This window comes from Billgrantia sp. Q4P2 (assembly GCF_052806135.1).
In genome coordinates, this window is sequence record NZ_JBRBAI010000020.1 from 1 (window position 1) to 45,368 (window position 45,368).

The window sequence follows — 45,368 nt, forward strand, 5'->3', positions numbered from 1 at the left end:
GATGGCGCTCATGCCGATGGCGTAGCGCCAGCCGTCGGCGCCGCCGAACATGGTCAGGGCGATGGTGGGCAGCGTCATGGCGGCGGCGGCGGAGCCGAAGTTGCCCCAGCCGGCGTAGAAGCCTTCGGCGAAGCCGATGTCCTTGGGCTTGAACCACAGCGCGGTCATGTGGATACCGACCACGAAGCTGGCGCCGATGGAGCTGAGCACCAGGCGCGAGATGAGCAGCTGCGACATGGTATTGCCGAAGGCGAACACCAGCGCCGGTACGGCCATGGAGACCATCAGCACCGAGAACACCCGGCGCGGGCCGAAGCGGTCCAGCGCCATGCCAACGATGATGCGTGCCGGGATGGTCAGTGCCACGTTGACGATGGCGAACAGGCGGATGTCGTCGCGGGTCAGCCAGTCGACGCTCTTGAGCATGCTCGATGCCAAGGGCGCCATGTTGAACCATACGTAGAAGGTGATGAAGAACGCGATCCAGGTCAGGTGCAGGGCCCTGATCTCCGGACTGCGGAACTTGAAGACGGCAGACACTTTCATGGTCGTATCATCCTGAAGTGAGAACTTTTATGGCCACGCATGACGGGATCGCCGTCACGGGCTCGGCAGGATCAAAAGCGGACACTCGACGCGTCGGGCCAGGAATGAGCTGACCTTGCCGAAGGTCATGTAGTCGAGTTCATCGACGAAGTAGCTCAGCGACTGGGCGATGATGCCGCCGTCAGGCTTGCTGCTGTGGCGCGCGATGACCAATACGTCCGGCTGGTGCTTTTGGGTGGCGTGCAGCAGCATCTTGCGGGCGTCACCCTCGGCCAGCACCCAGTCGACCTCGAAGCCCTCCTGGTGCGCGAAATCGGCCCCTTCCTTCAGTGCCGCCTTCAGCTCCTCGTACTCCTGCTGGAACAGTTCCTCGTTGGCATCGGTGGCGTCGCCAGGGTTCTCCGCCACGCCGACCAGAATCAGCGTGGGAGCGTTGCAGCGAAACAGGCTGACGGTCTGGGCCAAGGCCAGCTTGGCGTTTCGCGAGCCGTCATAAGCGATCATGACTTTCATGACATCCCTCCGAAGAAGGCCAGGTAGTGGGGTGTGCTCTGGCTTCATGCCAGAGCACCGATGACCGCATCAGGGGTTTTTGACATAGGCGCCGGGGCGCAGGTAGAACCACCAGTTGATCACCAGGCACAGCGCGTAGAAGATCGCGAAGCCGTACATGGCGAGTTCGGGGGTGCCGGCGCGGATCTGGCCGCCCATCACGACCGGGGCGATGAAGGCGCCGTAGGCGGCCACGGCTGAGGTCCAGCCCAGTACCGGGCCCTTCTGCTGGGCATCGAAGATCACGCCGATGCTGCGGAAAGTGGAGCCGTTACCGATGCCGCTGGCGGCGAACAGGATCACGAACAGCAGCATGAAGATTGCGAAGTAGCTGTTGGGATCGGTGGAGTTATAGGCCAGCATCATCACGTAGCCGGTCACTGCCGAGGCGACTACCATGACCACCGAGATCACCTGGGTGACGATGGAGCCGCCCACCTTGTCGGAGATCCAGCCGCCGATGGGTCGGATCAGCGCGCCGACGAAAGGCCCGATCCAAGCCCAGGTCAGGGCACTGGGGCCGGCGGGGTTGGCCACGCGGGTGACGCTGCCGTCGGCGGCCACTTCCATCATGTTGCCGAAGATCACGTTGATCGAGAGCGGCAGCGCCGCGGAGAAGCCGATGAACGAGCCGAAGGTCAGGATGTAGAGCACCGTCATCGACCAGGTGTGCTTGTTCGAGAAGATGGCAAACTGCTTCTGGATGTTGGGCTTGATGTCGCCGGGGATCAGGCGCATCAGGGCCAGGGTCAGCAGGATGGTGACCGGCAGGGCGACCCACATGCCCAGCCACTGCAGGGTGAAGACGCCTACTACGGTGGCCACGGCACCCACGCCGTAGAGCCCCAGGATCTTGCCGAAGGCCTGCATCGGCGTGCCCGGGTTGGGTGTGATGGGCCGCAGGTTGTTCATGCCGAACCAGCCGAGGAAGGCCAGCGGCACCAGGAATACCAGCCAGACGAATCCGGCGTTCTGGATCCAGGTCGGCGTGCCCGCTTCGATGCGGCCGATCAGCGTGCCGCTGGCGCTCTGCAGTTCCATCGGGGCGCCGGCGATGACACCGAAGATACCGACGGTCATCACCAGCGGAATCAGGATCTGCATGGTGGTGACGCCGAAGTTGCCCAGGCCGGCGTTCATGCCCAGCGCGTAGCCCTGCTGCTTCTTGGGGAAGAAGGTCGAGATGTTGCTCATCGAGGCGGCGAAGTTACCGCCACCGATGCCCGAGAGCAGCGCCAGGACCTGAAACACCCAGAACGGCGTGGCGGGGTTCATCAGCGCGAACCCGGTGCCGAAGGCGGGAATCATCAGCAGGGCCGTGGTCAGGAACACGGTATTGCGCCCGCCGGCGATGCGGATCATGAACGAGGCGGGAATGCGCAGGGTGGCACCGGCAAGGCCGGCGATGGCGGTCAGCATGAAGAGCTGGTCGACGGCGAAGGGAAAGCCCAGGTTCTGCATCTGGGTGGTGATCATTCCCCACATCATCCACACCGCGAAGCCCATCAGCAGGCTGGGGATGGAGATCCACAGATTGCGCGAGGCGATGCGCTTGCCCGTTTGTTGCCAGAATTGGTCGTCTTCGACGTCCCAATGCTCGATGTCGGCATTCTTTGGTCTGCCGGCGCCGAGCTTGCCGATATCGGCACTCGTTTTAGCCATGACGTTTCCCCTTGTGGTTCGACTGATCCCGCCTTGCGACATCCGTCCTGACCGGGATCAATTCAGGTTCGGTTGAGGCAAAGATACGTCGGGTCGGTAACCAGGGAAACTGGCCAAAAATGCCGGAAAAACAGTGAAATACCTCTTGAGGGGTAGCAGGGGTATTAAGCTAACTCATTGTTTTTCTATGCTGGGTTACAAAGGAGGGGCATGAAAAAGGCGCCTTGCCGGCGCCCTGAAGTCTTTGGAGGTATCCACACAGAACCTCCGCTACCTATCTGCCATCAATGCCTTCCTGCACGGCCCACACCGCCGCCTCGACCCGCGAACGCAGGTTGAGCTTCTTCAGCAGGTGCTTGACGTGGACCTTCACCGTGCCTTCGGAGATGTCGAGCTTGCGCGCGATCAGCTTGTTGGAGAGCCCCGCGGCCAGTTCGCGCAGGATCTCACGCTCGCGCTGGGTCAGGCTGTGGATGTCGGGGGTGGCGGGGGCCGTGCGCTGGTTGCGCAGCGCCTCGGCCAGCAGCGCGGTGAGGTTCTCGCTGACCACCATGCGGCCCAGCGCCGCCTGGCGCAGCTGGCGCACCATCTCCTCGGGTTCCATGTCCTTGAGCAGGTAACCGTCGGCGCCGCCGCGCAGGGCAGCCACCAGATCCTCCTCGTGGTCGGAGACGGTGAACATCACGATGCGCCCGGCATAGCCCGATTCGCGCAGCGCCTTCAGCGTCTGGATGCCATCCATGCCCGGCATGTTGAGGTCGAGCAGGATCATGTCCGGGTCGAGCTCCGCGGCCAGGCGCACGCCCTGCTCCGGTTCACCGGTATCGCCGATGAGCTCGAGATCGTCCTCCAGCTCGAGCAGCTGGGCCACGCCGCGGCGCAGCAGCGGATGGTCGTCGATGATCAGGATACTGGCGGGGGTCTCGTTGACTGACTGGCCCATGGTGTCTCAGTTTCCTTGGTCGTGAAGGGTGGATTCGGTGGTCGGCTGGCGGGTGATCAGGCGCGCCGTCTGGGGCGTGAAGACAACTTCCACACAAGTGCCGCCCTCGGTGCGGTTGGAGAGTTTCAGCTCGCCGCCCAGGGTGTGCGCCCGGTCGCGCATGATCACCAGGCCATAGTGCATGGGCGGCGAGTCGTCGTTCTCCAGCCCCACGCCATCGTCCTCGATGCACAGCAGGATACGCGCTTCGTGGAACTTCACCGTGACCGCGGCCCAGTGTGCCTGGGCGTGTTTATGCGTATTGCTCAGCGCCTCGCGGGCGATCTGCAGTACGTGGATCTCCTCGTTGGGGTTGAGCAGGTGGGGCGGCACGTCGTAGTTCAGCTCTACCGGGGCTCCCATGCGCTCGGAGAACTCCCCTGTGGTCTGCAGCAGGGCGGTCTGCAGGCCGGGGCCTTCCAGCTTGAGGCGGAAGGTGGTGAGCAGCTCGCGCAGTTGGCGATAGGCGCTGTTGAGCCCGGTGCGCAGCTCGTCGAATACCGCCGCCTGCATCTCCCTGGGGGCGTCCTTGGCCTGCATGCGCTCCAGACGCGCCACTTGCATCTTGAGGTAGGAGAGCGACTGGGCCAGGGAGTCGTGCAGCTCGCGGGCGATGATGGTGCGCTCGCTCATCAGCGAGACCTGCTGCTCCTCCTCGATGCGCCGCTGAAGGTACACCGCCGTGGCCAGTTGGTCGGCCAGGGCGTTGAGCAGCCGGCGCACGCTGTCGGAGAGGCGCTCCTCCTTGGGGTACCAGACTTCCAGGGTGCCGAGCATCTCGTCGCCCACGCTCACCGGCAACAGCACGCAGTCGCCATCTTCGGTGTCGCTCAGGCGTATGGGCTGCGGGGCGATCAGGCAGGCGTGGCAGTCGTGGTCGCGGCAGAAGTCCGGACGTCGCGCAGCGTGAGTGGCGAGGACCGGCACCTGGCGATCGGCATGAGGGTCGTTGAGCGACAGCCGAATGGGGCCGATCTCCAATAGCTCGGCCACTCGGCGCAGCATGGGGGCGGCGCTGGTGCACAGGTCGTTGCCGCCGCCGTAGAGCGAGCGGCTGCCGTCGTGGAGTATCTGCATGACCTGGTTGCTGCGCTCCAGCTCGGCCTTCTTGCGCGAGACTCGCTCTTCCAGCTCGGCGTAGCTGGCGCCGAGTTCCTCGGACATGGTGTCGAAGGTATGGCCGAGCATGGCGAGTTCGTCGCTGCCCTTGAGCTGGGTGCGCAGGGAGAAGTTGCGCTGGGCGACTTCGCGGGCCAGCACCATCAACTGGCGCAGCGGCGCCACCAGGTTGTGGCGGATGTCGTAGAGTGCGATGGCGACCACCACCGCCGTCAGGCCCAGAAACAGGATCTGCAAGGCACTGAGCAGGCGGATCTTGGCCTCGCTGTTCTGCTCGAGCTGCTTGACCATGGCGTCGATGTCACCCACCAGGCCATCCAGGGTGCGGTTGAGCGCCTCGATGTTCACCGAGCGGGTATCGACGGCCTCGTTGATCTTGGGCGCCAGTTCGTTGTGCCAGCGCCCCAGGATCAGGCGGTATTGACGCCGGAGGTCGTGGGCTTCGGAAACGGGAATGGCGCCGGTCAGCTCGTCGCTGGCCAGGCGCTCCTCGAAGCGTCGCTTGAGGAGGTGCACCTCGGCCTGGTGTTCCATGGAGGGAATACGCTCGTAGCGCTGCAGGGCGGCCACGATCTGGTAGGTGTTCATGCGCAACGAGCCGGCAACGTTGATGGCCGCGGCATCGCCCCGGCTGCCACCGGCAACCGCCATGGTCACCACGATGCTGATCAGGGCCAGGGCGCTGATCGCCAGCAGCGAGGCGACGATACGGGCCACGAGGGAGCGTTGCAGCAGTTTCATCGGCGGTGGGCGTCTCCAGCAAAGGCGCAGGGCATGTCGACACTATAACTCCTCGCCGACACTATACCCCAGCGGGCGATGGGGCATCCTGGCGGTAGAGCCGGCCTGCTGCCACCAAAGTGGTACCCCCTATGCCCTTTTGACGCTGCCAGGTGGCGGGAACGAGAATCTCTTCGACCACACCATGAGACATACCGTTCATGCAGCCTGTCGTAAAAGCCCCCGCGCTTGATCCGCAGGTCGACTATCGTTCGCTGGTGGTCGTGCTGCTGTCGCCGCTGGCCTTCGCCCTGGTGTTCGCCAGTTGGACCATCTTCGCCGTGTTGGGCGTCGAGCTGAAGCGCGTGCTGCACTTCGGCGAGGTTCAGTTTGCCGTACTGCTGGCCATGCCCATGTTCACCGGTGCGCTGGCGGCGCTCCCCATGGCGCTACTGGCGCGTCGGGTCGGCGGCCGGCGGGTGATGATCGGCTGCCTGCTGTTGGTCTGCCCCTTCCTGTGGGCCATCGCCCATTCGGATGCCTACCTGGAATTCCTGCTAGCCGGCGCCGGCCTGGGGCTGGGCGCCGGTTCGCTGGCCGCCGGCCTGGTCTACGTGGCCCTGCTGTGCCCGCGGCGCCACGCCGGCCTGGCATTGGGGCTCTACGGCGCCGGCATGCTGGGCGCCGGGCTCACCTACTTCCTGCTGCCCCTGGTAAGCCAGGCCTACGGCTGGCCCATGGCGCCCAAGCTGTTTCTCTTGCCGGTACTGCTGGTGGCGCTGCTGCTGTGGGTCTTCGCCGAGGATGCGCCGAGCGTGGTGCGTCTCGAAGCGCTGGATGAACTCGCCGAGCCCGGTGGGGGCGAGGTACCACGACGCTGGCTGCCGCCACCCGCGGTGTGCCGGCTGGCACTCTACTACAGCTTCTTCTACGGCGCCTTCGTGGCGCTGGCGCTGTGGTTGCCGGGCTACCTGGCGGCCCAGTACGCCCTTTCGCTCAAAGTGGCCGCGCTGTGGGCGCTGGCCTTTACCCTGCCGGCTGGGATCGGCCAGATCGTCGGCGGGGCGCTGGCCGACCGGCGCGATTTCCGCGACCTGCGCTGGTGGGTCAGCGCCTGCGTGATGGTGTGCCTGTTCCTGCTCTCCTATCCCGACTTCACCATGCAGATCCACGGCGTGCACGGCGACATCGCGCTGCGCTTCTCCATGCCACTCGGTGGCTTCACCACGCTGCTGGCCCTCATGGGGCTGGCCATGGGTATCGGCAAGGGCAGCCTGATGTGCTTGCTGTATCGCGATCACGGCGACGACATGGCTCGCTCGGGCGGGCTGGCGCTGGCCCTGGGGGGGCTGTTCGCCACGGTATTGCCGCTGATGTTCGTGTTCGGCAACGAATGGATAGGCATTCGTACCGCGGGGTTCATGTTCCTTTACGCCGCGCTCGCGGTGTGCATGTTGCTGATGCTGTGGGATGGTGCCCGCACTCGGTCTCGCTCCCGCTCTCCTTCCCCTTCCCACGAGGGCTAACCCCTTTCATCGGGCCTTCTATCACCTTGTAGGTAGAGAGGGTGTATATGGAGGTAACCTGGCAGTAATCCGCGTTTCGATCCTCCAGACTTCGCTTCAAGAACCTGCCCCGGCGGTCGTGTGGAACACGGCGCACGACACGGCAGGCGGGGTGGCCCGGGTGCCACGCATCACTTCAAGAAGCCTGGAGATCGACCATGAGTCACTTCTTAGATCGGCTGAATTTCTTCCGCAAGGCGCGCGAGCCCTTCGCCAACGACCATGGCGAGACCCGCGAGGAGTCCCGTGGCTGGGAAGACGGCTACCGTCAGCGCTGGCAGCACGACAAGATCGTGCGCTCCACCCACGGCGTCAACTGCACCGGCTCCTGCAGCTGGAAGATCTACGTCAAGAACGGCCTGGTCACCTGGGAGACCCAGCAGACCGACTATCCGCGCACCCGCCCGGACCTGCCCAACCACGAGCCGCGTGGCTGCCCGCGCGGCGCTAGCTACTCCTGGTACATGTACAGCGCCAACCGCCTCAAGTACCCGCTGATCCGCAAGCCGCTGCTCAAGCTGTGGCGCGAGGCCAAGCAGCAGCACGGCGACCCGGTCGATGCCTGGGCCTCCATCGTCTCCGATCCGGCCAAGACCAAGCTGTACAAGCGCGCCCGCGGCATGGGCGGCTTCGTGCGGGCCAACTGGGACGAGCTCAACGAGCTGGTCGCCGCCTCCAACGTCTACACCGCCAAGCAGTACGGCCCGGACCGCATCATCGGCTTCTCGCCGATTCCCGCCATGTCCATGGTCAGCTACGCCGCGGGCAGCCGCTACCTGTCGCTGATCGGCGGCGTGTGCATGAGCTTCTACGACTGGTACTGCGACCTGCCGCCGGCCAGCCCGCAGACCTGGGGCGAGCAGACCGACGTGCCGGAATCGGCCGACTGGTACAACTCCGGCTACATCATCGCCTGGGGTTCCAACGTGCCCCAGACCCGGACCCCGGACGCCCACTTCTTCACCGAAGTGCGCTACAAGGGCACCAAGACCGTCTCCATCACCCCGGACTACGCCGAGGTCTCCAAGCTCACCGACGAGTGGCTGTCGGTCAAGCAGGGCACCGACGCCGCGCTGGGCATGGCCATGGGCCACGTGATCCTCAAGGAATTCCACCTCGACAAGCCCAGCGCCTACTTTACCGAGTACGTGCGCAAGTACTCCGACATGCCCTTCCTGGTCGAACTCGAAGCCCGCGAAGACGGCAGCTTCGTGCCCGGCAAGCAGCTTCGCACCAGCGACTTCGAAGGCAACCTGGGCCAGGACAACAACCCCGAATGGAAGACCGTGGCGTGGGACGAGCTGTCCGACCGCCTCGTGGTGCCGAATGGCTCCATCGGTTTCCGCTGGGGTGAAAAGGAAGAGAACCAGGGCAAGTGGAACCTCGAGGAGCGTGATGCCGGCGGCTCGGAGATCAAGCCGCTGCTGACGCTGGCCGAGCACCACGACGACGTGGCCAAGGTGGCGTTCCCCTACTTCGGCGGCATCGCCCACGAGCACTTCGACCACGTGGCCGGCAACGAGCTGCTGTTCCACAGCCTGCCCGTCAAGCGCCTGACCAAGGCCGACGGCAGCGAGGTCCTGGCCGTCACCGTGTTCGACCTGATGTGCGCCAACTACGGTATCGACCGCGGGTTTGGTAAAGAGGGTGAAGACGACGGCGCCACCTCCTACGACCAGGTCCGCCCCTACACCCCGGCCTGGCAGGAGAAGATCACCGGCGTGCCCGCCGAGCAGGTCGCCCGTATCGCCCGTGAGTTCGCCGACAACGCCGACAAGACCCGGGGTCGCTCCATGGTCATCGTGGGTGCCGCGATGAACCACTGGTACCACATGGACATGAACTACCGCGGCCTGATCAACATGCTGGTCATGTGCGGCTGTATCGGCCAGAGCGGCGGCGGCTGGGCCCACTACGTCGGCCAGGAGAAGCTGCGTCCGCAGACCGGCTGGACCCCGCTGGCCTTCGGCCTCGACTGGCAGCGCCCGCCGCGCCACATGAACTCCACCTCGTTCTTCTACAACCACTCCTCGCAGTGGCGCTACGAGAAGCTCGAGATCAAGGAAATCCTCTCGCCGCTGGCCAACCCGGCCGACTACAGCGGCAGCCTGATCGACTTCAACGTGCGCTCCGAGCGCATGGGCTGGCTGCCCTCCGCGCCACAGCTCGGTACCAACCCGCTGCGCCTGGCCAAGGCTGCCGAGGCCGCCGGCCTGTCGACCAAGGACTACGCCGTGCAGCAGCTCAAGAGCGGCGAGCTGGCGTTCGCCGCCGAGGATCCGGATAGCCCGCAGAACTTCCCGCGCAACCTGTTCGTGTGGCGCTCCAACCTGCTGGGCAGCTCGGGCAAGGGCCACGAGTACATGCTCAAGTACCTGCTGGGTACCCGCCACGGCATCCAGGGCAAGGACCTGGGCGAATTCGGCGGCCAGAAGCCGGAAGAAGTGAAGTGGCACGACGAGGCGCCGGAAGGCAAGCTTGACCTGGTGGTCACGCTGGACTTCCGCATGTCCTCCACCTGCCTCTACTCCGACGTGGTACTGCCGACGGCCACCTGGTACGAGAAGAACGACCTCAACACCTCGGACATGCACCCGTTCATCCACCCGCTGACCGCGGCCACCGACCCGGCGTGGGAGTCGCGCAGCGACTGGGACATCTACAAGGGCATCGCCAAGGCATTCTCCGAGGTGTGTGTGGGCCACCTGGGCGAGGAGACCGACCTGGTCACCCTGCCGCACCAGCACGACTCCCCGGCGGAGCTGGCCCAGCCCGAAGTGAAGGACTGGAAGAAGGGCGAATGCGAGCCGATCCCCGGCAAGACCATGCCGGCGCTGATCGAGGTCAAGCGCAACTACCCGGAAACCTATGAGCGCTTCACCTCCGTGGGCCCGCTGCTCGAGACCATCGGCAACGGCGGCAAGGGCATCGCCTGGAACACCGATTCCGAGGTCGAGCTACTCGGCAAGCTGAACTACCGCAAGAGCGAAGGCCCCGCCAAGGGCCGGCCGAAGATCGAGACGGCCATCGACGCCGCCGAGATGATCCTGACCCTGGCGCCGGAAACCAACGGCCAGGTGGCGGTCAAGGCGTGGGGCGCGCTGTCCAAGATCACCGGGCGCGACCACACCCACCTGGCGGTCAACAAGGAAGAGGAGAAGATCCGCTTCCGCGACATCGTCGCCCAGCCGCGCAAGATCATCTCGAGCCCGACCTGGTCCGGCCTGGAGGATGAACACGTCTCCTACAACGCCGGCTACACCAACGTCCACGAGCTGATTCCGTGGCGCACCGTGAGCGGCCGCCAGCAGTTCTACCAGGATCACCCCTGGATGCGCGCCTTCGGCGAGAGCCTGCTGGTCTACCGTCCGCCGATCAACACCAAGACGATCACCGGCTTCACCATGCCGGAGGACAACGGCAACCCGACCAAGGCGCTGAACTGGATCACCCCGCACCAGAAGTGGGGCATCCACTCCACCTACAGCGACAACCTGCTGATGCTGACGCTCAACCGCGGCGGTCCGGTGGTATGGATGTCGGAGACCGACGCCCAGGAGATCGGCATCGAGGACAACGACTGGATCGAGCTGTTCAACGCCAACGGCGCGATCACCGCGCGGGCCATCGTCAGCCAGCGGGTCAAGGCCGGCATGGTGATGATGTACCACGCCCAGGAGCGCCAGGTGAACGTGCCGGGCTCCGAGGTCACCAAGACCCGCGGCGGCATGCACAACTCCGTGACCCGGGTGTGCCCGAAGCCGACCCACATGATCGGCGGCTACGCGCAGCTCTCTTACAGCTTCAACTACTACGGCACCGTTGGCTCCAACCGCGATGAATTCGTCCTCATCCGCAAGATGAAGAACGTCGACTGGCTGGATGGCGAAGGCAACGACAGCGTTCAGGAGACCGTGAAATGAAGATTCGTTCCCAGGTAGGCATGGTCCTCAACCTCGACAAGTGCATCGGCTGTCATACCTGCTCGGTCACCTGCAAGAACGTCTGGACCAGCCGTGAAGGCATGGAATATGCCTGGTTCAACAACGTCGAGACCAAGCCCGGTATCGGCTACCCGAAGGAGTGGGAGAACCAGGACAAGTGGAAGGGCGGCTGGATGCGCCGCAAGGATGGCAAGATCGAGCCGCGCATCGGCGGCAAGTGGCGGGTGCTGGCGAACATCTTCGCCAACCCCGACCTGCCGGTGATCGACGACTACTACGAGCCGTTCGACTTCGACTACCAGCACCTGCACACCGCCAAGCAGGGCGACCACCAGCCGGTGGCGCGTCCCCGCTCGCTGGTCTCCGGCGAGCGCATGAAGAAGATCGAATGGGGCCCGAACTGGGAGGAGATCCTCGGCACCGAGTTCGCCAAGCGCCGCAAGGACAAGAACTTCGAGCAGGTGCAGGCCGACATCTACGGCCAGTTCGAGAACACCTTCATGATGTACCTGCCGCGCCTGTGCGAGCACTGCTTGAACCCGGCGTGCGTGGCTTCGTGCCCCAGCGGCGCGATCTACAAGCGCGAGGAGGACGGCATCGTCCTGATCGACCAGGACAAGTGCCGCGGCTGGCGGATGTGCATCTCCGGCTGCCCGTACAAGAAGATCTACTACAACTGGAAGACCGGCAAGTCCGAGAAGTGCATCTTCTGCTACCCGCGTATCGAGGCGGGCATGCCGACCGTGTGCTCCGAGACCTGCGTGGGCCGCATCCGCTACCTCGGCGTGCTGCTGTATGACGCCGACCGCATCGAGGAAGTGGCGAGCTCGCCGGACGTGCGCGACCTCTACCACCGCCAGTGCGAGATCTTCCTCGACCCGCACGACCCGGAAGTGATCGCCCAGGCCAAGCGTGACGGCATTCCCGACAACGTGATCAAGGCCGCCCAGGAGAGCCCGGTCTACAAGATGGCCATGGATTGGGGCTTGGCGCTGCCGCTGCACCCCGAGTACCGCACCCTGCCGATGGTCTGGTACGTGCCGCCGCTGTCGCCGATCCAGTCGGCCGCCGAGGCCGGCAAGGTCGAGTACGACGGCGTGCTGCCCAAGATCGAGTCGCTGCGCATCCCGGTGCGCTACCTGGCCAACATGCTTACCGCCGGTGAGGAAGAGCCCGTGGTGCTGGCGCTCAAGCGGCTGATGGCGATGCGCGTCTTCATGCGCAACCGCCACGTCGAAGGCAAGCATGATACCGAGGTGCTCGATGCCGTTGGCCTCAGCGAGGCCCAGGTGGAGGAGATGTACCGCTATCTGGCCATTGCCAACTACGAGGATCGCTTCGTGATCCCCACCAGCCACCGCGAGATGGCCACCGAAGCGTTCCCCGAGCGCGGCGGCTGCGGCTTCAGCTTCGGCGACGGCTGCCACGGCGAGAGCAAGCCGAGCCTGTTCAACGGGCGCAAGCAGACCAGCGCGCTGGTCAAGCCTGTCGACGTCTTCGACCCGAAAACCGGCGCCAAGGAGACTCACCATGGCTGATGCAGCACTCCAGATGCCCCAAGAGGCGATGATCCAGCCCGAGCTTGGCATGCGCAGCCTGCGCGTGCTGGCCCGCCTGCTGGACTACCCCACCGAGGCGCTGCAGGGCGCGGTGGATGAGCTGGTCGAGGCGCTCGACGCCGAGCGCCGCCTGCCGGCGGCGCTCAGGGCCGACCTGATGAGCTGGTGCCAGCGCATTGCGGACGGCGACCTGCTCGAGCTGCAGTCCGAGTACGTGGCGCTGTTCGACAAGGGCCGTGCCCACTCGCTGCTGCTGTTCGAACACGTGCACGGCGAATCCCGCGACCGCGGCCAGGCCATGGTCGACCTGATCGAGGAGTACAAGGCCGCCGGCTTCGAGCTGGATGCCCGCGAGCTGCCCGACTACCTACCGCTGTTCCTGGAGTACCTCTCTACCCGCAGCGACGAGGAAATCGGCCGCTGGCTGGGCGAGATCCGCCACATCCTGGCGCTGCTCACCGCGCGGCTGGAGGAGCGCGGCGCCGACCAGGCCCTGGTCACCCGCGCGCTGCTGGCGCTGATCGACGCAGAGGACGACATCGAGGCAAGCCGTCAGGCGGTGGCCAGCGAGAAGCGCGACGACACCCCCGAGGCGCTGGATGCGGTATGGGAGGAGGAGGCGGTGCGCTTCTCCGCCAAGTCCGATGAGGATTGCGCGCTGCAGTCCGCCGAAGGGCGACGCCTGGCCGAGCGCAAGCGGCAGACCCAGGGCGAGGCGATTCGCATCCTCGACCCCGTCGATGCCGCCAAGAAACATTAACGGAGACCTGTCATGAACTACATCGATTCCCTACTGTTCGGGCTCTACCCCTACCTGGCCGGCAGCGTCTTCCTGATCGGCAGCCTGATGCGCTACGACCACGGCCAGTACACCTGGAAGACCGGCTCGAGCCAGATGCTGTCGTCGAAGAACATGCGCATGGCCAGCAACCTGTTCCACGTCGGCATCCTCGTGATCTTCTTCGGCCACCTGGTCGGCCTGCTGACGCCGCACTGGCTCTACGGCCCCTTCATCAGCGCGGGCACCAAGCAGGTGCTGGCCGTGGTGGTCGGCGGCATCGCCGGTGTCATGTGCCTGGTGGGCGGCGCCATGCTGTTCTACCGCCGCCTGACCAACCCGCGGGTGCGTGCTTCTTCCAGCACCATGGATACCGTGATCATCGGCCTGCTGGTGCTGCAAGTGACGCTGGGGCTGCTCACCATCCTGCCCACCCTGGGCCACCTGGACGGTAGCGCGATGCTGCAGTTCTCCGGCTGGGCACAGTCCATCGTCTACTTCCAGGGCGGCGCCGCCGCGCATCTGGAAGGTGTGAACTGGATCTACAAGCTGCACATCCTGGTCGGCCTGACCATCGTGCTGGTGTTCCCCTTCACCCGCCTGGTGCACGTGTGGAGCGCGCCGATGGGCTATGTCACCAGGCGCTACCAGATCGTCCGTCGCCGGGCTTGAGGTAAAAGCTGGCTGCGCTCGCTCAGATGGCGAGCGCAGTCTCAGCAGGATTTATCGAGGTGAATGACATGCAAATGATCGAGATCGCACAGCTGCCGGGCCGCTACGCTCCGCCGCCCATCAAGGTCGGGGCCAAGGCCATCGACGAGGACAGCATCGCCCGCGAGATGCAGTACCACCCGGCGGCGACCGCCGGCGAGGCGCAGCTCTCGGCCGCCCGCGCCCTGGTGGTTCGCGAGCTGCTGCGCCAGCGCGCCGTCGAACTCGGTCTGGTGGCCGATACCGATGACGAAGGCGACAACGATACCGCCATCGCCGCCCTGCTGGAGCAGGAACTGGAAGTACCGGAGCCGGAGGAAGAGGCTTGCCGCCGCTTCTTCGACGCCGACCCCGAGCGCTTCAGCGAGCCGACCCGCATTGCCGTGCGCCATATCCTGCTGGCGGCGGCACCGGACGACGCCGAGGCGCGCGATGCCCAGTACCGCCTGGGCGAGACGCTGATCGAGGAACTCCAGGGTATCCCCGAACGCTTCACCGAGTTTGCCATGCGCCACTCCGCCTGCCCCTCGAAGAGCGAAGGCGGCGAGCTGGGCTGGCTGGCACCAGGGCAGACCGTGGCCGAGCTCGACCGCGCCCTGCAGCACCTGCCCGAAGGACTGCACGACCGGCCGCTGGCCTCGCGCTACGGCTGGCACGTAGTGAGCATCGATCAGCGCAGCGGCGGGCAGCGCCTGCCGTTCGAACAGGTCGTGGAGCGAGTGCGCTACACCCTGCGCGAGCAGGCCACCCGACGCGCTTTGCGCCACTACCTGCTGGCGCTGGAAGCGGAGATCGGCGTCGAAGGCATTGAGTTGGATGACGATGCCGCCGGCAGCCTGATGCAATAGGAGAGATTTTCATGGCCCATGTTCACGCCAACGCCCGTTTCGTGCCGCTCGGCATCGCCATCCTGACCGTCTCCGATACCCGCGGTTTCGACCAGGACGGCAGCGGCGACCTGCTCAGCGAACGCCTCTCCGAGGCCGGCCATGTGCTGGTCGATCGGCGCATCGTGCCCGACGACATCTATCGCATCCGCGCGGTGGTCTCCAAATGGGTGGTGCGCGACGACGTGCAGGTGATCCTGGTCAACGGCGGTACCGGCTTCACCGTGCGCGACACCACGCCTGAAGCGTTGATGCCGCTATTCGATCGGGCGATCGATGGCTACGGCGAGCTGTTCCGCCAGCTCTCCTTCGACAGCATCGGCACCTCCACCGTGCAATCGCGGGCGGTGGGCGGCGTGGCCAACCGCACCCTGATCTTCGCCATGCCCGGCTCGCCCAAGGCCTGCATCACGGCCTGGGACGGCATTCTTGCCAGCCAGCTCGACGCGCGCACCCGGCCGTGCAACTTCGTTGCCATGGTCATGCCCGAGCAGCAGGAATGTGGCAGCCGCGAGTCGCCGAAAGTGCCTGATCATGGTCAAGGAGCGCATGCATGAGCTGTGCCACCCTTGCCAAGGGGCTGCTCGACCTGGACGTGGCGAGGGCGCGCATGATCGCCGCGGCCGAGCCGGTACGAGGGGAGGAACTCGTGGCACTGGAGCAGGCCGCCGGGCGGGTGCTGGCCCGTGACCTGACGGCGCGGCTCGACATGCCAGGTATCGACAACAGCGCGATGGACGGTTACGCCCTGCGCATGGCGGAACTCTCGGACGCCGGCCTGCCGGTGGTGCTCAGGGTGCCGGCGGGGGCCGACGTCGAGATGCTGCCCGAGGGCGGCTGCGCGCGTATCTTCACCGGCGCACCGATTCCCGAAGGGGCCGACTGCGTGGTGCCCCAGGAGCGGGTTCGACTGGACGAGGCTGGCCGGGTGCACGTCATCGGCGAAGCCAGGCTGGGCGCCAACATTCGTCGTCGTGGTGAAGAATACCGCGAGGGCGACGCGCTGTTGCCGATGGGCTGGACACTGAACGCCGCGGCACTGGCGATGCTGGCGAGCCAGGGCATTGCCGAGGTGCCGGTGCTGCCGCGCCTCAAGGTGGCGCTGATCTCCACCGGCGACGAACTCATCGAGCCGGGTGAAGCGTTCGCTGCCGGACTGGTATACAACAGTAACCGGGTGATGCTGCAGGCGCTGCTCGAGCAGGCCGACTGCGACGTGTTGGATCTCGGTATCATCGCCGATGACCCCGGGGCTCTGCGCGAGGCCTTTACCGCTGCCCGCGATGGCGCCGACCTGGTGGTGTGCACCGGCGGCGTCTCGGTGGGCGAGGAAGACCATGTGCGGCCCGTGCTCGATGAGCTGGGCGGGCTCTGGTTCCATGGCGTGGCGATCAAGCCGGGCAAGCCGTTCGCCTTTGGCTACCTGGACGACGGCTCGCCCGAAGGCGTGCCGCTGATAGGGCTGCCGGGCAACCCCGTCGCCTCGCTGGTGGGCTGGCACCTGCTGGGCAGGCCCTTCGTTCAGGGTTGCCAGGGCCGCACCGTCGCGCCACTACAGCAATATTGCGTTCGCGCCGGTTTCTCGCGGCGGGGTAGTCCGGGGCGGCGCGAGCTGCTGCGTGTCACACTCGACTGGCAGGGCGAGCGTCCGGTAGCCATGTTGGCCGGCGGGCAGGGCTCCCACATGCTGCATGCCGCCAGCCAGGCGCACGGTTATCTGATGATGGCCGCCGATACCGATGTGGAGGAAGGTCATGAATACGCCTATTTACCCGCCGGACAGTTCGTCGACTGACCTGCTGTTCAAGCCCAAGCAACTGCGCGAGCTGGTGCAGAGCGTGCCCTGGCTGGGCGAGCTGAACGACGACGAGGTCACCGAGCTGCTCGAGGATACCGAACTCAAGACGCTCAAGACCCGCGAGTGGCTGTTTCGCCAGGACGCCCCGGCCCACTGGCTCTACATCGTCATCAACGGTGCGGTTCGCCTGGCACGCAGCGCCGGCGACGGCCGCCTGGCCACCATTCGCTGCGTGGAGCGCGGCGGCACCCTGGGCGAGTTGAGCATGGTCTCCAGTGCCGGGGTCTACCTCTATTCCGCCGAGGCGCTGCGGCGCACCCACGTGCTGGCGATTCCCGCCAAGCGTTGCCGCGAGATCATGGATCGCCAGCCCGCCTGCCGTGCCGAATTCATGAGCCGCCTGGCGCTGGAACTCACCGAACGCCTCGAGGACCTGGCGCTGCTGACCCAGGCCGACGCCATGTCGCGGCTGGTCAGCTACATCCTGCGCCAGCTGCCGGCGGGGCGCAGCAAGAGTCCGCGGGTGGTGCGCCTGTCGATTCCCAAGCGCTGGCTCGCCGCCCAACTGGCCATGACGCCGGAAACCCTGTCGCGGCTGCTGGCCAAGCTGCGCGACGGCGGCGTGATCGGCATCGACCGCCAGCGCCTGACGGTGCTCGACGAACAGAAGCTGCGCGACGCCATGCTGGCCGACGACTAGTTCGCCGGCTGCCAGGGTGGCGTCGCTGCCATGAATGGGAGGCTCCATGTCCCGAACTGCGAATAAACCTCGCACCCTGGTCTACTCCTGCTCCGGCTGCTCCGACGTGGCGCAGCTGGCCAATGACGTCGCCGTGCGGCTCGACCATACCGGCGTGGCCGAGATGTCGTGTATCTCCGGCGTGGGCGGCGGCGTGCCCGGCCTGGTACGCACCGCGCGCTCCGGGCGGCCCATCATCGCCATCGACGGCTGCCAGATGCACTGCGTGACCCACTGCCTGGCCCGGGCCGGGGTTAGCGCCACCGAACACGTCAAGCTCTACGAGCAGGGCTTTCGCAAGCGTCGCGGCCATAGCTACGACGAGGAGATCGTTCATGAAGTGGCCGAACAGGTAGGCGAACTGATCGCCCGGCTGCCGATGGATGCCGAGGAAAACGCATGAACCTGATCGACGGCTTCGGCCGCACCGTTCGCTACGTTCGCCTGTCGGTTACCGACCGCTGCGACTTCCGCTGCGTCTACTGCATGGCCGAGGAGATGACCTTCCTGCCCCGCGCCAGGCTGCTCACTCTCGAAGAGATGGCCGCGCTGTCGCGGGCCTTCGTCGAACTCGGCGTGGAGAAGATTCGCCTGACCGGCGGTGAGCCGCTGGTGCGCCGCGGTATCGAGGAGTTGGTGGCCGAACTCGGCGCACTGCCGGGCCTGCGCGACTTCGGCATGACCACCAATGGCGCCGGGCTGGTCAAGCACGCCCGCGCCCTGCGGCAAGGCGGCCTCAAGCGACTCAACGTCAGCCTCGACTCGCTCGACCCCGAGCGCTTTCGCGCCCTGACCCGCACCGGCGACCTGGCCAGGGTCATCGACGGCATCCGCGCCGCCCGGGAGGCCGGCTTCGAGCGCATCAAGCTCAACGCAGTGATCCTCAAGGGGCGCAACGACGACGAGATCCTCGATCTGGTCGACTTCGCTCGCCAGGAGCGGGTGGACATCAGCTTCATCGAGGAGATGCCGCTGGGCCAGAACATGAGCCACGATCGCGCCGAGACCTTCTGCTCGAGCGACGAGGTGCGCGCCGCCATCGAGGCGCGCCATACGCTGCTGCCCACTACCGAGAATACCTTGGGGCCGTCGCGCTACTACCGCATGGCCGACAGCGACTCGCGCATCGGTTTCATCTCGCCCCATAGCCACAACTTCTGCGCCGCCTGCAACCGCGTGCGCGTCACCGCCGAGGGCCGCCTGCTGCTGTGCCTGGGCAACGAGCACTCCGTCGACCTGCGCGCCGTGATGCGCCGCCACCCCGGCGACCTCGAACGGCTCAAGGCCGCCATCGTCGCCGCCATGCAGAAGAAACCCGAGCGTCACCACTTCACCACCGACGGCGACGTGCAGGTGGTGCGCTTCATGAACATGACCGGGGGCTGACCCCAACCCCGCTCCAGCCCGTCGCTCGCCGATGACGCGGCAGCCACCAGGCTGCCGCGACTGCTTATTTACCATCCCACTTCTTGCTTCCGCTCACGCCTGCGATCTGGCTTACCGCGCCCACCCCGGTGTTGGCATTGCTGTCGCCAATGCCCCTATTTGCACTAGTCATTGGTGTTGCCGCTCAGTGCTGGCCATAGTCTTTCCAGACGGCTGGAGAACGTGGAAATGAAGCATTGGCGACTGGTGCTGAGAGTGGCTTCCGACTCGATGGTGTTACGGGATGCTGGTGAATTGAGGCGCAATGTCACCGCCTTCCTGCGCGTGGATAAAACCTACGAAGTGGCCTGTCTTGGCATCAACATGTTCGGCATCGACTTCCTGGCCGAAGATAACGAGTTCAATCACATCATGTGTCTGGTGAAGATACTGGAAACCAGATACCGACTTTCCATCATGCAGTTCAGCGAGATTGATGTCGGCAATGAGCCGGGCGTGACAGTAAAGGTCGGCTCCCAACCTGCGACATGTGTCGCGTGAAAAGACGAAGGAGACAACAAGATGAAGCTTCCATCACTGATCGAAATACCCAACGGCGACAAGGTCACGCCGACGTATTCCGATGCCGAAATGCTGGGGCGCCTGAAACGACTTCGGGATTATATGGCGGCAAACGGCGTCGATGCCATCGTTCTGACCTCGTACCACAATATCAACTACTTCAGTGACTTCGTTTACTGCAAGTTTGGGCGTGATTACGGGCTGGTCGTCACCCAGGATCGCTTCACCACCGTAACCGCCAATATCGACGGGGGCCAACCCTATCGGCGCAATCGCCTGGGCGACAACATCGTCTATACCGACTGGCAGAAGGACAACTTCTTCAAGGCGATCAAGCAGCTCTGTGAAGGCAAGCGGCGCGTCGGTGTCGAGTTCGACCACCTCACGCTGCAGAACCAGCAGAAACTGCTCACCGCGCTGGGCGAGGTGGAACTCACCGATATCGGCGTGCCGACCATGCAGATGCGCATGATCAAGTCGGCCGAGGAGATCGCGCTGATCCGCCAGGGGGCGCGCATCGCCGACGTGGGCGGCGTGGCCGTGCGTGACGCCATCAAGGCCGGCGTGCCGGAATACGAGGTGGCGCTGGCCGGACAAGCCGCCATGGTGCGCGAGATCGCCAAGACCTACCCGAACAGCGAGCTGATGGACACCTGGGTCTGGTTCCAGTCAGGCATCAACACCGATGGTGCCCACAACCCGGCGACCAGCCGCCGCGTGCAGCCTGGGGACATACTCAGCCTGAACACCTTCCCGATGATCTCGGGCTACTACACGGCGCTGGAGCGCACCCTGTTCTGCGAGCATGCCTCGGACGAGCACCTGCGCCTGTGGGAGGTGAACTGCGAGGTTCATCGGCGCGGCCAGGAGCTGATCAAGCCCGGTGTGCGCTGCTGCGATATCGCCCTTGAGCTCAACGAGATCTTCGCCAAGCATGACCTGCTGCAGTACCGCACCTTCGGCTACGGCCACTCCTTCGGCACCTTGAGCCACTACTACGGTCGTGAGGCGGGCCTCGAGTTGCGAGAAGACATCGAGACGGTGCTCGAGCCCAACATGGTGGTCTCCATGGAGCCGATGATCATGGTGCCGGAAGGGCGCCCGGGGGCGGGCGGCTACCGTGAGCACGACATACTGGTGGTGAACGAGCACGGTGCCGAGAACATCACCGGCTTCCCGTACGGGCCGGAGCACAACATTATCAAGTGACCATCAGGCAGAATATTACCGTCCGCTCAATATGGGAGGTGGAGCTAGGTTGGCCAGCCCGGCACGAAGGAAGTCAAGCACGTGCCGGGTTGCCACGCTCAGTTCCCGCTCGCGGTAATAGAGTCCGATGCTGACCGAGCCGAGGCTTGGCAACCGTTCCGTTTCGATCATCTTGGACAGGTGAGGCGGTACTACCGACAAAGCCATGGCTGTCAGCCCAAGTCCTTCCTCGACGGCTGACATAATTCCCAGCAAGCTGGGGCTGGTATAGGCGATGCGATAGGGTTTGTTGGCCCGCTCCAGTGAGCCTTCAAGCATTGCACGGTAGATGCAGCCTTGCGGATAGGTGACCAATGGAAGAAATTCCGAATCGGTCAGGTTGCCATGGCTCATTACCCAGGCTAACTGGTCGATCCTGTAATCACGAATATCCCTATTTTCATCCTTCCTCTCCGGCTCCATGACCAGGCATACATCATAAAGGCGCTTCTGGTAACGCTGAAATATCACCTTGCTGATGTCACAGTCTACCTCGACCGCTATGTTCGGGTATGTTCTAGCCAGATTGCGCAGGGCCTTAGGCAAGAAGGCAAGCTCGAAATCATTCGGTATGCCAAGCCTGACACGGCCTGATACGTTCTCTCCGGTGAGCTTGGTTATGACCCTGTCATTGATCTCCAGGATCTGCTTGGCTGCCTGATAGAGATATTCTCCATCTTCTGTGAGATCCAAGCTTGTTCCTCGCAGGAAAATCTTAGTATCCAGAAGTGACTCCAGCTTTTTTATTTGCAGGCTTATGGCAGGTTGTGAGCGGCCAAGAAATTCACCGGCACTAGTAAAACCGCCAAGGTCCCTTATGGTCACGAAGGTGCGTAGCAGATCCGTCGGTATGTTCTTCATGCGGTGAGCCATTATTGTGATTTATGGAGGTATTTGCGTTACAAATTGGCCGCGGTTGGCAGGTTAAAATACCTTGAATCTGCCAAGGGAGGCAATGCATTGGCAAGAAGCTGTCTCCATCGATAAAAAACAAGAGGTATGAAAATGAATTCCTGGGTATTGAGCACTTTTCTGTTTCTTACCTGCTACATGCTGGTGCATGCCAGCGTCGCCTATCTCCGAAGGGAGTTAAAGAGAAAGCCAGCCAACGGCTTAATGAGGAGATGATCATGGATGCCTACAAACTGTTCAATTGGGGGCTTCTTGTCCTCACCTTCGGCTTGCTGATCTATCTCGGCTATCTTTCGTCACGCTACATGAACAAGAGCGATGAAGGGGGCTTCTTGGTGGCTGGGCGGTCACTGGGCGCCTTCGTGGCGGCTGGCACCATCGTCGCTACCGGCTTCAGCGGCTGGGGCTTCATGGGCTCCCCTGGGGTAACCTATCAGTTCGGTGCCATCGAGGTGCTGGGTAATTTCTTCTTTGCACCAGCGATGATGATAGCCGTGCTCTACTTCGCGCGCTTCCTGCAGCACCGTGCCATAGAAATGGGCAGCAATACCATCCCCGAGTATATCGCCCAGATCCATGGTGGTGGAAACATGGGACGAGTGCTGCAAGGTGTAGCTGCCTTCATTACCATCCTTTTGCTGCTGGTTTTCTTGACTAGCCAGATCAAAGCCGTGGGTCTGCTCGGTGCCAGTTGGTTGGGCATCGAACTCAATCAAAGTGCCTTCCTGATGGTCTCGGTAATCATTATCTATACCATGCTCGGTGGCTTAGCGGCAGTCGCCTGGACCGATACCGTCATGGTCTGCGGTATGGCCCTGGCTGCGGTCATCATCATGGTGCAAATTCTTACTTCCGTAGATCTCGGCACCTGGGAGGCATCACTCAATGCCATCGACCCCGAGCTGCTCAATCCCACAACGGGGGCACATTACGGCGACTCTATCGGTACTGTCTTTTTGGTGCTGCCTTACGCATTCCTGTTCGCCGCTGTGCTGCCCTACATGGCGATCCGATTCCTGGCGATGAAGCCGGACGTCAAGCTACACAAGGTGGGAGTCTACGTGGCCGTTCTCGGAGCGCTGCTAAGCCTGATTCCCATCGTCGGGCTCTACGTTCGCATGCACGTGCCGGATCTGGCCGATCCTGACATGGCCATGCCGGTCTACCTTGAGCAGTTCATGCATCCGGCTATTCAGGGCATCATCACGCTCTTCATCATCTTTGCCATGAAATCCACGGCTAACTCGTTGCTGCATACGGTGGCCTCTGCAACGTCCCATGACCTGCGCTTGTCCCTGTTCGGCCCGGTCTCCAGCGAACGCCTGGCGTTGATGATCAATCGTATGGCAGTGGTTCTGTTGGGAATTGTCGCCCTGATGATGATGCTATATGCACCGCCCTTCATGCTCTCCTGGCTGGGTATCCTGGGCTCCGGTACTTTGTTGGCCAGCATGATTGGTCCGGTATTCATCTCCACCTTCTGGCAGGGTAGTAGCTGGGGCGCCCTCACGGCGATGCTGGTGGGGTTCTTTACCAGTGGCTACATGATGCTATTCGCTGAGGTGGGTTGGCTGATAGGGCCGCTGACCGGATGCGTCATCTCATCAGCTTGCTACGTTGGCGTGTCGCTAATGACTAGGCAACCGACATTCAGCCAGACCTCATCCTGAAGCACACCTCGTCGTCTCCAGAATTCCTCTGGAGACGACGAGGCGGAACCAGGGCTCTCCCTACAACAGTTGCCAGTCTTGCAGAATCAGATAGAGTCGAGATAACAGGCCTCGTTCGACTTGTCGAACACTTCGCGACGCAGGAGCCGCCATGAATCTTCCTATTAGGGGCGAGCCTCTATCCGTTGGCTTCGTCCTGCTGCATCGCTTTACCCTGCTGCCTTTCGCCGCCTTCGTCGACTGCCTGCGCCTGGCGGCCGACGAGGGGGATCGAAGCCGTCAGCTGCGCTGCCACTGGACCTTCATGACCAGTACGGGGGAGCCGGCGGCCTCCAGCTGTGGGGCCTCCATCACGCCGTGCCAACCCTTCCAGGACCCGCAGGAGTTCGACTACATCGTGGTGATCGGCGGCGTGCTGGACGATGCCGACCGGGCCGATACCACGGCGCTGGCCTACCTGCGCCGGGCGGCAAATGCCCAGGTGCCGCTGGTGGGGCTGTGCACCGGTGCCTTCGCCCTGATACAGGCCGGCCTGATGAACGGGCGGCGCTGCTGCGTCAGCTGGTACCACCACCGTGACATGATCCAGCGTTTTCCTACCATCGAGCCGGTGGCCGACCGGCTGTTCATCGATGATGGCGACCGCCTGACCTGTGCAGGCGGTTCGGCGGGTGCGGACCTGGCCGCCTATCTAATCGAGCGGCACCTGGGCAAGGCCTGGGCGATGAAGAGCCTGCGTATCATGCTGCTCGAGGAAGCCCGCATCGGTGCGCATCCGCAGCCACAGCCGGTGGTGTTCGGCAAGATCGAGGATCGCCTGGTGCGCCGCTCCATCGCCGTGCTCGAGCAGCATCTCGGCGAGCCGATCTCCATGGAGACGCTGGCGGAGCGGGTCGGAACCTCACGGCGCAACCTGGAGCGGCGATTCCGCGAAACCCTGGGCGTCGGGCCGCAGAAGTTCGCGCGCGATCTGCGGCTGCGCTATGGGCTGTGGCTGCTGCACTACACTGGCAAGAGCGTCACCGAGATCGGCGAGCGCTGCGGTTTCGCCGATACGGCCCATTTCTCGCGTCATTTTCGCAGCGCCTTCGGCATGCCGCCGTCGGAGATGCGCAAGCGTGCAGAGGAGCCAGGCAGCGACCGGGTCGACCCTTTCTTCCTACATATCGAGTCCCGTCCTGCGGTCTGACCGTCATGTCGCTATCTCCCGCCTCACGCGTGCTCTGGGCGTATGAGCGTCACCCGCAGGGTGGCGTTCGCCTAAAGTGGTAGGCCAACCCCGGCGGTGTCTGTCGTTCAGCAAAGCTGTCGCATTTATTCAATCTTTCTCTCTCTTGTGGGCCTTTAATCGGAGCATGAGCCGAAACCCTCTGCGCCCCCTGCGGGTAGCCAATAGATTCAACAGCCAGAACAACAGGAGCCAGTCATGAACCAAGCCGGTCTCGCATCCTTCGATTCCCAGATCGCCGCCGCCATTGCCGAGGAGGTGGCACGCCAGGAGGCGCACGTCGAGCTGATCGCCTCGGAAAACTATGCCAGCCGCGCGGTCATGGAGGCCCAGGGCACCCAGCTGACCAACAAGTACGCCGAAGGCTACCCGGGCAAGCGCTACTATGGCGGCTGCGAGCACGTCGATGTGGTCGAGAAGCTCGCCATCGAGCGCGCCTGTGACCTGTTCGGTGCCGACTACGCCAACGTCCAGCCCCACTCCGGTGCCCAGGCCAATGCCGCCGCCTTCATGGCGCTGGTCAAGCCGGGCGACACCGTGCTCGGCATGAGCCTGGCTCACGGCGGACACCTGACCCACGGCGCCGCACCCAACTTCTCCGGCAAGCATTACAACGCCGTGCAGTACGGCCTGAATCCCGAGACCGGCGAGATCGACTACGAGGAAGTCGAGCGCCTGGCCCGCGAGCACCAGCCGAAGCTGATCATCGCCGGCTTTTCTGCCTACTCCCGCGTGGTGGACTGGCGGCGCTTCCGCAATATTGCCGACGAGGTGGGCGCCTGGCTGATGGTCGACATGGCCCACGTAGCAGGCCTGGTCGCTGCCGGACTGTATCCGAGCCCGATTCCCCACGCCCATGTGGTTACCACTACCACCCACAAGACCCTGCGCGGCCCGCGCGGTGGCCTGATTCTTTCCGCCCATGGCGACCAGGAGCTTTACAAGAAGCTCAACGGCGCGGTCTTCCCCGGCCAGCAGGGCGGCCCGCTGATGCACGTGATCGCGGCCAAGGCGGTGGCTTTCAAGGAGGCCATGAGCCAGGCTTTCGTCCAGTATCAGCAGCGGGTGATCGACAACGCCCAGGCGATGGCCGGCGTCTTCGTGGCGCGTGGCTTCGACGTGGTCTCCGGCGGTACCGACGACCATCTGTTCCTGGTCTCGCTGATTCGTCAGGGCGTGACCGGCAAGGATGCCGATGCGGCGCTGGGTCGTGCGCACATCACCGTCAACAAGAACGCCGTGCCCAACGATCCGCAGAGCCCCTTCGTCACCTCCGGCCTGCGTATCGGCACCCCGGCGGTGACCTCGCGTGGCTTTGACGTGGCCGACTGCGAGGCGCTGGCCGGCTGGATCTGCGACATCCTGGACGCCCTGGCCGACGGCGGCGACACCGCTGCCGTGGAAGCCGAGGTGCGCGAGAAGGTCGCCGAGCTCTGCCTGCGGCACCCGGTCTACGGTGCCGCGCCGGCAGCGACGCACGAAGCCGCTACCGCCTGAACCCGTTTGGTCCGGCCCTGCACGGCGGGGTCGATCGAGGAGAGAGAACATGCAACGCTATTCAGGTTTCGGGCTGGCCAAGCACGCCCTCAGCCACCACGAGAACTGGGAGCGCCAGTGGCGCAACCCCACCCCCAAGAAGCAGTACGACGTGATCATCGTCGGCGGCGGCGGCCACGGTCTGGCCACCGCCTACTATCTGGCCAAGGAGTTCGGCGTCAAGAACGTGGCGGTGATCGAGAAGGGCTGGCTGGGCGGCGGTAATACCGCGCGCAACACCACCATCGTGCGTTCCAACTACCTGTGGGACGAGGCGGCGGCCCTCTACGAGCACTCCATGAAGCTGTGGGAGGGGCTCTCCCAGGACCTGAACTACAACGTGATGTTCTCCCAGCGGGGGGTGCTCAACCTGGGCCACACCCTGCAGGACATGCGCGACATCCAGCGCCGGGTCAATGCCAACCGCCTGAACGGTATCGACGGCGAGGTGCTGGACGCCAAGGGCGTGCAGGAGCTGGTGCCGATCATGGACTGCTCGAAGAACGCCCGTTACCCGGTGCTGGGCGCCTCCTGGCAGCCGCGCGCCGGTGTGGCCCGCCACGACGCCGTGGCCTGGGGCTATGCCCGCGGTGCCGATGCACACGGGGTGGATATCCTCCAGCAGACCGAGGTGACCGGCTTCAAGATCCGCGACGGACGCGTCTTCGGCGTGCACACCAACCGCGGCGACATCGAGGCCAAGACCGTCGGCTGTGTGGCTGCCGGTAACTCCGGGGTGCTGGCCAAGATGGCCGGCTTCAAGCTGCCGCTGGAGTCGCACCCGCTGCAGGCCCTGGTCTCCGAGCCCCTCAAGCCAATCCTCGACACCGTGGTGATGTCCAACCACGTGCATGGCTACATCAGCCAATCGGACAAGGGCGACCTGGTCATCGGCGCCGGTATCGACGGCTACAACGGCTATGGCCAGCGCGGCAGCTATCCCACCGTGGAGCACACCCTGCAGGCCATCGTCGAGATGTTCCCGATCTTCTCCCGGGTGCGCATGAACCGCCAGTGGGGCGGCATCGTCGACACCTGCCCGGATGCCTGTCCGATCCTCTCCAAGACCCCGGTGAAGGGCCTGTTCTTCAACTGTGGCTGGGGCACCGGTGGCTTCAAGGCCACCCCGGGCTCGGGCCATGTGTTCGCCGCCAGCCTGGCCAAGGGCGAGATGCATCCCATCGCCGAGCCCTTCTCCATGTTCCGCTTCCATAGCGGGGCCCTGATCGACGAGCACGGCGCCGCCGGCGTGGCCCACTGAGGAGAATTCGCCATGTTCTATATCTACTGCCCCTACTGCGGCGAACACCGTGAGGAAGAGGAGTTCCACCCCAAGGGCCAGGCGCACATCGTGCGACCCAAGGACCCCGAGGCGTGCAGCGACGAGGAGTGGGGCGACTACCTCTTCTTCCGTGACAACCCCCGTGGCGTGCACCATGAGCTATGGGTGCATGCGGTGGGTTGTCGCAAGTTCTTCAACGTCACCCGCCACACCGTGACCTACGAGATCCTCGAGACCTACAAGATGGGCGAGCAGCCGTCGATCACCGCCGACGACCGGGGCCAGCCCCGCGAGGCCGCCGCGGCCAGCCAAGAAGGAGTGCGCGCATGAGCCAGTCAAAGAAACAAGTGCACCGCCTGGCCAAGGGCGGTCGGATCGATCGCTCCCGCACCCTGAGCTTTACCTTCAATGGCCAGAGCTACCAGGGCCACCCGGGTGACACCCTGGCCTCGGCGCTGCTGGCCAACGGCGTGGACATCGTCAACCGCAGCTTCAAGTACTCGCGGCCCCGGGGCATCGTCGCCGCCGGCGCCGAGGAGCCCAATGCCGTTGTCCAGCTGGGCAGCACCGAGGCGGGCCAGGTGCCCAACGTGCGCGCCACCCAGCAGGCGCTGTTCGCCGGCCTGACCGCCCGCAGCACCAATGGCTGGCCCAATGTGCAGCGCGACCTGATGGGCCTGGTCGGCAAGCTGGGCGGCAAGTTCATGCCCCCGGGCTTCTACTACAAGACCTTCATGGCCCCGGCCTCGATGTGGATGACCTACGAGAAGTACATCCGCAAGAGCGCCGGCCTGGGGCGCAGCCCCATGGAAGCCGACCCGGACACCTACGACCACCTGCACCAGCACTGCGACGTGCTGGTGGTCGGTGCCGGTGCCGCCGGCCTGGCCGCGGCCCTTGCCGCCGCACGCAGCGGGGCCCGGGTGATCGTCGCCGACGAGCAGGAGGAAATGGGTGGTTCGCTGCTGGATAGCCGCGAGACCCTGGACGGCAAGCCGGCGGAGCAGTGGGTGGCCCAGGTGCTCGAGGAGCTGGCCGGCTGCGAGAACGTTACCCTGCTGCCGCGTACCACTGCCAACGGTTACCACGACCATAACTTCGTCACCCTGCACGAGCGGCGCACCGAGCATCTCGGCGAGACCGCCCCGCTGATGAATGGCCATCGTCCAGTCCGGTCGCGGATGCACCGCGTGCGTGCCGGCCAGGTGATCCTGGCCACCGGCGCCCACGAGCGCCCGCTGGTCTACGCCGGCAACGACGTGCCCGGCAATCTGCTGGCTGGCGCCGTCTCCACCTATATCCGACGCTACGGCGTGGCACCGGGCAACAAGCTGGTACTCTCCACCAGCAACGACTACGGCTACCGTGCCGCCCTCGACTGGAAGGAGGCGGGTCGCGAGGTGGTGGCCATCGTCGACGCCCGCCAGGCCCCGGCCGGCGACTGGGTGGAGGCCGCCCGTGCCCAGGGCATCAAGATCATCACCGGCAGCGCCGTGATCGAGGCCAAGGGCGGGAGCCGCGTCAGCGCGGCGCGGGTCGCCAAGATCGATATCGACGCCTTCAAGGTTACCGGCCAGGCCGAGACGCTGGCCTGCGACACCATCGCCAGCTCCGGCGGCTACAGCCCGGTGATTCACCTGGCTTCCCACACCGGCGCCCGGCCCACCTGGCGCGACGATATCCTCGGCTTCGTGCCGAACCTGGTGAAGAGCGTGCAGGCCTGCGGCGGTGCCAACGGCACCTATGCCCTGGGCGAGGTGCTCGCCGAGGGTGTGGAGGCCGGCATCAAGGCAGCCGCCGCCACCGGCCATGCCGCCCCGGCGGTGAGCCTGCCCCAGGCCAAGGCCCTCGAGCAGGGCCCGTCGGCTCCGCTCTTCCAGGTGCCCCACGAGAAGCCGACCCTGCGCGCGCCCAAGCAGTTCGTCGACCTGCAGAACGACGTCACCGCGGCGGGCATCGAGCTGGCCACCCGCGAGGGCTTCGAGTCCATCGAGCACGTCAAGCGCTACACCGCCATGGGCTTCGGCACCGACCAGGGCAAGCTGGGCAATATCAACGGCATGGCCATTGCGGCTCGCTGCCTGGGTCGCTCCATCCCCGAGGTGGGCACCACGGTATTCCGCCCCAACTACACCCCGGTGACCTTCGGCGCCATCGTCGGCCGTCACTGCCGCGACCTCTTCGACCCCGAGCGCTACACCGCCCTGCACCAGTGGCATGTGGAAAACGGCGCCGAGTTCGAGGACGTGGGCCAGTGGAAGCGTCCCTGGTACTACCCGCAGCGCGTCAACGGCAAGGTCGAGACCATGCACGAGGCGGTGGCCCGGGAGTGCAGCGCGGTGCGCGAGAAGGTCGGTATCCTCGACGCCTCGACCCTGGGCAAGATCGACATCCAGGGCCCCGACGCCCGCGAGTTCCTGGCCCGGGTCTACACCAACAAGTGGGAGAAGCTGGCGGTCGGCAAGTGTCGCTACGGCCTGATGTGCAAGGACGACGGCATGGTCACCGACGACGGCGTGACCAGCTGCCTGGCCGACAACCACTTCCTGATGACCACCACCACCGGTGGCGCCGCGGCGATCCTCGAGTGGCTGGAACTGTGGCACCAGACCGAGTGGCCGGAGCTGGACGTCTACTTCAGCTCGGTGACCGACCACTGGGCCACCATGACCATCACCGGCCCCGAGGCGCGCAAGCTGCTGGCCGAGATCACCGATATCGATCTCGACAAGGACGGTTTCAAGTTCATGGAGTGGCGCGCCGGCAAGGTGGCGGGCGTACCGGCGCGGGTCTACCGCATCTCCTTCACCGGCGAGCTGACCTTCGAGATCAACGTCCAGGCCAACTACGCCATGCACGTGTGGCAGACCCTGTTCAAGCACGGCGAGAAGTACGGCCTGACTCCCTACGGCACCGAGACCATGCACGTCCTGCGCGCCGAGAAGGGCTTCATCATCGTCGGCCAGGACACCGATGGCTCGGTGACCCCGGAAGACCTGGGGATGCAGTGGTGCGTGGGCTACGACAAGCCCTTCTCGTGGATCGGCAAGCGGGCCCTGACCCGGTCCGACACCAAGCGCGAGAACCGCAAGCAGCTGGTGGGCCTCAAGCCCAAGGACCCCAAGGTGGTGCTGGAGGAGGGTGCGCAGATCGTCTTCGATCCCAAGCACGCCATCCCCATGCCGATGGCCGGGCACGTGACCTCCAGCTACTACAGCCCGACCCTGGACTCCGGCTTCGCCCTGGCGGTGGTCAAGGGTGGCCACAGCAAGCTGGGCGAGACCGTCTACCTGCCCATGGCGGACGGCCAGACCCATGAGGCCGAAATCGTCAGCCCGATCTTCTACGATCCCAAGGGAGAGCGCCAGAATGTCTAACGCGGCTACCTTCGATACCCGTACCGATAGCACCATCCCGGTGGAGTCGCCGCTGGCCTACAGCTACCGCCGTAGCGGTGCCCCGGCGGTCGGCTCCCAGAGCCGCGTCATCCTGCGCGAGCGCGCCTTGCTGGGCCACCTGGTCCTGCGCGGCGGCGCCATCGTCCTCGACGAGGCGGTGCGCGAGGTGCTGGGCCTGGGCCTGCCCGGCCAGCCCCAGGGGCTGGTCCTGGACGACAGCGGCGAGCGCTCGATCCAGTGGCTCTCTCCGGACGAATGGCTGGTGATCGTCCCCGGCGGCGAGGAGTTCGAGCTGGAGACCCGGCTGCGCGAGCGCCTGGGGGATGCCCACTATGCCATCAGCGACGTCAGCGGCGGCCAGACCCTGCTGGAGCTTTCCGGCGAGGCGGCCCGTGAGCTGCTGATGAAGTCGGCGATCTACGACGTCCACCCCAGCCACTTCCCGGTGGGCAAGGGCGTGACCACGGTCTTCGCCAAGGCCACCGCCATCGTCCGCCGCCCCTCCGAGGAGCGCTGGGAACTGGTGATACGCCGCAGCTTCGCCGATTATCTCTATCGCTGGCTGCTGGACGCCGGTGCAGAGTACGCCATCGGCGTGGAGAAGTGACTCGGCGTCTCGTTTGCCAGGCGCGTTTGGCCGGGGTTTCCCCGGCCTTTTTTCCATACGGGCCTTTATTGCGACTCGCCGCCGGAGGAGCAGTATGAACCGACACGATGACATCTGGATCATGGCCGCGCAGTGCCCCAGCCGCCTGGGCACCGTGGATGTGGTGACTCGCTTTCTCAAGGAGCGGGGCTGCTACATCACCGAGCAGCAATCCTTCGATGACCGCCTGAGTGGCCGTTTCTTCATTCGCACCGAATTCCGTCCCGAGGAGGCCGGCTTCGATGCCGGCGCCTTCCAGACGGCCTTCGCCGAGCGCGCCGCCGAGTTCGAGATGAGCTTCGAGCTGACGCCGCCAGGGCGGCTGATGCCGGTGGTGATCATGGTCTCCAAGGCCGACCACTGCCTCAACGACCTGCTCTACCGCTATCGCACCGGCCAGCTACCGATCGAGATTCGCGCCATCGTCTCCAATCACCCCGACCTGGCGTCGCTGGCGGAGTGGCACGGCATTCCCTATCACCACTTCCCGATCACGCCGCAGACCAAGGCCGAGCAGGAGGCCCAGGTGCGGGAGGTAATTGATGCGAGCGGGGCGGAGCTGGTGATCCTGGCCCGCTACATGCAGGTGCTCTCGAGCGAGATGTGCACCAGGCTCGCTGGTCGCGCGATCAACATCCACCATTCGCTGCTACCCGGCTTCAAGGGCGCGCGCCCTTACCACCAGGCCTACGAGAAGGGGGTGAAGCTGGTCGGCGCCACCGCCCACTACATCAACGACGACCTGGACGAGGGGCCGATCATCACGCAGGGCGTGGAGCCGGTCGGCCACGCCGACTACCCGGAGGATCTCGTTGCCAAGGGTCGCGACATCGAGTGCCTCACCCTCGCGCGTGCGGTGGCCCTGCACGTGGAGCGGCGCGTCTTCCTGAATGACAGCCGCACGGTCATCTTCGAGCGCTGATTTCCCCTCCGCGCTCGATACCATTGAGCCCGCGGCCGGGGCAGGCTAGCTTGGTGGGCAAACCACGCCCACCAGGAGATCCGCATGGCTGCCCCTCACGACGAACACGACCCCCATCTCTGGCTGGAAGATGTCGAGGGCGAGCGCGCCCTGGCCTGGGTGACGGAGCGCAACGCCGAGAGCCAGGTGCGGCTGGCCGACTCCCCCGGCTTCGCTGAGCTGCGCGACGATCTCCAGGCGATCCTCGAGGCCGACGACCGCATCCCCTTCGTGGTCAAGCGCGGCGAGCACTTCTACAACTTCTGGCAGGACCGCGACCACCCCCGCGGGCTGTGGCGGCGCACTACCCTCAAGGAATACCGCAAGGCGCGGCCCGAGTGGGAGGTGCTGATCGACCTCGACGCGCTCAACGCCGAGGAGGGCGAGAACTGGGTGTGGCACGGCGCCCACTGCCTGCGCCCCACATCGCCCGGCAAGCCCTGGCGTCACTGCCTGGTGTCGCTCTCCCGCGGCGGTGCCGATGCCGACGTCACCCGCGAGTTCGACCTGGTCGAGAAGCGCTGGGTCGAAAACGGTTTCTTTCGCCCCGAGGCCAAGGGCAGCCTGGGCTGGATCGACCGCGACACGGTCTACGTCCAGACCGATTTCGGCGAAGGCTCGATGACCCGCTCCGGCTATCCGCGCATCGTCAAGCAGTGGCGGCGCGGTATGCCGATGGCCGAGGCCGAGACGGTATTCGAGGGCGATCCCGACGACATGGCCGTGGGTGCCGGCCACGATTCCACGCCGGGCTTCGAACGCGACTTCGTCAGCCGCGCCCGTGCCTTCTACGACAATGAGCTCTACCTGCGCGAGGCCGACGGCAGCCTGCGCCGCATCGAGGTGCCCAACTCGGCGCACAAGCAGGTGCACCGCGAGTGGCTGATGGTCGAGCTGCGCGAACCCTGGGAGGTGGACGGCACCACCCACCCTGCCGGCGCACTGCTGATCGCCGACTTCGACGCCTTCATGGCCGGTGAGCGCGACCTGCGTGTACTGTTCACGCCCACCGAGCGCACCTCGCTCTCCGACGTCACCTGGACCCGACACCACCTGATCCTCAACGTGCTCGACGACGTCAAGCACCGGCTCTACGTAATCACGCCGAGCGAGAGCCAGTGGCAGCCCGAGCCGCTGGCGGGCGTGCCGACGATCGGCAGCGTCAGCGTGAGCGCGGTGGACGACGAGGAGAGCGACGACGTTTTCTTGATCGTCAGCGACTACCTGACGCCGACCACGCTGCTGCACGGTCGGGTCGGCGGGGCGCTGGAAACGCTCAAGCAGGCCCCGGCGCTGTTCGACGCCGAAGGCCTCGAGGTGACCCAGCACTTCGCCACCAGCGAGGACGGCACGCCGGTGCCCTACTTCCAGGTGGCGCGGCGCGGCCTCGAGCCGAGCGGCGATCATCCGACCCTGCTCTACGGCTACGGCGGCTTCGAGGTACCACTGCTGCCTGGCTACAGCCCCGGCGTGGGGCGCGCCTGGCTCAGCCAGGGTGGCGTCTACGTGGTGGCCAACATCCGCGGCGGCGGCGAGTACGGCCCGCGCTGGCACCAGGCGGCGCTGCGCGAGAAGCGCCACAAGGCGTTCGAGGATTTCGCTGCCGTAGCAGAAGATCTGATCGAGCGCGGCGTCACCTCGCCGAAGCGGCTGGGCATCCAGGGCGGCTCCAACGGCGGCCTGCTGGTGGGTAACATGTTGACGCGCTACCCGCAGCTGCTGGGCGCGGTGGTGTGCCAGGTGCCGCTGCTCGACATGCGCCGCTACCACCTGCTGCTGGCCGGGGCCTCGTGGATGGCCGAGTACGGCGACCCCGACGGCGACGATTGGGAATTCCTGCGTGACGTTTCGCCCTACCATAACCTCGATGCCGCCACCGATTATCCGCCCACGCTGCTGATGACCAGCACCCGCGACGACCGCGTCCACCCGGGCCATGCACGCAAGATGATGGCGCGCATGCACGAGCAGGGGCACGAGGTGCTCTACTACGAGAATATCGAGGGCGGCCACGGCGGCGCGGCGGACAACCGGCAGCGCGCCCATATGCAGGCGCTGGCGTTCAGCTTTCTCGGGCAGCAATTGGTGGATGAAGGCTGAACTCTTAGGCTTGAATCCATTTGTTCTAGTTGTCTTGTTCGGCGCTCAATTGGCTGCGCCATGATGACGCCGAAAGCCCCTTGTTGCGCACTATGCATGCGCAACAAGGGGCTTGATGTGCAGGCGGACCATCAGGGTCAGGGTGACTTTTCCCTTATTCGAATCATGCAGATGGACGGAAAGCCGTGCAGGATGGCACGCGCTCTGCAAATCAATGGGTGAAGGTAATGACCGGATAGTACAAGTACAACCCACTCTGACCGAAGGTGACTGGACATGAAGAACCGGAACCGATCTATCGCCCTTTGTTTATTCGGCTCACTGCTTCTTGTGAGTGGCCACGCCCTAGCGGAGCGAATTTCCATCGGCATAGGCCACCAGAGCATGGTCACCAACACCGTGGCGGGCGGTATCGTGCTGGAGAAGCTTGGCCTCATCGAGAAGTATCTGCCGACGGAAGGCGACTATGCCGATGCGGAATACGAGATCGTCTTTCGCGACTACGATTCTGGGCCGCCCATCACCAACCAGATGATGGCGGGCAACCTGGAGTTCGGCGTGATGGGCGACTATCCGCTGATCGTCAACGGCGCCAGCTTCCAGGCCACCGGACGCAACGAGACCCGCTTCATCGCCGTGACCGGCTACAACCGACAAGGGACCGGCAACGGCATCGTGGTGCCGGTGGCCTCCGACGTTTATTCCCTGGAGGAGTTGGCCGGCAAACGCATCTCCACACCGGTGGGCAGCGCTTCCTGGGGCATGACGCTGAAGGCACTGCGCGATGCGGGACTGGACGGTGAGATCGACATCGTCGACCAGAGCCCGCCCGTGGGTGTCGCCAACATCGCCGGCAACCGCATCGATGCCCATGCCGACTTCGGCCCATGGTCGGAGGTAATGGAGTTTCGTGGTACCGGGCGCAAGATCTTCGACGGCAGCGAGGCGGGCGTGCCGACGTTCCATGGCATCGTCGTGCGCAAGGACTTCGCCGACCGCTATCCCGAGGTAGTCGACGCTGTGCTGCAGGCCACGCTGGAGGCGCAGCAGTGGATCGAGGAAGACCCGATACGTGCTGCCACCCAGCTGAGCGAGTGGACCGGAGTGGCCAAGGAGGTGCTCTATCTTTATTTGGGAGAAGGGGGCATCAGCACCCTGGACGCCACCATCAAGCCCGAGTGGGTCGAAGCTTTGAAGTACGACCATGCTCTGCTGCAGGACGAGCGCAACATACCCGATCTCGATTTCGAGGCCTGGATCGACGACAGCTACCTTAACCGTGCCTATGCCGCCTCCGGGCTGGATTATGCCGCCGACCTGGAGCGGATGGTCATCCCCATCGCCTCGAATCCCGAGCTCGAGCCGGCCCAGGTGTGGTTTGCCGACAATGGCATCGTCGGGTATGACAGTGTGGCCGAGATGATAGCGGCCTTTCGAGACGCCAGTGCTGAAGGCCGGGAGATATACGCCACCTACGTCTATGACCCGTTGAGCGGCATCAAGATGTTCGGCAAGGCGGCGTTTCTTTCCGAAAGCCCCGATGGCGAAGTGGTGGCCTTCATGAAGCGTGCCGACTCCGAAGCGTTCATTGCCGACAATGGTGGCAGGATGATCGCCTTGTCCGCTTCCGACGAAGAAGCGCTTGCTATGAAGTAAGACAAAACTTCGTATTCATCTGACCTGCAATATCGAGGGGCGCGGTATTTTTACCGTGCCCCTTTTTATTTGTTTCTTTTCTTGTTCTGTCGGCTCTTGCCCGATTTGTTCGCTAATGACTTGTTCTACTTGTCATAGAGACTTCAGCTTCATGAACTGGAAAGTGCATCAGTGTGATGCCTTTTAATGATGCCATGCACCATGCAGGCGCGCTGATTATTACCAGAGTCGTCCGTTGCCGATATGGTGGGAAATGAAAAATACCCTTTTGGATTAAAGCCTTGAGAAATAAAAAAGGAAAGTTGGCACGCCTGATGCAACTTACTGAGTAAAGGATATGACCTGATAGTACAAGCTTCGATTTAGGCAATGCTTTCCATAACAAGACTGCCGGCAACAACGACACAACAAACGCCGGACTTCATTACCCATGGCATTGGCGCTGACTGCGCTCCCGTGACGAGAGGTGACACCATGAGCTTGAATCCCAGGCCCCGCCCTCCGCTCTCCGAGGCCGTCCTGTCCGGCCCGGTCGAAACTGCCGAGCGATCACTGGCCGAGGCCAGTCCCGCCACGGCGGTTCCGGCCGAGGTGGATCCCGGCGCACCTCGTCGCCTGCTGCCCGCGAACTGGGATCGCTACCTGGTGCGCATCGGTGCCCTGCTGGTGGCGGCGCTGGGTTGGCATCTCGCCTCGACCTACGGCTTCGATCTCTTCGTGCGCTTCGACAACGTACCGGGGCCGCTGGTGGTGGGGGCGGAGTTCCTGGCCCAGGCCTCGAGCCAGCAGTTCTACCTGCACATCCTGCACAGCATGCAGCGCATCGCCATCGCCTATGGGCTGGCCGTGGTGATCGGTGTGGTGCTGGGCGTTCTCATGGGGCGCTCGCGCTTCGCCGAGGACGTGCTCCTGCCCTACATCGAGATCCTGCGGCCCATCCCGGCGGTGGCCTGGATTCCGCTGGCGATCCTGATGATGCCCAGCGAGCAGTCGAGCATCGTCTTCATTACTTTCCTCGGTGCGCTGTTCCCCATCGTGATCAACACCGTGCACGGCGTCGAGCAGACCCCCAAGGTGCTGGTGCGCGCGGCGCGCAGCCTGGGCGCGAGCAACGCCGCCATCCTCTGGCACGTGGTGCTTCCCGGTGCGTTGCCAAGCATCGTCGCGGGGCTCGCCATCGGCATGGGCGTGGCCTGGTTCTCGCTGCTGGCCGGCGAGATCATCAGCGGCCAGTACGGCATCGGCTACTTCACCTGGTCGGCCTACACCCTGGTCGAATACCCCAAGATCATCATCGGCATGCTGGTCATCGGCGCTCTGGGCTCGCTGTGCACCCTGCTGGTCCGCAAGGCCTGCGCGCCCCTGCTGCGCTGGCAGGCCGAGGGGGGCAAGTCATGATGTCCGCTACTCGACCCAACCGTGCCGCCGTCGTCGAGCATCCGCACAGCTATCGCCCACGTACGGCGGGGGGCAAGGGCAGGATCAGCGTGCGCGGCCTCGACATCGTCTTCGCCACCGCCAGCGGCTCCCACCGTGCGGTGGAAGACGCCAGCCTCGAGATCCAGCCGGGTGAGTTCGTCTCGCTGCTGGGCCCCTCCGGCTGCGGCAAGTCGACCCTGATGAACAGCGTGGCCGGCTTCGTCGAGCCGACCCGGGGCGAGGTGCTGCTCGATGGCCTGGCGGTGAACAAGCCCGGCCCCGACCGCGGCATGGTGTTCCAGCAGCATTCGCTGTTCCCGTGGAAGACGGTGAAGCAGAACGTCGCCTTCGGCCCGCTGATGGCGGGCGTGGGCTCGCGGGAGGCCGACAGCGTGGCCAGCACCTTCCTTTCGCTGGTGGGGTTGTCGCGCTACGCCAACGCCTATCCCACCACGCTCTCCGGCGGCATGCAGCAGCGCGTGGGCATCGCCCGGGCGCTGGCCAACTACCCCAGCGTGCTGCTGATGGACGAGCCCTTCGGCGCCCTGGACGCCCAGACCCGCAGCATGATGCAGGAGAACCTGCTCGAGATCTGGAGCGAGTTCAAGAACACGGTGCTGTTCGTCACCCACGACATCGACGAGGCGGTGTTCCTCTCCGATCGCATCGTGGTCATGAGCGCGAGTCCGGGACGAATCATCGCCGACATACCCGTGCGGCTGGCGCGTCCGCGCACCCAGGAGCTGCTCACCACGCCTGAGTTCATGGCGCTCAAGCGCGAGTGTCTGGCCCTGATCCGCGAGCAGACCCTGCACGCCTTCGAGCAGCAGAACCAGGCGGGCTGAACCGATACCCGGCATGACCGTGCGGCTTCGAGTCGACATGACATGTCATGACAAGAGGTAACGACCATGAAGAGCCAGGAACTCAAGCTGCAGCCGGGCGACTCGCCGCAGCCGCTCTACGTGCAGATCCGCGACACCCTGCGGCGCAACATCCTCGAGGGCGGCTACTCGCCCCACGAGCGGCTGCCGTCGGAAAACGCGCTGATGAAGAGTTTCGGCGTGAGCCGCATCACCATCCGCCAGGCCCTGCGCGACCTGCACAACGAGGGGCTGGTGTTTTCCGCCCAGGGCAAGGGCACCTTCGTCAGCAAGCCCAAGGCGGTGCAGAACGTGCAGCGCCTGCAGGGCTTCGGCGAGGCCATGGCGGCGCAGGGCTACGAGGCCACCGCGCGGTTGCTGTCGATCCAGGAGTGCAAGCCGGGCAAGGCGGTGGCCGCCGCCCTGGGGCTGCGCTCCGGCGATGCCGTGGTCGAGGTGAAGCGGGTGCGCTACCTCAACCGCGAGCCGGTCTCGCTGGAGAGCAGCTATTTCCCCATCGATATTGGCCGGCGACTGTTCGGCCAGGACCTCTCCGGCGACATCTTCCCGATGTTGGAGAACCGCTTCGCCATCCCGCTGGGCGCGGCGAACATCGCCATCGATTCCACCCTCTGCGACGAGGAGACCCGGCAACACCTCAACCTCGGGATGGGCGAGCCCGTCCTGCGGGTCGAGCGGCTGACCTACGACCGGGCGGGTCGGCCGGTCGACTTCGAATACCTCTGCTTCCGCGGGGACGCCTTCAAATACCAATTCCGAGTGGATCGGAAATCGGAGGAATCATGAACGCAAGCGACATTCCCGTCATCGACACCGACGTGCTGGTCATCGGCGGCGGAACTGCCGGCCCCATGGCGGCCGTGACCGCCAAGGAGCAGGACCCGAGTCTCAGGGTGATGCTGCTGGAAAAGGCCAACGTCAAGCGCAGCGGGGCCATTTCCATGGGCATGGATGGGCTCAACAACGCCATCGTACCCGGCCACTCGACCCCCGAGCAGTACGTCAAGGAGATCACCATCGCCAACGACGGCATCGTCCACCAGCCCGCACTGATGGCCTATGCCCAGCGCTCCTTCCCGATGATCGAGAAGCTCGACTCCTGGGGCGTGCACTTCCAGAAGGACGAGACCGGCGACTACGACATGAAGAAGGTCCACCACCTCGGCACCTACGTGCTGCCGATGCCGGAGGGCCACAACGTCAAGAAGATCCTCTATCGCCGCCTGCGCCGCAACCGGGTGCAGATCGAGAACCGCTACCAGGCTACCCGCCTGCTCAAGGACGCCGATGGGCGTATCGCCGGCATGATCGGCGTCAACACGCGTACCGCCGAGCCGATCATCATTCGCGCCAAGGCGGTGATCATGGCCACCGGCGCTGCCGGGCGCATCGGCCTGCCGACCTCGGGCTACCTGTTCGGCACCTACGAGAACCCGGCCAACAACGGCGACGGCCACGCCATGGCCTACCACGTGGGGGCGGACCTGGCGAACCTCGAGTGCTTCCAGATCAACCCGCTGCTCAAGGACTACAACGGCCCCGCCTGCGCCTACGTCACCGGTCCGCTCGGCGGCTTCACCGCCAACTCCCAGGGCGAGCGCTTCATCGAGTGCGACTACTGGTCGGGCCAGATGATGCTGGAGTTCTTCAAGGAGCTGGAGGGCGGCAACGGCCCGGTGTTCCTCAAGCTCGACCACCTGGCCGAAGAGACCATCCAGGAGATCGAGACCGTCCTGCACACCAATGAGCGGCCCTCGCGCGGTCGTTTCCACGACGGCCGCGAGACCGACTATCGCCAGCACATGGTGGAGATGCACATCTCCGAGGTCGGCTTCTGCTCGGGCCATTCCGCCTCGGGGGTGTGGGTCGACGAGACCGGCGCCACCACCGTGCCGGGCCTGTATGGCGCCGGCGACATGGCCTCGGTAGCCCACTCCTACATGCTCGGTGCCTTCGTCTACGGCCAGATCTGCGGCGAGAGCGCAGCCGCCTTCGCCAAGGAGCGCAGCGAGATGCCGAGCCTCGACGAGGCCTTCATCGCCGCCGAGCTCGAGCGCATCCAGGCGCCGCTCAAGGTGGCCGATGGCATCCCGCCGTCGCAGATGGAGTACAAGGTGCGTCGGCTGGTCAACGACTATCTGCAGCCACCCAAGGTGACCAAGAAGATGGAGATAGGCCTCGAGCGCATCCTCGCCGTGCGTGAAGACCTGCACCTCCTGCAGGCCACCGACCCCCACGAGCTGCTGCGTGCGCTGGAAGTGCACTCGATCATCGACTGCGCCGAGATGGCCGCCCGCGCCTCGCTCTATCGCACCGAGTCGCGCTGGGGGCTCTACCACTATCGCGTCGACTGCCCGGAGCAGAACGATGCCGACTGGTTCTGCCATACCCGTCTGTACAAGGACGAGAACGGCAACATGGCCCACGGCAAGCGCCCGGTGGCGCCCTACATCGTCGAGCTCGGCGAGGAGAAGGACGCCTACCAGAAGCTGCGTGTGCAGAAGGCCGCCAACGCCTGAGACCCCAAGGCGCGAACAACCGAACTCGAGGAGAGGAAACCATGCCGACTGCAACGCAACGCACCAGCGTCCCGGTAATCGTCGACGAGGACAAGTGCATCGCCGACAAGGGCTGCACCGTGTGCATCGACGTCTGCCCGCTCGACGTGCTGTGGATCAATCCCGACACCGGCAAGGCGCACATGCGCTACGACGAGTGCTGGTACTGCATGCCCTGCGAGGCCGACTGCCCCACGGATGCCGTGAAGGTCGAAATCCCCTACCTACTCCGCTGAGGTGCGCCCCATGAAGCATTACGACGACCCCGAGCTGCAGGACATCGCCGAAAAGCTCGCCGACCCGGACCCCGGCATTCGCCGCGTCGCGGTGCTGGCGCTGGTCGATTCGGGCGAGCCGGAAGCGGCCGAGCTGCTGATCCAGGCACTCAAGGATGAGGACCCCGCGGTGCGCCAGGAGGCGGCCAAGGTGGTCGATGAGTTCGACGCCGAAGATATCGCCGACTCGCTGCTGGCGGCATTGAGCGATGGCGACGAGGTGGTGCGCAACGCCGCCGCCCACGCCCTGGCCGACCTCAAGGATCCCAGCGTCGCACCGCCGCTGCTCGCCGCACTGGAGCGCAGCGACGATCCCTTCGTGGTGGCCGGCATCCTGCGCGCGCTCAAGCCGCTGCGTGTGCCCGCAGCGCAGACCCCGGCGCTACAGCGCCTGAGCGATGAGGATGCCCGCGTTCGCCGCGAGGCGGTGGGCGTGCTCGGCTGGCTCAAGGCCGAGGAGAACCTGCCGGCGCTGATCGATCGCGCCAAGGGTGACACCGACCCCGAGGTGCGTCGTGCCGCTGCCGGCGCCCTGGTCTATGCCGCGCGTGAGCGGGTGGGGCCGCCGCTGGTGGCGATCCTTGGCGATCCGCACTGGCAGGTGCGCTGCGAGGCCGCCATCGGCATCGGCAAGCTCGATTATCGCGCCGGGCTCGAATCGCTGATCGTTGCCAGCCGCGACGCTACCTGGCAGGTGCGTGAGAAAGCCGCCGAGGCCATGGGCAAGCTGCGCGTAGCGGCAGCCGTACCGGCGCTGGGTGAGTGCGCCCGGGACCCGATGAGCAATTTGCGCAAGGCGGCCATCGGCGCGCTCGGCGCCATCGCCGAGCCGGAGTGCCGCCCGTTCATCGAGCTGGCTCTCGACGATCCGGATCCGGACGTGCGCAAGCTGGCGCGCTGGGCGCAGTCGCAGCTCGACAACGCTGCCTGAACCAGCTTTCGCCCGGAATTGGCATGAAACGCTTCGCATGATGGCCAGGTGGCACGCTGCCTGGCCGGGCCCCGCTGCGTGCTTGAGGAGATAAGACCATGACTTACGTCGTCACAGAAAACTGCATCCGCTGCAAATACACCGACTGCGTCGAGGTATGCCCGGTGGACTGCTTCCACGAAGGGCCCAACTTCCTCGTCATCGACCCGGTGGAGTGCATCGACTGCTCCCTGTGCGTGCCGGAGTGTCCGGCGGATGCGATCTATGCCGACGACCAACTGCCGCCAGATCAGGCGCACTTCCTCGAGATCAACGCCGAACTCGCCCAGGTGTGGCCGGTGATCAGTGAGACCCGCCTGCCGCTGGGGGAGGCCGATCTCTGGGTCGACCAAGGCGAGAAACTGCAGTACCTGGAGCGCTGAGGCATGCGCCAACTTGTCATGACGAGTTGCCGTGCACGCTTCGCGCTGCTGGCCGTCGTGCTGGGCGCCAGCGTCAGCGACAGCGCCCGGCCGATGGTCGACGTGGCCGTGCCCGCCCCGTTCCCGGAAGTGCCGATGCTGTGCCTACGGGACCAGCCGCCCCAAGACCCACCGATCTGACCGGAGATTGCCATGACCGTCATCGCCAATACACCGGCACATCTGCGCCATACCATCGCCCCGCCCGACGGCGTGCACTTGAACCGTAGCACACGGGAGGTGGAGATCCGCTGGCCGGATGGCCGCACGGACACGCTCTCCTGCCTGGCGCTGCGGGCCGCCTGTGCCTGCTCCAGCTGCCTGCATGCCAAGCGCAGCGGCCGCCTGGCGCTGTACGACGCCGACATCACCGTGGTCGACGCCAAGCCCTTCGGCGTCAGCGGCTTGCAGCTGTTCTTCTCCGACGGCCACAGCCGCGGCGTCTTCCCCTGGGCCTACCTGCGCGAGCTGGGCGAGACGCCGTGATGAACGCGCCGCTCCCTCTCGCCCTGGCGCCTTCCTGGGAAAGGCTCAAGCGCTTCTATCCCGGCGTGGCGCTGTGCACGGTGCTGGCGCTGGCCGGCAGCTTCCTGGCCGAGCACTACGGTGCCCCGGCACTGCTGCTCGCGCTGCTGCTGGGCTTCGGCTTTGCCAGCCAGGCCGGTGAGGTGCGCATGCAGGCGGGCGTCGGCTTCTGCGCCCGCCGCGTGCTGCGCGTCGGGGTGGCCCTGCTCGGCGCGCGTATCGGCCTGGACCAGTTGCTGGCCGTAGGCTGGCTGCCGCTGGCGGTGGTATTGATCAGCGTGCCGCTGACCATCGGCGCGGCGTTGTGGCTGGGCCGCTGGCTGGGGCTGCCGACGTTGCACAGCCTGGTGGCCGGCGCGGCGGTGGCGATCTGCGGTGTGTCGGCGGCAGTGGCGGTGGCCGCCGTGCTGCCGGCCGGGCGCTTGGAGGAGCGGCGCCTGCTCGGCGTGGTGGTGTGCGTCACCGCGCTGGGCACCGTGGCCATGCTCGGCTTGCCGCCGCTCACCGCACTGCTCGGCTACGGCGACATCGCCAGCGGCCTGTTCCTTGGCGCCACCATCCACGACGTGGCCCAGGCGGCAGGGGCGGGCTATCTCGTCTCGGATGCCGCCGGCGACGTAGCCACGCTGACCAAGCTGCTGCGCGTGGCCCTGCTCGTGCCGCTGGTGTTGCTGCTCGGCGTGCTGCTGCGGCGAGGCGAGAGCGGCAGCGGCGAGTTTCCCTGGTTCCTGCTCGGCTTCGTGGCGCTGTTCGCTGCCAACAGCCTGGGGTTGCTGCCCCCGGGTCTACGCGAACTGCTGGTAAGCGCCTCCCAGTGGTGCCTGCTGGTGACCATGGCGGCGCTGGGCATGCGTACCTCGGTGCGTGACCTGCTGGGCCAGGGTTGGCGCCCGCTGTCGCTGCTGTGTGCCCTGAGCGCCGGGCTGGCACTGACGGTAGTGGGTCTACTGGCGCTGCTGCCGGTGGTCTGAACTCAACGACAAGCGTTTTATCCCCGCATCGCTCGCGATGCCTGACGACTGGAGGAAAACCCATGGCTGCTGCTATCGGAACCGCCGACGTACTGAGCGTTCACCACTGGAACGACACCCTGTTCAGCTTTCGCACCACCCGCGACCAGGCGCTGCGCTTCGAGAACGGCCACTTTGTGATGATCGGCCTCGAGGTCGCGGGCAAGCCGCTGATGCGTGCCTACAGCATCGTCAGCGCCAACCACGACGACTACCTCGAGTTCCTCAGCATCAAGGTACCCGACGGCCCGCTCACCTCGCGCCTGCAGCATCTCCAGGTGGGCGACCAGATCATGGTCAGTCGCAAGCCGGTGGGCACCCTGATGGTCCACGACCTGACCCCGGCCAAGCATCTCTACCTGCTCAGCACCGGCACTGGCCTGGCGCCGTTCATGAGCATCATCAAGGACCCGGAGGTCTACGAGCGCTTCGACAAGGTCGTGCTGGTGCATTGCGTGCGTTACGCCAGCGAGCTGGCCTATCACGACCACATCACACGGGAGCTTCCCGAGCACGAGTTTCTCGGCGAGGCGATCCGCGACAAGCTGATCTACTACCCCACGGTGACCCGCGAGCCGTTCCGCCACCAGGGACGCATCACGTCGCTGATTGAGAGCGGCAAGCTGTGCGCCGACATCGGCCTGCCCCAGCTCAACCGCGAGAGCGACCGGGTGATGCTGTGCGGCAGCCCCGGCATGCTCGCCGATCTCACCGCCATGCTCGACGACCTGGGCTTCGAGGCCAGCCCGCAGCAGGGCGAGCCGGGGGATTACGTGATCGAGCGGGCCTTCGTCGAAAAGTGACCGACAGCCAGGAGAGAACCATGAAGATCCTCGTCGCGGTCAAACGCGTCATCGACTACAACGTCAAGATCCGCGTCAAGGCGGATCACGCCGACGTCGACCTCACCAACATCAAGATGGCCATGAACCCCTTCTGCGAGATTGCCGTGGAAGAGGCCGTGCGGCTGAAGGAGCGCGGCGTGGCCAGCGAGGTGGTCGCCGTGACCGTCGGCCCCAAGGCCGCTCAGGAGCAGCTGCGTACCGCCCTGGCGCTGGGCGCCGACCGGGCGATTCATGTCGAGACCGAGGAGCGCGTCGAGTCGCTGGCCGCGGCCAAGCTGCTGGCCAAGGTGGTGGAAGAGGAGCAGCCGGGGCTG

41 protein-coding genes are annotated in these 45,368 nt (G+C 65.1%); 35 read left to right on the plus strand and 6 right to left on the minus strand.

Features of this window, described 5'->3' with window-relative positions; all coding sequences use genetic code 11:
• The 5 genes from ACUY1T_RS21140 to ACUY1T_RS21160 form a co-directional block, all read right to left on the minus strand.
• Nucleotides 1-546: MFS transporter (locus tag ACUY1T_RS21140; RefSeq protein ID WP_446025545.1), on the minus strand; the 546-nt coding region annotated here is incomplete at its 3' end.
• Nucleotides 547-600: 54 nt separating this feature from the next.
• Nucleotides 601-1,059 (minus strand): universal stress protein, encoded by a 459-nt coding sequence (locus ACUY1T_RS21145; protein ID WP_159548211.1) that lies wholly within the window; start codon nucleotides 1,057-1,059, stop codon nucleotides 601-603.
• Nucleotides 1,060-1,128: 69 nt separating this feature from the next.
• Nucleotides 1,129-2,760, minus strand: coding sequence for an antiporter (locus ACUY1T_RS21150; protein WP_446025546.1), 1,632 nt, complete (start codon nucleotides 2,758-2,760; stop codon nucleotides 1,129-1,131).
• 274 nt (nucleotides 2,761-3,034) lie between these two features.
• On the minus strand, nucleotides 3,035-3,703 hold the full coding sequence (gene narL / locus ACUY1T_RS21155; RefSeq protein WP_446025547.1) for a two-component system response regulator NarL: 669 nt from the start codon (nucleotides 3,701-3,703) through the stop codon (nucleotides 3,035-3,037).
• A 6-nt stretch (nucleotides 3,704-3,709) separates the two neighbouring features.
• Nucleotides 3,710-5,602 (minus strand): histidine kinase, encoded by a 1,893-nt coding sequence (locus ACUY1T_RS21160; protein ID WP_446025548.1) that lies wholly within the window; start codon nucleotides 5,600-5,602, stop codon nucleotides 3,710-3,712.
• Nucleotides 5,603-5,802: 200 nt separating this feature from the next.
• Between ACUY1T_RS21160 and ACUY1T_RS21165 the strand changes: the two genes are divergently transcribed.
• From ACUY1T_RS21165 to ACUY1T_RS21225, 13 genes are all read left to right on the plus strand, one after another.
• A complete protein-coding gene (locus ACUY1T_RS21165; RefSeq protein WP_446025549.1) occupies nucleotides 5,803-7,107 on the plus strand; it encodes an MFS transporter in 1,305 nt (434 codons plus the stop codon).
• Nucleotides 7,108-7,304: 197 nt separating this feature from the next.
• Entirely contained in the window at nucleotides 7,305-11,069 is a 3,765-nt protein-coding gene (locus ACUY1T_RS21170; protein WP_446025550.1) for a nitrate reductase subunit alpha, read from the plus strand.
• Nucleotides 11,066-12,628 (plus strand): nitrate reductase subunit beta, encoded by a 1,563-nt coding sequence (gene narH, locus ACUY1T_RS21175; protein WP_446025551.1) that lies wholly within the window; start codon nucleotides 11,066-11,068, stop codon nucleotides 12,626-12,628. Before ACUY1T_RS21170 ends, narH begins: the two co-directional genes overlap by 4 nt.
• Nucleotides 12,621-13,409: a nitrate reductase molybdenum cofactor assembly chaperone gene (narJ, locus tag ACUY1T_RS21180; protein WP_446025552.1), complete on the plus strand. Its 789-nt coding sequence runs from the start codon at nucleotides 12,621-12,623 to the stop codon at nucleotides 13,407-13,409. Before narH ends, narJ begins: the two co-directional genes overlap by 8 nt.
• Nucleotides 13,410-13,421: 12 nt before the next feature.
• Nucleotides 13,422-14,099: a respiratory nitrate reductase subunit gamma gene (gene narI / locus ACUY1T_RS21185; RefSeq protein WP_446025553.1), complete on the plus strand. Its 678-nt coding sequence runs from the start codon at nucleotides 13,422-13,424 to the stop codon at nucleotides 14,097-14,099.
• A 68-nt stretch (nucleotides 14,100-14,167) separates the two neighbouring features.
• The gene (locus tag ACUY1T_RS21190; protein WP_446025554.1) at nucleotides 14,168-14,986 is read left to right on the plus strand and encodes a peptidylprolyl isomerase; all 819 of its coding nucleotides are present in this window, start codon (nucleotides 14,168-14,170) and stop codon (nucleotides 14,984-14,986) included.
• An 11-nt stretch (nucleotides 14,987-14,997) separates the two neighbouring features.
• Nucleotides 14,998-15,582 (plus strand): molybdenum cofactor biosynthesis protein B, encoded by a 585-nt coding sequence (gene moaB, locus ACUY1T_RS21195; RefSeq protein ID WP_446025555.1) that lies wholly within the window; start codon nucleotides 14,998-15,000, stop codon nucleotides 15,580-15,582.
• Nucleotides 15,579-16,820: a molybdopterin molybdotransferase MoeA gene (locus tag ACUY1T_RS21200; RefSeq protein WP_446025556.1), complete on the plus strand. Its 1,242-nt coding sequence runs from the start codon at nucleotides 15,579-15,581 to the stop codon at nucleotides 16,818-16,820. The genes moaB and ACUY1T_RS21200 overlap by 4 nt, the downstream gene beginning before the upstream one ends.
• Nucleotides 16,780-17,523 (plus strand): Crp/Fnr family transcriptional regulator, encoded by a 744-nt coding sequence (locus ACUY1T_RS21205; RefSeq protein WP_446025557.1) that lies wholly within the window; start codon nucleotides 16,780-16,782, stop codon nucleotides 17,521-17,523. Before ACUY1T_RS21200 ends, ACUY1T_RS21205 begins: the two co-directional genes overlap by 41 nt.
• A 46-nt stretch (nucleotides 17,524-17,569) precedes the next feature.
• Nucleotides 17,570-17,965: a putative zinc-binding protein gene (locus tag ACUY1T_RS21210; protein WP_446025558.1), complete on the plus strand. Its 396-nt coding sequence runs from the start codon at nucleotides 17,570-17,572 to the stop codon at nucleotides 17,963-17,965.
• Nucleotides 17,962-18,948 (plus strand): GTP 3',8-cyclase MoaA, encoded by a 987-nt coding sequence (moaA, locus tag ACUY1T_RS21215; RefSeq protein ID WP_446025559.1) that lies wholly within the window; start codon nucleotides 17,962-17,964, stop codon nucleotides 18,946-18,948. The genes ACUY1T_RS21210 and moaA overlap by 4 nt, the downstream gene beginning before the upstream one ends.
• Before the next feature lie 228 nt (nucleotides 18,949-19,176).
• The gene (locus tag ACUY1T_RS21220; RefSeq protein WP_446025560.1) at nucleotides 19,177-19,488 is read left to right on the plus strand and encodes a hypothetical protein; all 312 of its coding nucleotides are present in this window, start codon (nucleotides 19,177-19,179) and stop codon (nucleotides 19,486-19,488) included.
• Between the two features lie 21 nt (nucleotides 19,489-19,509).
• Nucleotides 19,510-20,718, plus strand: coding sequence for a M24 family metallopeptidase (locus tag ACUY1T_RS21225; RefSeq protein ID WP_446025561.1), 1,209 nt, complete (start codon nucleotides 19,510-19,512; stop codon nucleotides 20,716-20,718).
• 15 nt (nucleotides 20,719-20,733) lie between these two features.
• Here ACUY1T_RS21225 and ACUY1T_RS21230 read toward each other — a convergent pair whose 3' ends face one another.
• Nucleotides 20,734-21,618, minus strand: a complete 885-nt coding sequence (locus tag ACUY1T_RS21230; protein ID WP_446025562.1) for a LysR family transcriptional regulator — start codon at nucleotides 21,616-21,618, stop codon at nucleotides 20,734-20,736.
• Between the two features lie 269 nt (nucleotides 21,619-21,887).
• Here ACUY1T_RS21230 and ACUY1T_RS21235 point away from each other — a divergent pair, with 269 nt between their 5' ends.
• From ACUY1T_RS21235 to ACUY1T_RS21340, 22 genes are all read left to right on the plus strand, one after another.
• Entirely contained in the window at nucleotides 21,888-23,339 is a 1,452-nt protein-coding gene (locus ACUY1T_RS21235; protein WP_446025563.1) for a sodium:solute symporter family protein, read from the plus strand.
• Between the two features lie 151 nt (nucleotides 23,340-23,490).
• A complete protein-coding gene (locus tag ACUY1T_RS21240) occupies nucleotides 23,491-24,528 on the plus strand; it encodes a GlxA family transcriptional regulator (RefSeq protein WP_446025564.1) in 1,038 nt (345 codons plus the stop codon).
• Nucleotides 24,529-24,765: 237 nt separating this feature from the next.
• Nucleotides 24,766-26,064: a serine hydroxymethyltransferase gene (glyA, locus tag ACUY1T_RS21245; protein ID WP_446025565.1), complete on the plus strand. Its 1,299-nt coding sequence runs from the start codon at nucleotides 24,766-24,768 to the stop codon at nucleotides 26,062-26,064.
• Nucleotides 26,065-26,113: 49 nt separating this feature from the next.
• Nucleotides 26,114-27,364 (plus strand): sarcosine oxidase subunit beta family protein, encoded by a 1,251-nt coding sequence (locus ACUY1T_RS21250; protein WP_446025566.1) that lies wholly within the window; start codon nucleotides 26,114-26,116, stop codon nucleotides 27,362-27,364.
• Between the two features lie 12 nt (nucleotides 27,365-27,376).
• Nucleotides 27,377-27,715 carry a sarcosine oxidase subunit delta gene (locus ACUY1T_RS21255; protein WP_446025567.1) on the plus strand — a complete coding sequence of 113 codons (339 nt, stop codon included), beginning with the start codon at nucleotides 27,377-27,379 and terminating at the stop codon, nucleotides 27,713-27,715.
• Nucleotides 27,712-30,762: a sarcosine oxidase subunit alpha family protein gene (locus ACUY1T_RS21260; protein ID WP_446025568.1), complete on the plus strand. Its 3,051-nt coding sequence runs from the start codon at nucleotides 27,712-27,714 to the stop codon at nucleotides 30,760-30,762. Before ACUY1T_RS21255 ends, ACUY1T_RS21260 begins: the two co-directional genes overlap by 4 nt.
• Nucleotides 30,755-31,390 (plus strand): sarcosine oxidase subunit gamma, encoded by a 636-nt coding sequence (locus ACUY1T_RS21265; RefSeq protein WP_446025569.1) that lies wholly within the window; start codon nucleotides 30,755-30,757, stop codon nucleotides 31,388-31,390. Before ACUY1T_RS21260 ends, ACUY1T_RS21265 begins: the two co-directional genes overlap by 8 nt.
• 94 nt (nucleotides 31,391-31,484) lie before the next feature.
• Entirely contained in the window at nucleotides 31,485-32,351 is an 867-nt protein-coding gene (purU, locus tag ACUY1T_RS21270; protein ID WP_446025570.1) for a formyltetrahydrofolate deformylase, read from the plus strand.
• Nucleotides 32,352-32,429: 78 nt separating this feature from the next.
• On the plus strand, nucleotides 32,430-34,490 hold the full coding sequence (locus ACUY1T_RS21275) for a prolyl oligopeptidase family serine peptidase (RefSeq protein WP_446025581.1): 2,061 nt from the start codon (nucleotides 32,430-32,432) through the stop codon (nucleotides 34,488-34,490).
• 384 nt (nucleotides 34,491-34,874) lie between these two features.
• Nucleotides 34,875-36,146 carry an ABC transporter substrate-binding protein gene (locus ACUY1T_RS21280; RefSeq protein WP_446025571.1) on the plus strand — a complete coding sequence of 424 codons (1,272 nt, stop codon included), beginning with the start codon at nucleotides 34,875-34,877 and terminating at the stop codon, nucleotides 36,144-36,146.
• A gap of 474 nt (nucleotides 36,147-36,620) precedes the next feature.
• A complete protein-coding gene (locus ACUY1T_RS21285) occupies nucleotides 36,621-37,544 on the plus strand; it encodes an ABC transporter permease (RefSeq protein ID WP_446025572.1) in 924 nt (307 codons plus the stop codon).
• Nucleotides 37,541-38,410 carry an ABC transporter ATP-binding protein gene (locus tag ACUY1T_RS21290; protein WP_434228938.1) on the plus strand — a complete coding sequence of 290 codons (870 nt, stop codon included), beginning with the start codon at nucleotides 37,541-37,543 and terminating at the stop codon, nucleotides 38,408-38,410. The genes ACUY1T_RS21285 and ACUY1T_RS21290 overlap by 4 nt, the downstream gene beginning before the upstream one ends.
• A 66-nt stretch (nucleotides 38,411-38,476) precedes the next feature.
• Nucleotides 38,477-39,235, plus strand: coding sequence for a GntR family transcriptional regulator (locus ACUY1T_RS21295; protein WP_446025573.1), 759 nt, complete (start codon nucleotides 38,477-38,479; stop codon nucleotides 39,233-39,235).
• A complete protein-coding gene (locus ACUY1T_RS21300) occupies nucleotides 39,232-40,968 on the plus strand; it encodes a fumarate reductase/succinate dehydrogenase flavoprotein subunit (protein WP_446025574.1) in 1,737 nt (578 codons plus the stop codon). The genes ACUY1T_RS21295 and ACUY1T_RS21300 overlap by 4 nt, the downstream gene beginning before the upstream one ends.
• Nucleotides 40,969-41,009: 41 nt before the next feature.
• Nucleotides 41,010-41,243 carry a 4Fe-4S dicluster domain-containing protein gene (locus tag ACUY1T_RS21305; RefSeq protein WP_434228944.1) on the plus strand — a complete coding sequence of 78 codons (234 nt, stop codon included), beginning with the start codon at nucleotides 41,010-41,012 and terminating at the stop codon, nucleotides 41,241-41,243.
• Nucleotides 41,244-41,253: 10 nt separating this feature from the next.
• On the plus strand, nucleotides 41,254-42,213 hold the full coding sequence (locus tag ACUY1T_RS21310) for a HEAT repeat domain-containing protein (RefSeq protein ID WP_446025575.1): 960 nt from the start codon (nucleotides 41,254-41,256) through the stop codon (nucleotides 42,211-42,213).
• Between the two features lie 98 nt (nucleotides 42,214-42,311).
• Nucleotides 42,312-42,635 (plus strand): ferredoxin FdxA, encoded by a 324-nt coding sequence (fdxA, locus tag ACUY1T_RS21315; RefSeq protein WP_446025576.1) that lies wholly within the window; start codon nucleotides 42,312-42,314, stop codon nucleotides 42,633-42,635.
• Nucleotides 42,636-42,638: 3 nt separating this feature from the next.
• Nucleotides 42,639-42,815, plus strand: a complete 177-nt coding sequence (locus ACUY1T_RS21320; RefSeq protein WP_411797080.1) for a hypothetical protein — start codon at nucleotides 42,639-42,641, stop codon at nucleotides 42,813-42,815.
• 12 nt (nucleotides 42,816-42,827) lie between these two features.
• Nucleotides 42,828-43,160, plus strand: a complete 333-nt coding sequence (locus ACUY1T_RS21325; RefSeq protein ID WP_446025577.1) for a DUF971 domain-containing protein — start codon at nucleotides 42,828-42,830, stop codon at nucleotides 43,158-43,160.
• Nucleotides 43,160-44,170 carry a YeiH family protein gene (locus ACUY1T_RS21330; protein WP_446025578.1) on the plus strand — a complete coding sequence of 337 codons (1,011 nt, stop codon included), beginning with the start codon at nucleotides 43,160-43,162 and terminating at the stop codon, nucleotides 44,168-44,170. The genes ACUY1T_RS21325 and ACUY1T_RS21330 overlap by 1 nt, the downstream gene beginning before the upstream one ends.
• Nucleotides 44,171-44,232: 62 nt before the next feature.
• Nucleotides 44,233-45,012, plus strand: a complete 780-nt coding sequence (locus ACUY1T_RS21335) for a ferredoxin--NADP reductase (protein ID WP_446025579.1) — start codon at nucleotides 44,233-44,235, stop codon at nucleotides 45,010-45,012.
• Nucleotides 45,013-45,032: 20 nt separating this feature from the next.
• The coding region (locus ACUY1T_RS21340) for an electron transfer flavoprotein subunit beta/FixA family protein (protein WP_446025580.1) at nucleotides 45,033-45,368 on the plus strand (336 nt) is incomplete at its 3' end.

What these genes read in the sequence shown, in the direction of transcription:
- narI (WP_446025553.1), top strand. Translation starts at nt 13,422, where the DNA reads ATGAACTACATCGATTCCCTACTGTTCGGGCTCTACCCCTACCTGGCC.
- ACUY1T_RS21330 (WP_446025578.1), top strand. Translation starts at nt 43,160, where the DNA reads ATGAACGCGCCGCTCCCTCTCGCCCTGGCGCCTTCCTGGGAAAGGCTC.
- narL (WP_446025547.1), bottom strand. Translation starts at nt 3,703, where the DNA reads ATGGGCCAGTCAGTCAACGAGACCCCCGCCAGTATCCTGATCATCGAC.
- ACUY1T_RS21320 (WP_411797080.1), top strand. Translation starts at nt 42,639, where the DNA reads ATGCGCCAACTTGTCATGACGAGTTGCCGTGCACGCTTCGCGCTGCTG.
- ACUY1T_RS21160 (WP_446025548.1), bottom strand. Translation starts at nt 5,602, where the DNA reads ATGAAACTGCTGCAACGCTCCCTCGTGGCCCGTATCGTCGCCTCGCTG.
- ACUY1T_RS21260 (WP_446025568.1), top strand. Translation starts at nt 27,712, where the DNA reads ATGAGCCAGTCAAAGAAACAAGTGCACCGCCTGGCCAAGGGCGGTCGG.
- ACUY1T_RS21145 (WP_159548211.1), bottom strand. Translation starts at nt 1,059, where the DNA reads ATGAAAGTCATGATCGCTTATGACGGCTCGCGAAACGCCAAGCTGGCC.
- ACUY1T_RS21190 (WP_446025554.1), top strand. Translation starts at nt 14,168, where the DNA reads ATGCAAATGATCGAGATCGCACAGCTGCCGGGCCGCTACGCTCCGCCG.
- ACUY1T_RS21170 (WP_446025550.1), top strand. Translation starts at nt 7,305, where the DNA reads ATGAGTCACTTCTTAGATCGGCTGAATTTCTTCCGCAAGGCGCGCGAG.
- ACUY1T_RS21200 (WP_446025556.1), top strand. Translation starts at nt 15,579, where the DNA reads ATGAGCTGTGCCACCCTTGCCAAGGGGCTGCTCGACCTGGACGTGGCG.
- purU (WP_446025570.1), top strand. Translation starts at nt 31,485, where the DNA reads ATGAACCGACACGATGACATCTGGATCATGGCCGCGCAGTGCCCCAGC.
- ACUY1T_RS21305 (WP_434228944.1), top strand. Translation starts at nt 41,010, where the DNA reads ATGCCGACTGCAACGCAACGCACCAGCGTCCCGGTAATCGTCGACGAG.
- ACUY1T_RS21240 (WP_446025564.1), top strand. Translation starts at nt 23,491, where the DNA reads ATGAATCTTCCTATTAGGGGCGAGCCTCTATCCGTTGGCTTCGTCCTG.
- ACUY1T_RS21280 (WP_446025571.1), top strand. Translation starts at nt 34,875, where the DNA reads ATGGTCACCAACACCGTGGCGGGCGGTATCGTGCTGGAGAAGCTTGGC.
- ACUY1T_RS21300 (WP_446025574.1), top strand. Translation starts at nt 39,232, where the DNA reads ATGAACGCAAGCGACATTCCCGTCATCGACACCGACGTGCTGGTCATC.
- ACUY1T_RS21220 (WP_446025560.1), top strand. Translation starts at nt 19,177, where the DNA reads ATGAAGCATTGGCGACTGGTGCTGAGAGTGGCTTCCGACTCGATGGTG.
- glyA (WP_446025565.1), top strand. Translation starts at nt 24,766, where the DNA reads ATGAACCAAGCCGGTCTCGCATCCTTCGATTCCCAGATCGCCGCCGCC.
- ACUY1T_RS21255 (WP_446025567.1), top strand. Translation starts at nt 27,377, where the DNA reads ATGTTCTATATCTACTGCCCCTACTGCGGCGAACACCGTGAGGAAGAG.
- ACUY1T_RS21150 (WP_446025546.1), bottom strand. Translation starts at nt 2,760, where the DNA reads ATGGCTAAAACGAGTGCCGATATCGGCAAGCTCGGCGCCGGCAGACCA.
- moaA (WP_446025559.1), top strand. Translation starts at nt 17,962, where the DNA reads ATGAACCTGATCGACGGCTTCGGCCGCACCGTTCGCTACGTTCGCCTG.
- ACUY1T_RS21225 (WP_446025561.1), top strand. Translation starts at nt 19,510, where the DNA reads ATGAAGCTTCCATCACTGATCGAAATACCCAACGGCGACAAGGTCACG.
- ACUY1T_RS21335 (WP_446025579.1), top strand. Translation starts at nt 44,233, where the DNA reads ATGGCTGCTGCTATCGGAACCGCCGACGTACTGAGCGTTCACCACTGG.
- narJ (WP_446025552.1), top strand. Translation starts at nt 12,621, where the DNA reads ATGGCTGATGCAGCACTCCAGATGCCCCAAGAGGCGATGATCCAGCCC.
- ACUY1T_RS21165 (WP_446025549.1), top strand. Translation starts at nt 5,803, where the DNA reads ATGCAGCCTGTCGTAAAAGCCCCCGCGCTTGATCCGCAGGTCGACTAT.
- ACUY1T_RS21310 (WP_446025575.1), top strand. Translation starts at nt 41,254, where the DNA reads ATGAAGCATTACGACGACCCCGAGCTGCAGGACATCGCCGAAAAGCTC.
- moaB (WP_446025555.1), top strand. Translation starts at nt 14,998, where the DNA reads ATGGCCCATGTTCACGCCAACGCCCGTTTCGTGCCGCTCGGCATCGCC.
- ACUY1T_RS21295 (WP_446025573.1), top strand. Translation starts at nt 38,477, where the DNA reads ATGAAGAGCCAGGAACTCAAGCTGCAGCCGGGCGACTCGCCGCAGCCG.
- ACUY1T_RS21210 (WP_446025558.1), top strand. Translation starts at nt 17,570, where the DNA reads ATGTCCCGAACTGCGAATAAACCTCGCACCCTGGTCTACTCCTGCTCC.
- ACUY1T_RS21325 (WP_446025577.1), top strand. Translation starts at nt 42,828, where the DNA reads ATGACCGTCATCGCCAATACACCGGCACATCTGCGCCATACCATCGCC.
- ACUY1T_RS21290 (WP_434228938.1), top strand. Translation starts at nt 37,541, where the DNA reads ATGATGTCCGCTACTCGACCCAACCGTGCCGCCGTCGTCGAGCATCCG.
- ACUY1T_RS21235 (WP_446025563.1), top strand. Translation starts at nt 21,888, where the DNA reads ATGGATGCCTACAAACTGTTCAATTGGGGGCTTCTTGTCCTCACCTTC.
- ACUY1T_RS21265 (WP_446025569.1), top strand. Translation starts at nt 30,755, where the DNA reads ATGTCTAACGCGGCTACCTTCGATACCCGTACCGATAGCACCATCCCG.
- ACUY1T_RS21230 (WP_446025562.1), bottom strand. Translation starts at nt 21,618, where the DNA reads ATGAAGAACATACCGACGGATCTGCTACGCACCTTCGTGACCATAAGG.
- ACUY1T_RS21285 (WP_446025572.1), top strand. Translation starts at nt 36,621, where the DNA reads ATGAGCTTGAATCCCAGGCCCCGCCCTCCGCTCTCCGAGGCCGTCCTG.
- fdxA (WP_446025576.1), top strand. Translation starts at nt 42,312, where the DNA reads ATGACTTACGTCGTCACAGAAAACTGCATCCGCTGCAAATACACCGAC.
- ACUY1T_RS21205 (WP_446025557.1), top strand. Translation starts at nt 16,780, where the DNA reads ATGAATACGCCTATTTACCCGCCGGACAGTTCGTCGACTGACCTGCTG.
- ACUY1T_RS21250 (WP_446025566.1), top strand. Translation starts at nt 26,114, where the DNA reads ATGCAACGCTATTCAGGTTTCGGGCTGGCCAAGCACGCCCTCAGCCAC.
- narH (WP_446025551.1), top strand. Translation starts at nt 11,066, where the DNA reads ATGAAGATTCGTTCCCAGGTAGGCATGGTCCTCAACCTCGACAAGTGC.